48 protein-coding genes (1 of these 48 cut by a window edge) are annotated in these 56497 nt (G+C 75.3%); 29 read left to right on the top strand and 19 right to left on the bottom strand.

Features of this window, described 5'->3' with window-relative positions:
• The 7 genes from ACFC1T_RS23975 to ACFC1T_RS23945 all read left to right on the top strand — a co-directional run.
• Positions 1-2833, top strand: the 3' portion of a protein-coding gene (locus tag ACFC1T_RS23975) for a lantibiotic dehydratase (protein ID WP_375891635.1). Its footprint begins 32 nt before the window's first position; 2833 of the gene's 2865 nt are visible here — the last part of the coding sequence; its start codon lies off the left edge, out of view; it ends in the stop codon at positions 2831-2833.
• Positions 2826-3827 carry a lantibiotic dehydratase C-terminal domain-containing protein gene (locus ACFC1T_RS23970; protein WP_375891634.1) on the top strand — a complete coding sequence of 334 codons (1002 nt, stop codon included), beginning with the start codon at positions 2826-2828 and terminating at the stop codon, positions 3825-3827. Before ACFC1T_RS23975 ends, ACFC1T_RS23970 begins: the two co-directional genes overlap by 8 nt.
• Positions 3820-4941 carry a thiopeptide maturation pyridine synthase gene (locus ACFC1T_RS23965; RefSeq protein ID WP_375891633.1) on the top strand — a complete coding sequence of 374 codons (1122 nt, stop codon included), beginning with the start codon at positions 3820-3822 and terminating at the stop codon, positions 4939-4941. Before ACFC1T_RS23970 ends, ACFC1T_RS23965 begins: the two co-directional genes overlap by 8 nt.
• A 5-nt stretch (positions 4942-4946) precedes the next feature.
• Positions 4947-6929 carry a hypothetical protein gene (locus ACFC1T_RS23960; protein ID WP_375891632.1) on the top strand — a complete coding sequence of 661 codons (1983 nt, stop codon included), beginning with the start codon at positions 4947-4949 and terminating at the stop codon, positions 6927-6929.
• Positions 6926-8926: a TOMM precursor leader peptide-binding protein gene (locus ACFC1T_RS23955; protein ID WP_375891630.1), complete on the top strand. Its 2001-nt coding sequence runs from the start codon at positions 6926-6928 to the stop codon at positions 8924-8926. The genes ACFC1T_RS23960 and ACFC1T_RS23955 overlap by 4 nt, the downstream gene beginning before the upstream one ends.
• A gap of 107 nt (positions 8927-9033) precedes the next feature.
• A complete protein-coding gene (locus ACFC1T_RS23950; RefSeq protein WP_375891629.1) occupies positions 9034-10581 on the top strand; it encodes a SagB/ThcOx family dehydrogenase in 1548 nt (515 codons plus the stop codon).
• A gap of 112 nt (positions 10582-10693) precedes the next feature.
• On the top strand, positions 10694-10972 hold the full coding sequence (locus tag ACFC1T_RS23945) for a hypothetical protein (protein WP_375891628.1): 279 nt from the start codon (positions 10694-10696) through the stop codon (positions 10970-10972).
• Positions 10973-11016: 44 nt separating this feature from the next.
• On the opposite strand, the gene ACFC1T_RS23940 is transcribed toward ACFC1T_RS23945, so the two are convergent.
• The 3 genes from ACFC1T_RS23940 to ACFC1T_RS23930 form a co-directional block, all read right to left on the bottom strand.
• The gene (locus ACFC1T_RS23940; protein ID WP_375891626.1) at positions 11017-14007 is read right to left on the bottom strand and encodes a BTAD domain-containing putative transcriptional regulator; all 2991 of its coding nucleotides are present in this window, start codon (positions 14005-14007) and stop codon (positions 11017-11019) included.
• Between the two features lie 161 nt (positions 14008-14168).
• On the bottom strand, positions 14169-15335 hold the full coding sequence (locus ACFC1T_RS23935) for an alanine--tRNA ligase-related protein (protein ID WP_375891624.1): 1167 nt from the start codon (positions 15333-15335) through the stop codon (positions 14169-14171).
• Positions 15336-15462: 127 nt separating this feature from the next.
• Positions 15463-16500, bottom strand: a complete 1038-nt coding sequence (locus ACFC1T_RS23930; protein WP_375891622.1) for a helix-turn-helix transcriptional regulator — start codon at positions 16498-16500, stop codon at positions 15463-15465.
• Positions 16501-16684: 184 nt separating this feature from the next.
• On the opposite strand from ACFC1T_RS23930, the gene ACFC1T_RS23925 reads away from it, so the two are divergent.
• The 3 genes from ACFC1T_RS23925 to ACFC1T_RS23915 all read left to right on the top strand — a co-directional run bounded on the left by ACFC1T_RS23925 (position 16685) and on the right by ACFC1T_RS23915 (position 20141).
• Positions 16685-17602 carry an MBL fold metallo-hydrolase gene (locus tag ACFC1T_RS23925; RefSeq protein WP_375891620.1) on the top strand — a complete coding sequence of 306 codons (918 nt, stop codon included), beginning with the start codon at positions 16685-16687 and terminating at the stop codon, positions 17600-17602.
• A 132-nt stretch (positions 17603-17734) separates the two neighbouring features.
• Entirely contained in the window at positions 17735-19174 is a 1440-nt protein-coding gene (locus ACFC1T_RS23920) for a carboxylesterase/lipase family protein (RefSeq protein WP_375891618.1), read from the top strand.
• Between the two features lie 100 nt (positions 19175-19274).
• Positions 19275-20141, top strand: a complete 867-nt coding sequence (locus ACFC1T_RS23915) for an NAD-dependent protein deacetylase (RefSeq protein ID WP_375891616.1) — start codon at positions 19275-19277, stop codon at positions 20139-20141.
• 22 nt (positions 20142-20163) lie between these two features.
• Here the strand turns inward: ACFC1T_RS23915 and ACFC1T_RS23910 are convergent, their stop codons facing one another.
• Positions 20164-20997, bottom strand: coding sequence for a hypothetical protein (locus tag ACFC1T_RS23910; protein ID WP_375891614.1), 834 nt, complete (start codon positions 20995-20997; stop codon positions 20164-20166).
• A 172-nt stretch (positions 20998-21169) separates the two neighbouring features.
• Between ACFC1T_RS23910 and ACFC1T_RS23905 the strand changes: the two genes are divergently transcribed.
• Positions 21170-22597 carry an amidase gene (locus ACFC1T_RS23905; protein WP_375891613.1) on the top strand — a complete coding sequence of 476 codons (1428 nt, stop codon included), beginning with the start codon at positions 21170-21172 and terminating at the stop codon, positions 22595-22597.
• A gap of 24 nt (positions 22598-22621) precedes the next feature.
• Here the strand turns inward: ACFC1T_RS23905 and ACFC1T_RS23900 are convergent, their stop codons facing one another.
• The 5 genes from ACFC1T_RS23900 to ACFC1T_RS23880 all read right to left on the bottom strand — a co-directional run bounded on the left by ACFC1T_RS23900 (position 22622) and on the right by ACFC1T_RS23880 (position 25420).
• Entirely contained in the window at positions 22622-23737 is a 1116-nt protein-coding gene (locus tag ACFC1T_RS23900; RefSeq protein ID WP_375891611.1) for a mechanosensitive ion channel family protein, read from the bottom strand.
• Positions 23738-23787: 50 nt separating this feature from the next.
• Positions 23788-23991 (bottom strand): hypothetical protein, encoded by a 204-nt coding sequence (locus ACFC1T_RS23895; RefSeq protein WP_375891609.1) that lies wholly within the window; start codon positions 23989-23991, stop codon positions 23788-23790.
• Positions 23992-24054: 63 nt separating this feature from the next.
• The gene (locus ACFC1T_RS23890; RefSeq protein WP_375891608.1) at positions 24055-24450 is read right to left on the bottom strand and encodes an SsgA family sporulation/cell division regulator; all 396 of its coding nucleotides are present in this window, start codon (positions 24448-24450) and stop codon (positions 24055-24057) included.
• 99 nt (positions 24451-24549) lie between these two features.
• Positions 24550-24918 carry a PRC-barrel domain-containing protein gene (locus ACFC1T_RS23885; RefSeq protein WP_375891607.1) on the bottom strand — a complete coding sequence of 123 codons (369 nt, stop codon included), beginning with the start codon at positions 24916-24918 and terminating at the stop codon, positions 24550-24552.
• Between the two features lie 55 nt (positions 24919-24973).
• Positions 24974-25420 (bottom strand): SRPBCC family protein, encoded by a 447-nt coding sequence (locus ACFC1T_RS23880; RefSeq protein ID WP_375891605.1) that lies wholly within the window; start codon positions 25418-25420, stop codon positions 24974-24976.
• A gap of 208 nt (positions 25421-25628) precedes the next feature.
• On the opposite strand from ACFC1T_RS23880, the gene ACFC1T_RS23875 reads away from it, so the two are divergent.
• The 5 genes from ACFC1T_RS23875 (at position 25629) to ACFC1T_RS23855 (ending at position 29987) form a co-directional block, all read left to right on the top strand.
• The gene (locus ACFC1T_RS23875; RefSeq protein WP_375891604.1) at positions 25629-26552 is read left to right on the top strand and encodes an RNA polymerase sigma factor SigF; all 924 of its coding nucleotides are present in this window, start codon (positions 25629-25631) and stop codon (positions 26550-26552) included.
• A 151-nt stretch (positions 26553-26703) separates the two neighbouring features.
• Positions 26704-27147 (top strand): STAS domain-containing protein, encoded by a 444-nt coding sequence (locus ACFC1T_RS23870; RefSeq protein WP_375891602.1) that lies wholly within the window; start codon positions 26704-26706, stop codon positions 27145-27147.
• A 156-nt stretch (positions 27148-27303) separates the two neighbouring features.
• Positions 27304-27777 carry an ATP-binding protein gene (locus ACFC1T_RS23865; RefSeq protein ID WP_375891600.1) on the top strand — a complete coding sequence of 158 codons (474 nt, stop codon included), beginning with the start codon at positions 27304-27306 and terminating at the stop codon, positions 27775-27777.
• Between the two features lie 174 nt (positions 27778-27951).
• The gene (locus ACFC1T_RS23860; protein WP_375891598.1) at positions 27952-28950 is read left to right on the top strand and encodes a hypothetical protein; all 999 of its coding nucleotides are present in this window, start codon (positions 27952-27954) and stop codon (positions 28948-28950) included.
• Positions 28947-29987, top strand: coding sequence for a hypothetical protein (locus ACFC1T_RS23855; protein WP_375891597.1), 1041 nt, complete (start codon positions 28947-28949; stop codon positions 29985-29987). The genes ACFC1T_RS23860 and ACFC1T_RS23855 overlap by 4 nt, the downstream gene beginning before the upstream one ends.
• 66 nt (positions 29988-30053) lie before the next feature.
• Here the strand turns inward: ACFC1T_RS23855 and ACFC1T_RS23850 are convergent, their stop codons facing one another.
• The 4 genes from ACFC1T_RS23850 to ACFC1T_RS23835 all read right to left on the bottom strand — a co-directional run bounded on the left by ACFC1T_RS23850 (position 30054) and on the right by ACFC1T_RS23835 (position 34400).
• A complete protein-coding gene (locus tag ACFC1T_RS23850; protein WP_375891595.1) occupies positions 30054-30764 on the bottom strand; it encodes a hypothetical protein in 711 nt (236 codons plus the stop codon).
• Positions 30761-32005, bottom strand: coding sequence for a 2-isopropylmalate synthase (locus ACFC1T_RS23845; RefSeq protein WP_375891594.1), 1245 nt, complete (start codon positions 32003-32005; stop codon positions 30761-30763). Before ACFC1T_RS23845 ends, ACFC1T_RS23850 begins: the two co-directional genes overlap by 4 nt.
• 131 nt (positions 32006-32136) lie before the next feature.
• Positions 32137-33489: a hypothetical protein gene (locus ACFC1T_RS23840; protein ID WP_375891593.1), complete on the bottom strand. Its 1353-nt coding sequence runs from the start codon at positions 33487-33489 to the stop codon at positions 32137-32139.
• Entirely contained in the window at positions 33489-34400 is a 912-nt protein-coding gene (locus tag ACFC1T_RS23835) for a hypothetical protein (protein ID WP_375891592.1), read from the bottom strand. The genes ACFC1T_RS23840 and ACFC1T_RS23835 overlap by 1 nt, the downstream gene beginning before the upstream one ends.
• Positions 34401-34685: 285 nt before the next feature.
• Here ACFC1T_RS23835 and ACFC1T_RS23830 point away from each other — a divergent pair, with 285 nt between their 5' ends.
• From ACFC1T_RS23830 to ACFC1T_RS23810, 5 genes are all read left to right on the top strand, one after another.
• Positions 34686-34910 (top strand): hypothetical protein, encoded by a 225-nt coding sequence (locus ACFC1T_RS23830; RefSeq protein ID WP_375891590.1) that lies wholly within the window; start codon positions 34686-34688, stop codon positions 34908-34910.
• A 66-nt stretch (positions 34911-34976) separates the two neighbouring features.
• Complete coding sequence (locus ACFC1T_RS23825; protein ID WP_375891588.1) at positions 34977-36257, top strand: RCC1 domain-containing protein; 1281 nt, start codon at positions 34977-34979, stop codon at positions 36255-36257.
• Between the two features lie 30 nt (positions 36258-36287).
• Entirely contained in the window at positions 36288-37523 is a 1236-nt protein-coding gene (locus ACFC1T_RS23820) for a hypothetical protein (protein WP_375891587.1), read from the top strand.
• A gap of 167 nt (positions 37524-37690) precedes the next feature.
• Complete coding sequence (locus ACFC1T_RS23815) at positions 37691-38362, top strand: hypothetical protein (RefSeq protein ID WP_375891585.1); 672 nt, start codon at positions 37691-37693, stop codon at positions 38360-38362.
• Positions 38363-38457: 95 nt separating this feature from the next.
• A complete protein-coding gene (locus ACFC1T_RS23810) occupies positions 38458-40080 on the top strand; it encodes a multicopper oxidase family protein (RefSeq protein ID WP_375891584.1) in 1623 nt (540 codons plus the stop codon).
• 45 nt (positions 40081-40125) lie between these two features.
• Here the strand turns inward: ACFC1T_RS23810 and ACFC1T_RS23805 are convergent, their stop codons facing one another.
• Complete coding sequence (locus ACFC1T_RS23805; protein ID WP_375891583.1) at positions 40126-41856, bottom strand: methyltransferase; 1731 nt, start codon at positions 41854-41856, stop codon at positions 40126-40128.
• A 52-nt stretch (positions 41857-41908) separates the two neighbouring features.
• On the bottom strand, positions 41909-43165 hold the full coding sequence (locus ACFC1T_RS23800) for a 4-hydroxybenzoate 3-monooxygenase (protein WP_375891581.1): 1257 nt from the start codon (positions 43163-43165) through the stop codon (positions 41909-41911).
• A 221-nt stretch (positions 43166-43386) separates the two neighbouring features.
• Here ACFC1T_RS23800 and ACFC1T_RS23795 point away from each other — a divergent pair, with 221 nt between their 5' ends.
• From ACFC1T_RS23795 to ACFC1T_RS23770, 6 genes are all read left to right on the top strand, one after another.
• Complete coding sequence (locus ACFC1T_RS23795) at positions 43387-44259, top strand: SIS domain-containing protein (RefSeq protein ID WP_375891579.1); 873 nt, start codon at positions 43387-43389, stop codon at positions 44257-44259.
• A 79-nt stretch (positions 44260-44338) separates the two neighbouring features.
• Entirely contained in the window at positions 44339-45205 is an 867-nt protein-coding gene (locus tag ACFC1T_RS23790; protein ID WP_375891577.1) for a ketose-bisphosphate aldolase, read from the top strand.
• Between the two features lie 147 nt (positions 45206-45352).
• Positions 45353-46111: a DeoR/GlpR family DNA-binding transcription regulator gene (locus ACFC1T_RS23785; protein WP_360234102.1), complete on the top strand. Its 759-nt coding sequence runs from the start codon at positions 45353-45355 to the stop codon at positions 46109-46111.
• 275 nt (positions 46112-46386) lie between these two features.
• Complete coding sequence (locus tag ACFC1T_RS23780) at positions 46387-47475, top strand: N-acetylmuramoyl-L-alanine amidase (RefSeq protein WP_375891575.1); 1089 nt, start codon at positions 46387-46389, stop codon at positions 47473-47475.
• Positions 47476-47698: 223 nt separating this feature from the next.
• Positions 47699-48421, top strand: a complete 723-nt coding sequence (locus ACFC1T_RS23775; protein ID WP_375891573.1) for a peptidoglycan-binding protein — start codon at positions 47699-47701, stop codon at positions 48419-48421.
• A 79-nt stretch (positions 48422-48500) separates the two neighbouring features.
• Positions 48501-49265, top strand: a complete 765-nt coding sequence (locus ACFC1T_RS23770; protein ID WP_375891571.1) for a D-Ala-D-Ala carboxypeptidase family metallohydrolase — start codon at positions 48501-48503, stop codon at positions 49263-49265.
• A 171-nt stretch (positions 49266-49436) separates the two neighbouring features.
• On the opposite strand, the gene ACFC1T_RS23765 is transcribed toward ACFC1T_RS23770, so the two are convergent.
• On the bottom strand, positions 49437-49985 hold the full coding sequence (locus ACFC1T_RS23765) for a helix-turn-helix domain-containing protein (protein WP_375891569.1): 549 nt from the start codon (positions 49983-49985) through the stop codon (positions 49437-49439).
• Between the two features lie 375 nt (positions 49986-50360).
• Between ACFC1T_RS23765 and ACFC1T_RS23760 the strand changes: the two genes are divergently transcribed.
• Positions 50361-51407 carry a DUF2690 domain-containing protein gene (locus ACFC1T_RS23760; protein ID WP_375891567.1) on the top strand — a complete coding sequence of 349 codons (1047 nt, stop codon included), beginning with the start codon at positions 50361-50363 and terminating at the stop codon, positions 51405-51407.
• Positions 51408-51461: 54 nt separating this feature from the next.
• Here the strand turns inward: ACFC1T_RS23760 and ACFC1T_RS23755 are convergent, their stop codons facing one another.
• From ACFC1T_RS23755 to ACFC1T_RS23745, 3 genes are all read right to left on the bottom strand, one after another.
• Entirely contained in the window at positions 51462-52418 is a 957-nt protein-coding gene (locus ACFC1T_RS23755) for a phosphatidylinositol-specific phospholipase C (protein WP_375891565.1), read from the bottom strand.
• 97 nt (positions 52419-52515) lie between these two features.
• Positions 52516-53259, bottom strand: coding sequence for a class I SAM-dependent methyltransferase (locus tag ACFC1T_RS23750; protein ID WP_375891563.1), 744 nt, complete (start codon positions 53257-53259; stop codon positions 52516-52518).
• 186 nt (positions 53260-53445) lie between these two features.
• The gene (locus tag ACFC1T_RS23745; RefSeq protein ID WP_375891562.1) at positions 53446-53694 is read right to left on the bottom strand and encodes a hypothetical protein; all 249 of its coding nucleotides are present in this window, start codon (positions 53692-53694) and stop codon (positions 53446-53448) included.
• Between the two features lie 535 nt (positions 53695-54229).
• On the opposite strand from ACFC1T_RS23745, the gene ACFC1T_RS23740 reads away from it, so the two are divergent.
• On the top strand, positions 54230-56479 hold the full coding sequence (locus ACFC1T_RS23740) for a hypothetical protein (RefSeq protein ID WP_375891561.1): 2250 nt from the start codon (positions 54230-54232) through the stop codon (positions 56477-56479).
• The last annotated feature ends 18 nt before the right edge of the window (positions 56480-56497 follow it).

The following is a 56497-nucleotide window of genomic DNA, read 5'->3' as shown; positions in this document are numbered from 1 at the left end:
GTTCGCCGTCCGCGTCGCGGGCCTGCCGGTCGACGCCCTGCACGAACTGCGCCGACCGGCCGTCCGCTCCGCGGTGGACCACCTGCTCGCGGAACGCGACCGGCTGGCCCACGAGGGCACGCGCCTGGCCGACGCCTGCCACCCGGTGATCGGCGCGCTGGCCGGCTCCGAGCTGAAACCGCGGGTGGTGGCGCTGCGCCGCAGCCTCCACGGCGCGAGCGTGCCCGGCCCCGCGGTCTGGTCGGACCAGGTCCGGCAGGCCCTGCCGCCCGCCCTCGCCGAACGGATCGACGCCTGGCTGGCGGCCCTGCGCGCCCACCGGGCGGACTTCGCGGCGCTCCCGGACCGCTACGACCGCGACCTCCCGGACGCCCTGTCCGCCGTACGCCGCCACACCGCGAACCCGGCCTTCCGCCACGGGCTGGTCCAGGGCAACCCGATGCTCTCGGACGCGCTCACCGCGTGGCTCGACTCCCCGGCCGGCGCCGAGCCGGCCCGCCGCACCAGGCTGCGCCTGGTCAAGTACCTGGCCCGGGCGGCCGCCAAGACCAGCCCGTACGCCACCTTCACCGTGACCGGCCTCGGCGAGTGGCGCCGCTGCGGCTCCGCCGTCGCGCCGACCGGCGCGACGGCCTGGCGCAGTGTCGTCGAGCCGAACGTCTGGGTGATGCAGCGGCTGGCGCACGCGCTGGCCGGGCCCCGCACACCGCCGCGCGGCCGGGTGCTGCGGGTCAATCCGACGCTCTGCGAGGAGGACGGCCGCTTCTGGTTCGTCGCACCGGGCTGGTCGGAGCGGGTGCTGTCGGTCGCCGCGGACGGAGCGGCCCGGGCCTGCGTCGACCTCCTGCGGGCCGGCGGCCCGCGCACCGCCGCCGAACTGCGCGACCACCTCGCGGCCCGCGCCGGCGGGTCGGCCGCCCGGTCCGACGCGGTGGCGGCGGTGGCGGAGGTGGCGGAGGTGACGGCGGCAACCTCGGCGACGACTGTGACGGAGACCGCGACGGCCTATCTCGCCAGACTCGTCGAAGTCGGCCTGCTGGAGGTGGCGCTGCCGTTCGCCGACCAGTCCCCGGACCACCTCGGCGAGCTGCTGCGCCACCTCGAACGCTGGGAACTCCCCGACGGACAGCGGCAGTTGCAGGCCGTCCGGCGCGCCCTGGCGGCCTACCCCGGGTCGTCGGCGGCGGTCCGGACGGCGCTGCACCGGCGGGTGGACCGGGAGATCACCGGCCTGCTGGAGACCTACGGCACGCCCGGCGACCGGACCCAGGCGCCGCCCCGCAAGAACCTCTTCCACGAGAACGCCGTCTTCACCGAGGTCGTCCTGCACGGCGACCCCCAGCGCTGGGCGGGCGCGCTCGCGGACCTCGCCGCCGTCGGGCGGCTGCTCGCGCTGTTCCGGCCCGACGCCGCACTGCGGCTGGTCGCGGCCGAGGTCTTCGCCGACCACGCCGGGCCCGTCCCGTTTCCGCTGTTCCACCGCGCCCTCGTCACCCGGCTCCGGGACGCCCGCCCCGGCAGCGCCGCGGCCGAACTGCGCGCCCTGCTCAACCCGGCCACGGCCGGCGGGCACCCGCCGGGCGCCAGCCCGGTGCCCGCCGTCCGGGAGCTCGCCGGGCTGCGGGCCGAGGCGATCGGCTTCCTGCGCGACCACCCCGCCGACGGGGACGGCGTCGTCCGCCTCCCGGCCCGCGCCGTCGACCGGCTGCTCGCCGACCTGGCCCCCCACCGGTCGGCCCCGGGACCGCTGTCCTGCTACGTGCAGGAGGCCGGCCGGGACGACGACGGCGACCTCGACCTCGTCCTCAACGGCGTCGGCGCCGGCCACGGGCACGGCACCGCCAGGCTGCGCCGCGTCCTGTCGGAACTCGCCCAGGAGAAGGGGGGCTTCGCCGACCGGACGGCAGAACCCGCCGACGGTCCGGCGGACCGCCCGGGCGGCGTGCTGTTCGCCGAGAGCGGCGGCGCCTTCGGCAGCAACCTCAACCTGCGGGCCGACGGCGTCCGCTTCGAGATCGACACCCCGGGCGTCGACAGCCACCGTCCCGCGGCCGAGCGCCTGCCCGCCGCCGAGCTCTTCGTCGACCACGACCCGGACCGGCGGCGGCTCGTGCTGCGCCACGGGCCGGACGGGCCGGAGGTCCGGCCGCTGCACCTGGGCACCATGGCCGACCGGCTGCTGCCGCCGCTGATGCTGCTCCTGGTCAGGCTGTTCGGCGAGACCCCCGGGCCCTCGGCCGGGCTGTGGGAGCTGCTGACGACCACGCCCGCCGCGCACTCCCGGGAGGTCCTGCACCGGCCGCGCACCGCCGTCGGCCGGGTCGTCGTGGCCCGGGCCTCGTGGTGCGTGCGGGCCGACGCCGTCCCGCGGCAGAGCCGCGGCGAGCACGAGGCCCACTACCTGCTGCGGCTGACCGACTGGGCCCGCCGGCACGGCGTGCCGGAGCGCACCTTCGTACGGGCCGTCCCCGACCGCCCCGCGCCGCGGCAGCCGGCCGGCGGGCGGGAGCCGCAGCGCCCCGGGGACCTCGGGGAACTGCGCGACCGCAAGCCGATGTTCCTCGACCTCGCCAACCCCGACCTGGTCCTGCTGTTCCACCGGCTGCTCACCCGCCCCGACCGCGTCCTGCTGTTCCAGGAGGCGCTGCCCGACCCGGCGGCCGCGCCCGTCCTCGGCGGCCTCGGACGACGGGTCGTGGAGTACGTCGTCGAGGTCGACCCGAGTGCCGAGCCGAGTGCCGACGCCGGTGCCGACTCCGCTGTCGCCCCGGGTGTCGACCCCGAGGTCGCCCCGGGTGCCGACCCTCGGACGGCGGGGGCCGGTCGTGGCTGAGCCGGGGCGCGGGAGCGGCCGGGAGTGGCTGAGCCTGCACGCGTTCAGCACGGCCGACGCCACCGCGCTGCTGGTGCGGACCGTCCGGCCGCTGGTCGCCGACCTGCGGCGGGACGGGCTGATCGACGAGTACTTCTACCTGCGGTACTGGGAGGGCGGCCCGCACCTGCGGCTGCGGCTGCTGCCGCGCACGGCCGCCCGGGCGGAGGCGGTGCGGGACCGGGCCCGCACCGCGCTGGGCCGGCACCTCGACACCCACCCGTCCGCCGGCCGGATGCCTGCCGCCGACTACGCGGCCTGGGCCGAGCGGCTGGCCGCCGCCGAGGGGCTCGCCGACCACGACCGCTCGGTGCGCGAGCACGACGCCGTCGAGGAGATCCGGTACCGGCCCGAGGAGTCGGTGTTCGGCGGGCCGGAGGCGGTCCGCGCGGTGGAGCGGCACTTCACCCTCTCCAGCGACCTCGCCCTCGGGCTGCTCGCCGACGGGGCGACCGGGCCGCAGCGCGCGGGCTTCGGCGCGGACGCGCTGATCCTGGCGCTCGCGGTCTGGGAGCCCGACCGGGACCGGCTGGCCGCCGCGCTGCGCCCCCGCCCGGGCGGCGCGACCGATCCCGCGATGGCGGACCGGGTGGCCCGTGCCCGGCGGCAGGCGGACGGCCCGGTCACCGGCGACGGACCGAAGGACCGCTGGCTGCGCTCGGTGCGCGAGCTGCGGGCCGACCTGCTCGACCTGGACGCCCGCGGCCGGCTGCGGATCACCGCCCCCCACCCCACCGCGGTCCCGCCGCCCGGCTCCGCCGCGCCCGGGCGGCGCGCGGTGCTGGCCGTGCTGCTGCGCTGCGTCCACCTGCTGCACAACCGGCTCGGCCTCGACCACGGCGTCGAGCAGCGCATCCGGCGCCTCGTCGAGTCCGGGCTGACCGCAGCCCCCTCCGGCGCCGGCCGCGCCGGCCCATCCACCGACCCCGCGAGGACCGGGTACCACCGTGACTGACACCCACTGGCGCAGCCTCCAGATCCGCTACTACCAGGACGACAAGGACGCGCTGCTGCTGGACGCCGTCCGCCCCCTGTTCGCCGAGCTCGCCGACGTGATCGAGCAGCCGTACTTCCAGCGCCACTGGCGGCGTGGCCCGCACGTACGGCTCAACTTCCGTACCACGGACAGTGCTTGGCGCGGGACCGTGCAGCCGGCCGCCGAACAGCGGCTGGCCGCCTTCCTGCGGCGCAGCCCGTCCACCGCCGTCCTCGACGAGGCCCGGGAGACCGCGGGCCACGCCCGCAGGGCGGCACTGCTGGACGAGCGCGGCCCGCTGTCGCCGTGGTACCCCGACAACACCCTCCAGAGCGAGCCGTACGAGGACCGCCGGCACGTCCTGGGGAGCCCGCGGCTGGCCGAACTGCTGGACGAGGGCCACGCCGCGAGCAGCCGGCTCGCCCTCCCCGTCCTGGAGCACGTCCGCCGCACCGGCCACAGCCGGCTGCGGCCCGCGCTGTGGCTGATGTTCGCCTTCGCGCACACCAGCCTGCCGCCGGTGTCCCGGGGCTTCATGTCCTTCGCCTCGCACGCCGAGGGCTTCTTCGCCCAGTGCGCGGAACCGGACGACGTCCGGGCCGCCTTCGAGGCGCGGTTCCAGCAGCTGCGCGGCGAACTCGGCGACGACCTGGCCGCGGTGCTCGACACCCTGGACGGCACCGGACGGCTGCCCTTCGTCACCGAGTTCGCCGGGTACGTGCGGGACCGGAAGGCCGCCGCCCTGCCGCTGCTGGAGGGCGGCCTGATCGACCTGGACCACGCCGCCCGCACCCCCCTGCTTGCCGAGCCGCGACTCGGCGAACTGCTCGGCCTGCTGCTCGGCAACGCGTCGTACCGGAGCGAGGTGATGTCCACGACCTGGTTCCGCGGCCACCGGCTGGCGATCAACCAGCTGTACACCCACCTCGACCGGCTGGGCCTCTCGATGACCCAGCGCTTCCTGCTCTGCTACCTGACGGCCCGCACCGTCGAGGACGCCTTCGGGGTCAGCGCGCTGGACCGGGCCCGCGCCTACGCCGAGCTCCACCCCGCCGGAGCCGTCCCCGCCACCACCGACCCGCAGAGGAGCTGAGCCGGATGCGACCCAGACTCAACGACGACGTCCGCTGCGTGCCGGTCCCCGAGGGCGCCTACCTGCACGCCGGCCACCGCTCCTGGGTCCTGCCCGGGGCACAGGCGTACGAGTGGCTGCGACGGCTGACCCCGCACCTGACCGGCCGGCACACCCTGGACGAACTGACCGCCCCGCTCCCAGCGGACAAGCAGGGCGCCGTACGGGACCTCGTGCTGCGCCTGCACCGGCTCGGCTTCGTCAAGGACGCCCGGGAGGACCGGCCGCACGGCCTTGCCGAGCACGAACTGCGCGAGTACGCACCGGAGATCGCGTTCCTGCGGCACGCGCTGGACTCCGCCGAGCACCGCTTCCAGCGCTACCGGGACACCCGGGTGCGACTGGTCGCCGACGGGCCGCTCCGGGAGGCGGCGCTGCGCGCGCTGCTGCGGACCGGGTGCCGCGACGTCGAAGTGGTCGCCGAACCGGCCGCGTTCACCGCACTGGACCGGTTCGCGTCGGCGCAGCGACGGGACCAGGACCAGCGGGTGCACCTGACGGACGGGTCGGACCTGCCGGAGCGGCCGGAGCTGCCGGAGCGGCCGCGGGTCGGGGCCGTGCTGGAGGTCCGGACGGCGCACGAGGGGTTCGGGGCCGCCCGCCGGGCGCTCCTCGCGACCGCGGAGCACTGCGCCGCCGCCGGCCTGACCCCGGCCCAACTGCTGCTCGGCGGCGCCGAGGCCTGGTTCGGTCCGGCCGACGCCGGGGCCGCCGCATCGGGCTGGCGCCGGCTGCTGCCGCCGCGCGACGGCGAGCGCGAGGCGCCGCTGGGCGGCGCCGTCCCGGGCCTGCTCGCGCACCGGCTGGTGCTCGGCCTGTTCCGCGCCCTGACCAGCCTGGACGACCTGCCGCCCGCCCCCGGGACCTCCGCCGCCCCCACCCTGGCCCGCACCGACCTGCACACCCTGGCCGGCTCCCGGCACCCGGTCCTGCCCCACCCGGCAGCCCCGACCAGCGGTGCGGCGACGCCGTCCGCCGACGCTCATGCCGCTGCCGCTGCCGCTGCCGACGCCGCTGCCGACGCCGACCTGCTGGTCCGCGCGGCGCGCGTCGTCGACGCCCGGACCGGCCTGCTCGGCGCGGTGGACGAGGCCGACTTCACCCAGTCCCCGCTCTGGGTCTGCCGGGCCGTCCCGCACGGCTACCGGGGCGAGCCGCTGGACGTACCGGCCATCGGCTCGGGCCTCGAACGGGACGAGGCGCGGGCCACCGCCGTGCTGGCCGGTCTGGCGGCCTACGCCGCGGACGCGACCGCCGGCCGGGCCGCGGACGAGGGCCGGACCACCCTCCAGGGCGTGGACCTGGCCGACGGCCGGCCCGTCCCCGTCCCGGTGCCGACCGCGCTCCCGGACCGCACCGCCGGGCAGCGGCTGCGCGGCACGGCCGGCGGCCGCTCGCCCGAGGAGGCGCGCTGGCTCGGCCTCGCCGACCAGGTCGAGGCCCTGCTGGCCCGGGCGCCCGACGCCGCCCGGGCCGGGGCCACCGCACTCGATCCGGCGGACTTCGCCGCCGACCCCCGCACCGGCCACCTGCTGCGGCTGCTCGGCACGGTCGGCGAGCCCGCCCTGTACGACCTCACCGCAGTGACCGGCGTGCCGGCCTGCGCCACCCGGCTGGGCACCGGGACCGTCGCCGCCGCCGGACGCGACCTGGCCGAGGCGGTCGCCCGCTCCGCCGAACGCGCGCTGCTGGCCTGGCAGTCCAGCACGGAGGACCAGCCCGGGTACCGGCCCGAGCCGGTTCCGCCGGTTGCCGTGCCCGTGCCCGCGGTCGCCGTGCCCGAGCCCGCGGCCACGCACAGGCCCGCCGCCCCGGCCCCCGACCTGGCGGCGCTGGCCGCGGCGCTGCGGACCACCACCGGTCTGCAGGCCGTCGCCGTCCCGCTGGACCTCGACCCGCAGGCGACCGCCGTCCTGCCCGACCTCACCCGGGTGGTGCTGCTCCCGTGACCGACCTCCGCACACCCGCCCGCGGCGCGGTCACCGTCGCGCTGCTCGGCTCGCCCTGGCTCGCCGCCCCCGACTGGCGGACCGTCACCGCCGACGACCCGGCGCAGCCCGGCCCGGACCTCCCGGATCTCCCGGACCTCCTGGAGGTCGCGGACGTCCTGGTCGTCACCACCGCCGGCCCCGGCGACCTCGAACCGCTGCGCCGGGGCCGCGCCTGGGCGGCCGCGCACCGCCGCCCCTGGCTGCCGGTCCGGCTGCTCGCCGGACAGGTGGTCCTCGGGCCCGCCGGCCTCCCCGGCCGCCCCGGCTGCCCGGGCTGCGCCGAGCTGCGCGAGCGCGACAACAGCGCGGAGCCGGCCCACCGTGAGCTGCTCCCGTCGGACCTGCCGGCGCTGCGGACCAACCCGCTGCTGCTCGACGCCGTCCGAGGCCTCGTCACCGAGGAGACGGCCCGGCTCGCAGCCTTCGCCGGTCCCACCGCCGGCCCGCTCCCGCCCCGCACCGCCGACGCGGTGCTGCGGGTGGCGGCGGAGACCGGCGAGACCTCCCGCAGCACCCTGCTGCCGCACCCGTACTGTCCGGACTGCGGCGCCCTGCCGGCCGACAGCGCGGCCGCGGCCGTCCTCGCGCTGCCGCCCGCGCCGAAGCTCCACCCGGACGTGCCCCGCACCGCGCAGCCGGACCCGGAGGTCCTCGCGGACCGCTACGTCGACCCGGTCACCGGCGTGATCGCCTCGGTGGACACCTGGTCCACCCCCGCCGCCCTGTGCGCCACCGCCCGGACGGCCCCCTCCCGGGCCGTCCACGCCAGCGCCAACGGCTACGGTCACGCCACCGACCTCGGCTCCACCCGGCTCGCCGCCGTCCTGGAGGCCCTGGAGCGGCTGGGCGGCGAGGCCCCGCGAGGCCGGCGCACCACCGTCACGGCCCGGTTCCGCGACATCGCGGACCACGCCGTGGACCCCCAGGGGCTCGGCCTGCACCACCCCGAGCAGCACGGCCTCCCCGGCTTCCCGTTCGCGCCGTACACCCCCGACCGGGAACTGCGCTGGGTGTGGGGGTACTCCTTCGCCCGGGGCCTGCCCGTCCTGGTGCCCGAGAGCTACGCCTACTACAACCGCGGCCACCTCGACGACTCCTTCGTGTTCGAGACCTCCAACGGCTGCGCCCTCGGCAACTGCCCGGCCGAGGCGGTGCTGCACGGGCTGCTGGAGGTCGCCGAGCGGGACGCCTTCCTGCTCACCTGGTACGCCCGGCTGCCCGTCCCTGAGGTCGACCTGGCCTCGGCCGCCGACCGCCGGATCCCGCTGCTCGCCGAGCTCGCCCGGCACCGGCTCGGCTACCGGCTGCGCGCGTTCGCCACCACCACCGAGCACCGGGTGCCCGCGTTCTGGGTCCTGGCCGAGGCCGACCCCGCCGCCGGATCCGCCACGCCGCGCGGGCTGGACCTGCTCTGCGGCGCCGGCACCGCGCTGACGGCCGAACGGGCCCTGCTGCGCAGCCTCTCCGAGCTCACCGGCTTCCTGTCCGGCGCCGACCGCCGGCACGACCCGGACCGGGCGGCCCGGATGCTGGCGGACCCGGCCGAGGTGCGGACGATGGACGACCACGCCACCCTGTACGGCCACCCGGCCGCCCGGGAGCGGCTGGGCTTCCTCGGCGCCGGCGCGCCGCCCGTGCCGCTGGCCGCCGTGGCCGCCGGCACCCCCTGGCCGGAGCACCGGGACCTGATCGGGGACCTCACCGAACTGGTCGGCCGGTTCACCGGCACCGGCCTGGACGTGGTGGTGGTCGACCAGACCTCGGCCGAACACCGGGCCGGCGGGCTGGCCTGCGTCAAGGTGCTGGTCCCCGGCACGCTGCCGATGACCTTCGGGCACCGGTTCCGGCGCACCCACGGGCTGCCGCGGCTGCTGACGGTGCCCCGGTTGCTGGGCCACCGCGACCGGGACCTCACCCCGGCGGAGCTCAACCCGGACCCGCACCCGTTCCCCTGAACCGCCGCGACCGATCCGCCCCGTGCGACCGATCCGCCCCACGCGACCGATCCGCCCCGTGCGACCGGCCGAGACCGGACCGCCACGACAATCCGCAGAGGTCACCCGTGTCACCCAGCGCTCCTCCCACCGACCCGGCACCGGGGGCGGCGGCCCGTGCCTACCTGCCGTACGGCCGCCACCCCGGACCGCTCCCGCAGTCCCCGGGCCCGCTCCCGCCCGCACACCTCGTCCACGCCGACCGCCCCACCGTGCCGCTGCCGTGGGAACCGGCGGACGGCGCCCACGACTGGCCGGCCGTCCTGGGCACGCTGATGCGCGAACTGCTCGGCCGGACCAGGGCGAACTGGATGTACCCGGTGGACCCGGCGACGGGCACCGCGCTCGCCGCCCCGCCCGGCCAGGGCGACTGCCGCCCCGCGCCGAGCGGCGGCGCCCGCTACCCGATCGAGGCGTACCTCGCGCTCGGCGCGGCCCCCGGCCTGCCGGCGGCGGTGTACCACTACGACGGCGTCGGGCACCGGCTGGTCGCCGTCCGCCCGGGGGACCACCGCAGGGCCCTGGCGCCGGGCACCGGCGAGGCGCCCGACCTGGTCCTCGTCCTCACGACGGTGTTCTGGCGCAGCGCCGTGAAGTACCGGGAGTTCGGCTACCGGCTGCAACAGCAGGAGACCGGGGTGCTGCTCGCCCAGGCCCAGGCGGTCGCCGAGGCGCTGGGCGCCACAGTCGGGGTGCGGCTGCGCCAGGACGACCGGCCGGTCGACGCGCTGCTCGGCCTCGACCCCTACGGGCAGAGCGTGACGGCCGTCCTGACGCTCCGCCACCCGGCCGCCCCGGCGGCCGGCCCGGGCCCCGGCGAGCCGCCGTCGCTGCCGTCGGTGCCGGCCGTACCGGTCACACCGCCGACCTCGATCCTGGGGCTGCTGCCCTACACCGCCGCCGTGCACGGGGCCTCGCTGACCGAACGGCCGGACGCGGTCCAGCCCGCCCGACCGCTGCCCGCGCCCCTGCCCGCGCCCGGGACCGGGGCGGCGATCCGGCTGCCCGACGCGGCCCCCCTGGGCTCGGCCGGCCTCCGCGCGGGGGTCGCGCGGCGCGCCTCGGCGAGCAACGGGTTCCTGCCGGTGCCGATGGACCGGCGGACGCTGGCGGCGCTGCTCGGCGCCGCGGCCGCTGGATACCCCGGGGACCTCGCCGGGGTCGCGACGGCACCCGCCGCGGTCGCGCTGTGCTGCGTGGTCCGCGACGTCACCGGCATCGCCGCGGGCTGCTACGCCTACCGCGACGGGGAGTTGGTCCCGCTGCCCGTCCCGCCCGGCGCACCGGGCCGGATCGCCGCCGGGCTGGCCGCGCCGCCGACCCGGCTGGACTACCTGGAGGCGCCCCTGACGGTCCTGCCGGTCGCCGCCCTGGAGGCGGGCATCGACGCCTACGGCGACCGCTGGTACCGCCTGGCCCACATCGAGGCCGGGCTGGCCCTGCAACGCGCCGCCCTCGCGGCGGCCGCCCTCGGCCTGTCCGCCCGGATCCGCTCCGACGCCTCCTGCGCCGCCACCGACGAGGCCCTCGGCCTCCCCACCGCCGGGCTGACCAGCCTCAGCGCCCTCCACATCGGCACCCCCCGCCCCGGCCCGACACTCGGCTTCCCGGTCTAGCTGCCCGTGAGGGGCGTTGATCATTTGTCTATCGGCGGCTGCGAAGCTCACCGGGTCGGCACACACTCCGGTGGGCCGGCGCAACTGCCTCCGCAACGAACTGGAGTCCCCCATGAACCGTGTTCCGAACGCCGCCAAGCGCGCCGCAACCCTGCTGGGCCTCGCCACCGGCGCCGTGCTGCTCGCGGCCACGGCCGCCCAGGCCGCCCCGGCCGCTCCGGCCGCGGCGGAGGGTTCCGTCCGGCTGTCGGCGTCGGTGGCGGCCGCCACGCTCCAGCCCGGGGCGGCGGCCGCGGCTGGGGTGAACGGTGACCCCAGGGCGCACATCGACGACACCAGCGAGTGGAACACCATCGCCTCCAGGCCGCTGCCGTCCGGCGGGCAGCTCTGAGCCGCCCGGCCCCGACCGCGGCGGATCCCCGGGGGATCCGCCGCTCAGACCTCGGAGCGCAGCCGGTCGAGGAGTTCCCGGGCGTCCGCCGCCTCCGGCAGTCCCAGGGCGGCCAGCGAGGCGTACGCCCGGGCCGCGTGCTCCTCGGCCGCCGCGCGGTCGCCGAGGCCGGCCTCGGTCCGGGCCAGGATCTGGAGGGCGTAGGCCAGGTCGCGTTCGCCGTCGCGCGCGCCCTCCAGGTGGGTCACTGCCGCCCGGGCCTCCGTCAGGGCCTCCGCGGGCCGGCCGGTCACCCGCAGCGTGTCGGCGCGCCGGTAGCGGGCCATCGCCTCCTGGCGGGGCAGACCGGCCGTGCGGCACAGCTCCAGGCATTCCTGGTAGGTGGCCAGGGCCTCGTCGTGGCGGCCGAGTTCGTGCAGTGCGCGGCCGCGGATCCCGAGCGCGTGGGCGGCCCCGTGGCTGTCCGGGACGTCCCGCAGGGCCAGCAGCTCCTCGTCGCAGATCGCCACCGCCTCCTCGGCGGCGCCGCTGCGCAGCCGGGCGACGGCGGCGTTCAGGGCGGTGGCGAGCGCCCCGGAGCGGTGGCCGAGGAGGCGGGCCAGTGCGAGGGCCTGGTCGAAGTTGCGCACCGCGTCGGCGTTCCGCTGCTGGAACAGCGCGATGACGCCGAGGTCGTTGCAGGTCTGCCGGAGGATCACGGTGTCCTCCGCGCGCCGGCAGGAGTCCGCGGCACGGGTGGTGTGCTCGCGGGCCTCGTCGAGCCGGGTGGCCTGGACGGCCACGTTGCCGCAGACGAAGCGGGCCCGGCCGGCCGCCCGGTGGTGGCCGAGCGACTCGGCGGCCTCGGCGGCCTCGTGGGCGACCGAACCCAGCAGGGTTGAGGAGATGTCCCGGCCGAAGGCGCTGCACGCGACCAGCAGATCGGCGGCGACGTCGAGCAGCGCGGGGTCGGGGGCGGAGCGCACGGCCGCGCCGACGGCGTGGGCGATGCCGTCGAACTCCCGCACCACCCAGGCCCTGGCCCCGGCCAGGTCGGCGAAGCGGGCGGCGCCCGCGACGGTGAAGGTGGTGCCGACCGGATCCCCCGGGACTGCCCGCTGGAACGCCGCGACGGCGCCCGCCAGCAGGAAGCGCAGCAGCCGGGCGGCCACCGGCGGCCGTTCGTGCGGGAGCAGCCGCTGCTCGGCGTAGTTGCGCAGGAGTTCGTGGTAGCGGTACCGGCCGGGCTGCGGCGACTCCAGCAGGGCCGCGTCCACCAGGGACTCCAATACCTCCTCGGCGTCCTCCGGGCCCAGGCCGAGCGCGGCCGCCGCCGCGTCCAGGGCGATCGTCGGCCGGGTGAAGGGGGCGAGGGTGCGGAAGGCGTACGCCTGGACGCCGTTGAGCTGCCGGTAGCCGAGCTCGAACACCGTGGTCACGGCGAGGCCGCCGACGCGCAGTTGGTCGAGCCGGTGGCGTTCGTCGGTGAGCGCGGTGACCAGCCGGTCCAGCGCCCAGCGGGGCCGGGCGGCCAGCCGGGCGGCGACGATCCGCACGGCGAGCGGCAGCCGGCCGCAGAGGCCGACCACCTCGTCGGCGGCGGCGGGCTCGGCCGCCACCCGCGGTCCGCCGATGACCTGCCGCAGCAGGTCCAGGGCCTCGTCGACGGCGAACACGTCGAGGTCGAGGTGGGCACGGGAGGACAGCCCCGGGACCCGGGTGCGGCCGGTGACGATCACCGCGCAGTCACCGGAGCCGGGCAGCAGGGGGCGCAGCTGGGCGAGGTCGCGGGCGTCGTCGAGCAGGAGCAGGACCCGGCGGCCGTCGAGCAGGCTGCGCAGCAGCCGGGAGCGGTCCTCGACGCCGCGCGGCAGGTCGGCGGCGGCGACGCCGAGCGCGCCGAGGAAGCTGCCCAGGACGGCGGCGGCGTCGGCCGGTTCGCCGCTGGTGCCGCGCAGGTCCGCGTAGAACTGGCCGTCGGGGTAGTGGTCGCGGACCTGGTGGGCGACCCGGACGGCCAGCGTGCTCTTGCCGATGCCGCCCATGCCGCTGATCGAGGCCACGCCGAGGACGGACCGGTCGGCTCCGGTCAGGCCTGCGGCGAGCTGCCGGACGGCCTCGGTGCGGCCGCTGAAGTCGGAGATGTCCGGCGGTAGTTGGGCCGGGCGGACGACGCCCTCCGGCGCCGGGGTGAGGACCGCCGCCGGGGCGGGCGCCAGCAGGCCCGGGTCGCCGGCCAGGATCCGGCCGTGCAGCCCGCACAGCTCCGGGCCGGGGTCGATCCCCAGCTCCTCGCCCAGCGTGCGCCGGGCCCGGGCGAAGACGGCGAGCGCGTCCGCCTGTCGGCCGGCGGCGTACAGGCTCCGCATCAGGAAGCCGTAGCTCTGTTCGCGCAGCGGGTGCTGCTGGACGAACGCGGTGAGGTCGGACACCAGGGCGTGGTGCCGGCCGCGGGCGAGCTCGGCGGCGAAGCGCTGCTCGGTCAGGGTCAGCCGCAGCTCGGCGAGGCGGGAGCGCTCGGCCTCGGCCAGCGGCCCGGGCACGCCGGCCAGCGGCTCCCCCTGCCACAGGGAGAGCGCCTCGGTGAGCAGCGTGGCGCACTCCTTCCGCCGCCCCTTGCGCCAGGCGCGGGCGGCGGTGGCGGCCAGCCGCTCGGCCCGGTGGACGTCCACGGACTCCGGCGGTACGGACAGCCGGTAGCCGTCGCCCACCGAGCTGAGCAGCTGCGCCACGGGCGCACCGCCGTCGGGGCCGGTCACGCCGGTGCTGGTGCCGCCAGCGTCGCGTCCGCCGCCGTCAGGGCCGGCCAGCCGCTGGCGGATCCGCCAGGCGTAGGTGCGCAGGACCATCACGGCGGACGAGGGCGGTTCGGCACCCCACAGCGCGTCGACGAGCTCGTGCAGGGTGACGGGGCGGCCGGCCCGCAGCAGCAGCGCCGCCAGCACGGCCGGCTGCTGGGGCGGGCCCGCGGGCACGGCCCGTCCGTCGGCCTCGATGCCGATCGGCCCCAGCAGGCTGAACCGCAGCCGCGTCGGCGCACACTCGTCCTGAACCACGTTCCGTTTCCCCCGCCCCCCGAAAAGTCGACTTACCTTACACGCACCAGCCCGATCCACCAGGGCCGCCGAGCGAGGTCGGGTCGGCGGCCGGTGGGAGGCGGAGAGCGGTGCCGGGGACGGAACGGTACTGCCGACCGTCCCGTCCCCGCCACCGTCCGTCACTGCGACCGCAGTTCGAGGACCAGCTCGCGCGGCAGGCCGTGGGTGTCGTGGAGGTAGCGGAGGTCGTCCTCGCCGAGCGGGCCGCGGAAGCGGGGGCGGGAGAGCAGCCGGCGGCCGCGTTCCAGCAGGCGATCGAAGCGCTGCTCCTCGTCGAGCAGCACCCGGCGCACCGACTCCGGGTCCACGTCCTGGCCGAAGCGGTCCAGGGTGTGCCGCACCAGCTCCGGCGGCAGGTCCCCGAGCCGGCGCTGCGGGTCGTCGCGGCGCAGGACGGTGAGCACCCGGCGGACCAGGCGGCGCAGCACGTAGCCGCGGCCGGTGGTGCCGGGGCGGACACCGTCGCCGATCACCACGACCGACGAGCGCAGGTGGTCGCAGACCAGGCGCAGGGACGGCTCGTCCAGCTGCCACAGCGGCGGCACCAGGCGGCGCCAGGGGTCGAAGACGTCGCACTCGAAGACCGAGGAGCGGCCCTGGAGCAGCGAGGAGAGCCGTTCCAGGCCGAGTCCGGTGTCCACGTTGCGCTGGGGGAGCGGCACGAGCGAGCCGTCGTCGAGCCGTCGGTGACGCATCATCACGTGGTTCCACACCTCCACCCAGCGGTCGTCCCGGGTCGGGGTCGACCGCGGCGGGGTGTCGCCGGTCCAGAGGAAGATCTCCGAGTCGGGGCCGCAGGGGCCGGTCGGCCCGTTGGACCACCAGTTGTCCTCGACGGTCAGCTCGACCGGGACCCCGCGGTCCTGCCAGAGCTCCAGCGAGCCGGTGTCCGGCCCGACCCGGTCGTCCCCGCCGAAGACGGTGGCGTGCAGGCGGCCCGGGTCGATGCCGAGGCCGTCGGTGAGCAGGCCGTAGCCCCAGTCGAGGCTCTGCGGGCCCTCGTAGTCGCCCAGCGACCAACTGCCCAGCATCTCGAAGACGGTGAGGTGGGTGCGGTCGCCGACCTCGTCCAGGTCGGTGGTGCGCAGGCACCGCTGCCGGTTGACCAGCCTCGTCCCGAGCGGATGCGGACGGCCCTCCAGGTACGGGGTGAGGGGGTGCATGCCGGAGGTGGTGAACAGCACCGGGTCGCCGGGCGGGGGCAGCAGGGTGGAGCCGGTGGTCCGGCGGTGGCCGCGCTCCTCGAAGTACTCGGTGAAGACGCGGACGAGCTGGTCGGTGTTCATGGCGGTGGCTCCTTCTCGGGGGAGGGAGGCGCCGGAGAACGAGCCGCGCGATCATCGGGACCGGGGGAGGGAACGCCCCGGGAACACCACCGGCGGACCGTTTCCGGTCGCCGGGGGAGGGGGTACGTCAGGCGGCGGCAACCGGCGAGCTGGCGGCTCGCGCGGCTGCGCTGGTGCTTCGGTCCATGACGTCCATACCCCCGAGGTTAACTCCGGCGGCACCCGCCGGGCCACCGGTTTTGCGGGCCACCGGTCTGTGGGTGCCCGGCTTGCGGGTGTCCGGCTTGCGGGCGCCCGGTGCGGCCGAGGGGCCGAACTCGCCCGCCCGGCCGAGCAGGGCCAGGGCCTCCTCGGCGGGGGAGCCGGCCGGCGCGGTGTGGACGATGAGTGCCTGCTCCGGCGAGCCCGCGATCGACAGCAGCTGCTGGTGCACCTCCAGCGCGCCCACCACCGGGTGGTGCAGCAGGTGGGCGGCGGTGTCGCAGGGCGCCACCCGGTGGTCGGCCCACAGGGCGACGAACTCCGGGCTGCCCATGGTCAGTTCGCCGATCAGCTCGGCGAGCAGCCGGTCCTCCGGGTGTCGGCCGACGGCTCCGCGCAGGTTCCCGACCACCGCGCGGGCCTTGCGCGGCCAGTCCGCGTACAGCTCCCGGGTGTGGGCGTCCAGGAACAGCATCCGGCCCAGGTTCGGGCGCCGCGCCGGGTCGTCGGGGCTGTCCCGGTCCAGGTGGCCGGCCAGCAGGGCGTGGCCGAGGGGGTTCCAGGCCAGGACGTCCATCCGGCGGCCGAGCACCACCGCCGGGACGCCGCCGACGGCGCGCAGCAGGTCGCGGGTCTCCGCCGTGAGCCGCTCCGGCCCGGGGCGGCGCACCCGGGGTGCCCGGCGGGCGGCGCCGGCCAGCCGGTCGAGGTGTTCGCGCTCGTGGCCGCCGAGCAGCAGGGCGCGGGCGATCGCGTCCAGCACCTCGGGCGAGGCCCCGCGGGACAGCCCCTGTTCGAGCCGGGTGTAGTACGAGACGCTGACGCCGGCCAGCTGCGCCACCTCCTCCCGCCGGAGCCCGGACACCCTTCTGCGGGGCCCGAGTTCGCGCAGTCCGACGTCCGCGGGATGCAGCCGCGTCCGCCGGGCCCGGAGGAAGTCGCCGAGGGGTCCTGGTCCGTTCATCCCCCCAGTATTCGACGGCCGGCCGGGCGCGGCCACACCCTGCGAGGGGTAGGAACGGCCGGGTCTGGTCCGCGCCGCCCGGACCGCCGAGGCTCGGTGCCAGGGCCCGTCCGGCACGATCCGCCGGACGGGCCGCAGCCGGCCGCCCCGCCCCGGGGCGCGCCCCGCACCGGAGGACGGACCCATGCACCACGCCCCGGACCAGCTCACCCTCGGCGACGTCACGGTCACCCGGGTCAAGGAGTACTACGGCCCGGCCGGGCTGACCCCCGGGCAGTTCTTCCCGGACAGTCCCGACGGCGCGTGGCAGGAGCACCGAGACTGGCTGGCGCCCGACTTCTGGGACCCGGGGACCGACCAGTGCCGCACCGCGATCCAGACCTGGCTGCTGCGCAGCGAGGGCCGCACGATCCTGGTCGACACCGGGGTGGGCAACCACAAGGACCGGCCGTACGCGCCGGTCTGGCACCGGCTGGACACGGAGTACCTGGACAACCTCGCCGCCGCCGGGGTGCGGCCCGAGGACGTCGACCTCGTGGTCAACACCCACCTGCACATCGACCACGTGGGCTGGAACACCCGCCTGGAGGGCCGGGAGTGGGTGCCGACCTTCCCCAACGCGACGTACCTCGTCCCGCGCCCGGACTTCGAGTTCTGGGACCCGGCCAACGGCCACCGGAGCGTGCTCGGCGAGGGCAACCGGAACGTCTTCGAGGACAGCGTCGCGCCGGTCCACCGGGCCGGGCAGGTCCGGCTGTGGGACGGCGGGCACCGGATCGACCGCAACCTGCGGCTGGACCCCGCGCCCGGGCACACCCCGGGATCCTCCGTGCTCACCCTGGACTCCGGCGGCGAACGCGCCCTGTTCGTCGGGGACCTCGTGCACACCCCGCTCCAACTCGCCGAGCCGGACACCAACTCCTGCTTCTGCGAGGACCCGGCGCAGTCCCGCGCCACCCGGCACCGGCTGCTCGGCGAGGCCGCGGAGCGGCACGCGCTGCTCTTCCCGGCGCACTTCGGCGGCAGCGGCGCGGTCGAGGTCGCGCGCCGCGGCCCGGGCTTCGCGGTCGAGGAGTGGGCGGGCTTCCCGCGCATCTCCTGACGCGCCGCCGACACCGGTCGGCCCCGGGGCGGCCCCGGGTCAGCCCCCAGTTCAACCAGTCCAGCCAGTCCAGCCAGTCCAGCCAGGTCAGCCGGTTCGCCCGGTTGAAGCAGTGGAGAGGAACCGATTCACGTGCCCCGACAGGCAGAACCCGTCGTCACGACCCCGGCGGGAGCCGTCCGCGGCGCCCGCGCCCGCACCGGCGAGCGCTACCGCACCGTCCCCTACGCGGCGGCACCGACCGGCGCCGGCCGCTTCGCCCCGCCCCGGCCGCACCCCGGCTGGTCCGGCGTCCGCGACGGCACCCGCCCCTCGCCCACCGCCCCGCAGCCGCCCCGCGCCTTCGACGGGCTCGACGTGAGCCCCTACTTCGGGCCGGGCTGGGTGCCCGGCCCGGAGTACCTCACCGTCGACGTCCACACGCCCGCCGCCGACGGCCGGCGCCGCCCGGTGATGGTCTTCGTGCACGGCGGCGGCTTCATCACCGGCTCCAACCGCGCCGCCCTCTACGACGGTTCCGCCTTCGCCCGGGACGGCGTGGTCCTGGTGGCGGTCAACTACCGCCTGGGCATCCCCGGGTTCCTCGACCTGCCGGGCGCCCCGCCCAACCGGGGCCTGCTGGACGTGCTCGCCGCGCTGCGCTGGGTGCGCGACTCCGTGGCGGCCTTCGGCGGCGACCCCGGCAACGTCACGGTGTTCGGCGAGTCCGCGGGCGCCACGCTCGTCTGCGCGCTGCTCGCCACGCCGCAGGCGCGCGGGCTGTTCCGGCGGGCCGTGGTCCAGAGCGGCAGCGGGACGGGCGCGTTCACCCCGGAGCAGGCGCGGCGGGTCACGACCGCCGCGGCCGCCGCCCTGGGCGTCGAGCCGACGGCCGGGGCGTTCGCCACCGTGCCGGACGAGCGGCTGGTGGCGGTCCTGCCCGAGCTGACCGGCCTCGACCTGCGCACCGGCACCGCCGTGGACCCACTGGCCGGGCTCAGCCCGCTCGGCCTGGTGCTGCCGGTCCAGCCCGCGGACGCGCTGGCCGAAGGCCCGGCGAGGGACGTCGACCTGCTGATCGGCACCAACACCGAGGAGGCGAACCTCTACCTGGCGCCGCAGGGGGAGTTGGAATCCACCACGGAGGCGGGGCTGCGCGCGGCCGCCACCGGGTTGCTGGCCGACCCGGAGGGCGTGCTCGCGGCCCTGCGCGCCGGCCGGCCGCGGGCCACCCCGGGCGAACTGCGCTCCGCCGTGCTCGCGCACGCCCTGTTCGAGGCCGGCACCGAGCGCATCGCCCGGGCACACGCCCGGATCTCCGGCGGCCGCACCCACCGCTACTCCTTCGGGTACCGGTCCACGGCCCTGGACGGGCGGCTCGGCGCTGCCCACACCGTCGAGCTGCCCTTCGTGTTCGACGTGGCGGACGAGCCCTGGCTGCACGGGCCCGAGGGGCTGCTCGGCCCCGACCCGGCGCCGGCGGGGCTGGCCGCCCGGGTGCACGGTGCCTGGACGGCGTTCGCCCGGAGCGGCGAGCCGGGCTGGGCGGGGTACGACCCCGAGCACCCGGCGGCCGAACCCCTCGGCGGCTGAGCCCCGGCCGCCGTGCCCCGGCTGCCGGGCCCCGGCCGCCAAGGCCCCGCGCCGCCCCGGCCCTCGCTCCCGCGCCCGGCCCGGTCCTACCCTGGACGGCATGGACGCGCTCGCGGCGACTCCCGGCGGTACGGCGGCCGATGCGGCCGGCCTGGCGGCGCTGGTGCGGCTGCTGGCCGGGCGCGGGGCGGTGGTGCTCAGCGGGGCGGGCCTGTCCACCGAGTCCGGGATCCCGGACTACCGGGGCGAGACGGGCAGCCGGCGGCGCGCGGCGCCGATGACCTTCCAGGAGTTCACCGGGAGCGCGGCGGCCCGGCAGCGGTACTGGGCGCGCAGCCACGTCGGCTGGCGGGCGATCGCGGCGGCCGAGCCGAACGCCGGGCACCGGGCGGTGGAGCGGTTGCGGCGCTCGGGGCACGTGTCGGCGGTGATCACCCAGAACGTGGACGGCCTGCACCGCGCGGCCGGCACCCGGACGGCGGTGGAGCTGCACGGCGGGCTGCACCGGGTGGTCTGCCTGGACTGCCGCAGGACCAGCCCGCGCACCGAGCTGGACCGCCGGCTGGAGGAGCTGAACGGCGGCTTCCGGGACGGCCCGGCCCGGGTCAACCCGGACGGCGACGCCGAGTTGGCGCCGGAGTCGGTGGCCGCCTTCCGGGTCGCCCCGTGCGCGGTGTGCGGGGGAGTACTCAAGCCGGACGTGGTCTTCTTCGGCGAGAGCGTGCCCAGGCCGAGGGTCGAGCGCTGCTTCGAACTCGTGGACGCGGCCCAGGGGTTGCTGGTGCTGGGCTCCTCGCTCACGGTCATGTCGGGGCTGCGCTTCGTGCGCCGGGCCGCCCGCGCGGGCACCCCGGTGGTGATCGTCAACCAGGGCGCGACCCGCGGGGACGAGCTGGCGGCGGCCCGGGTCGGCCTGCCGCTGGGCGCGGTGCTGACCGAGGCCGCCCGGCGGGTCAGGGCGTCGTAGCGAACGCGTGCAGCCCGGCGGGTCAGGGCTTCGTGGCGAGCGCGTGCAGCGCGGCCTTGAGGGCGTCGACGAAGCGGTCCCGGACGGCCGGGTCGACCAGGTCGAGCGAGAGGTAGGGGTTGAGGTCCTCCAGCTCGACCAGGAGCAGCGCGCCCTCGGGGGTGCGGCAGGCGTCGACCCGCTGGATGCCGTGCTCGACGGTGTTCCAGGCGATGAAGCGCCGGGCGAACTCCAGGTCGGCGGCGGTGGGTTCGTACGGTTCGAGGTGCCAGCGCCGCTCCGGGTCGGGGGCGTGCAGGGCGTACAGGAAGGCGTCGTCGACGAAGTAGAACGAGACCTCGTAGCGGAACGGGACCAGCGGCTGGACCAGGACGTCCTGGTCGTACGCGACGGTGTCGAGCTGCTCGCGGGGGACGATCCGCAGGCCGATGGAGTCGGCGCCGAGTTTCGGCTTGACGACGTACTCGGGCACGACGGGCAGCCGGTCGAGGTCCGCGGCCCGGTCGACGGTGGGGATGACGGGGTACCCGGCGGCGGTGAGGTCGAGCAGGTACTGCTTTCCGGCCTGGTCGGCGCGCCCGGTGAGCTGGGTGTAGACGCGGGTGCCGCGTTCGAGCGCCCGGGCGCGGAAGTCCCGGTACGCGGCGAGGTGCTCCAGCACCGGGCCGCTGTTGCGGACCAGCACCAGGTCGAAGGAGTCCATCAGCGCGGCGGCGTCGAGCGGGTGGCAGAGGGCGACGTCGAAGTCCTCGCGCAGGCGGGCGGAGAGCTGGATGTCCTCGTCGCAGTAGCGGCGCCCCCGGGCCTGGTAGGCGAGGTCGGTGACGAGCAGGACGCGGGGCTTGGCGGGGGTCATGGCTCTCCTGATGATCATTCGATCCGTTCACCCTAACGCCGACCGGTGCCGACGGGGCGGGCGGATCCGCCGCGGGATCGTAGTAATGCACTTGCATCGGTTCCCGGGGTGCGATGTGATGGACCCGCGATGCGATGCAAGCGCATCGGAACGAACCGGAGGGGAAACCACGATGAGTGCCGCACCGACCACCACCGCCCCGTGGCAACTGGGCGCGACCGAACTGGGGGCCGCCGTCGCCCGTGGCGAGCTCACGGCGGCCGAGGTGGTGGAGAGCCACCTGGAGCGCATCGCGGCCGTGAACCCGGCCGTCAACGCCGTCACCCAGCTGATGGCGGACGCCGCCCGCGAGGCCGCCCGCGAGACCGACCGGCGCCGCGCGGCCGGTGAGCCGCTCGGCCCGCTGGCCGGGGTGCCGTTCACCGTGAAGGAGAACATCCGCGTCGCCGGCTGGGCGACCACCCACGGCGTGCCCAGGTTCCGCGACCACGTCGCCGAGACCGACGCCCCGCCGGTGCGCCGCCTGCGCGCCGCGGGCGCCATCCCGATCGGCCACGCCAACATGTCCGACCTGTCGATCTCCTCCGACGCCGAGAGCCAGCTCTACGGCCGGACGTACAACCCGTGGGACCGGACCAGGAACCCGGGCGGCACCAGCGGCGGCGACGGGGTGGCCGTCGCGGTCGGCATGGCGGCGCTCGGCCTCGGCAACGACTCCGGCGGCTCGGTCCGACTGCCCGCCGCCTTCAACGGCGTCGCCGGGCTCAAGCCCAGCTACGGCCGCTTCGCCGCCGACCACCGCATCCTCGGCCAGGAGCCGATGCTGGCCTCCCAACTCATCCCGGTCGACGGCCCGTTCGCCCGCTCGGTCGCCGACCTGCGCGCCGCCTTCGAGGCGCTGGCGGGCGCCGACCCGCAGGACCCGAGGGCCGTCCCGGCGCCGCTCCGCGGGCCACGCCCCACCCGCCCGATCACCGTCGGTGTCGTGGTCGACCCGGCCGGCATCGGCGTCCACCCCGAGATCGGCGCCGCCGCCGTCGACGCCGCCGAGGCCCTGGTCGAGGCCGGCTACGAGGTCGAGGAGGTCAGGATCCCCCGGCTGCCCGAGGCCCTGGAGTGCTACGGCAAGCTGATCATGACCGAGTTCGGCCTGAACTGGTCCCGGGTCCGGCAGCTGCTCACCGAGAAGGGCGCCCGGAACGTCGACCTGTTCCTGGAGCGCACCCCGCACGAGGACCTCGGCGAGTTCCTCCGGCAGACCGGCGTCCGGCTCGGCCTCCAGCGCGACTGGGCCGAGCTGATGGAGACCCACCCGCTGCTCCTCACCCCCACCTGCCCCCACCCCGTCCCCGGGGTCGACGTGTTCTCCGAGGACACCGACGCCGAGGGCCACGCCCGGCTGACGCTGCCCAGGGCCGTGTGCGCGGTGACCTCGCTGATCGGGGTGCCCGCGGTGAACGTGCCCAGCGGGTTCGCCGACGGGCTGCCGCAGAGCCTCCAGCTGATCGGCCGGATGTACCGCGAGGACCAGTGCCTGGACGCCGCCGAGGTGCTCGAACGCCGCTTCGGCGCGCTGACGCCGATCGACCCGCGGCCGTAGCGCGCGGGCCGACCGGCCGGGACCCTACAGCGGAGGCGTTCGTGGTGGAGGGGTGGGTGGGCCCGGGGTCGGCCGGGGGGTACGGGGGTCCCCCCGGTCGTCCGGGTCCCGCGCGGGCGCCTCCGCGACCGGCAGGCGCGGCAGCGCGTACGGGTGGCGGTCGCGCAGGTAGCCGATCAGGTGCTCGCGGAGCCGGCAGCGCAGTTCGAAGGCGTCGCCGCCGTCCGCCGCCGTGGCCAGCACCCGCACCACGATGGTGGTCGGCGTGGTGTCGACCACCTGGAGGGCGCTGCCCCGGCCGTCCCAGAGCTCGCACTTGGCCAGGTAGTCCTCGAACTCCTCGCGCAGCAGCCCGATCGGGGCGTGGTGGTCGAGGTGGAGCAGCGCGGTGCCGGTGATCCGGCTGTCGCGGCGGGACCAGTTCTCGAACGGCCGCCCGACGAAGTACGACATCGGCATCATCAGCCGCCGCTGGTCCCAGGTCTCGATCACCACGGCGGTCAGGGTGATCTCCTCGACCGTTCCCCACTCCCCGGCCACCACCACGACGTCGCCGATCCGGGCCAGGTCGCCGAAGGCCAGCTGCACCCCGGCGAAGACGTTGGCGAGGGTGCTCTGGGCGGCCACGCCCGCCACCACGCCGACCAGCCCGGCGGAGGCCAGCAGGCTGGTGCCGACCCCGCGCACCGCCGGGAAGGTCATCAGCACCGCGCCCAGGGTGACCAGGCCGACCACCGCCTGGCCGATCCGGCCGAGCAGGACGGCCTGGGTCCGGGCCCGGCCCGCCCAGGCCGGCTCGCGGCGGTGCACGGCGAGCCGGGCGGCGCCCTCCGCCAGGATCGCCACCAGCCGGCCGCACAGCCAGCCGCCGGAGGTGATCGCCAGGATCACCGCCAGGTGCCGCAGCCCCGCGCGGGCGGCGGGCGGGGCGGCGATCCACGGCAGCGCGGCGGAGAGCAGCAGGCAGGCCGTCAGCGCCAGCACCGGGTGGCGGCACCTGCGCAGCACCTCCGGGACGTCACCGGCACCCCGGGGGGCCGCCAGCCGCCGGGCCGCCGACCGGACGGCCCGGTCCAGGCCGTAGGTGAGGAGGGCGGCCGCGGCTCCGACGACGGCCAGGCGGAGCAGGCTCCACCACATCTGCGGCTCTCCTTTCCGCTGCTGGCACGGTGGTCGGGGTCAGGGCCGGTTCAGTCGGGCGGCTCGACCGGGTGGGGCCGGCCCGGCTGCGGGGCGGCCGGTTCGGGGGCCGGCCGGTGCACCGGGCGCGGGGCCGGCGGGGGGACGGGCGAGCCGGGCGGGGGCGGCGGGTCGGGCAGCAGCGGCCTGGTCCGCGGCGCCGGGGGCTCCGGCGCGGGCGGCGGCTGACCGGGGCGGGCGGGGGAGGTGGTCATGGGCGGGTGCTCCTCTCGGTGCGGTGCGGTGCGGTGCCGCACGGCCCGGCGGGCCGATGGGTTTCAGGCCGCCAGTAAGTCGTGCAGGCCGCGGTCCCAGTCGATCTGCTCGTGCTCCCGCCCCGGCGGGACGAGCCGTACGGTCCGGGCCAGGAACCGGGCGACCGCCGCCGCGGGGGCCGCGAGCAGGGCGACGCCCTCGGTGCCGGCCAGCGCGATCAACACGTGGGCGTCGTCGAACGGTGTGACGTGGACGTCGCCCTCGCCGGCGGGCGCGTGCAGCCCGGCGAGCAGCAGGTCGCGGGAGAGCGACCAGACCGCGTTCGGCTGGTAGGAGGTGAAGTCCAGCTCCGCCGCGTGGGGTTCGTCGTCCCGGTAGGACCAGTCGACGTCCAGGTCCCGGCTGCGGTCGTCGCCGGTCATCAGTCGCATGGTGATCCGGGTGGTGAGACGTTCCATGGGAGGTTTCCCCTTTCCCGGGTGGTCCGGACGGGGGGAGCCGGCGGCCCGCCCCCGTCCGTCGTCGCTGACTGTCGGTCTGTGCTTCCGGTGGCCCGGTCAGAGGATCCGGCCGCCGTAGTACGGGTCCCAGTAGGGCCCGAAGCGCCCGCGGGTGTCGGCCTCCTGGTCGGGCCCGCCGGCGTCGAGGTCGGGGCTGTCGCGGATCTCGGCCCTGGAGCGGTCGACGTAGACCTTCTGCTCGCCGATCTCGATCCGGGTCACGGTGCCGGCCGGGAGCAGGACCCGACGGCCGAGGATCCACGGCCCGGTGTCGACGACCAGGTACTGCTCGTCGACCTCCTCGGACAGCTTGTCGACCTTGCCGATCGCGCCGTCGGTGGCCTCGACGTGGAAGCCGATGAGGTCGGTGCCGGCGGTGTGTCCGGCGGAGGTGCGGAATTCCCAGATGGTGCGTCGTGCGGTCATGACTGCCTCCGTTTCGTCTCGTCCGGTAGGGCTCGGCTGCCCCCGATGCGGGAGTTCATGCCCCCGGGGTGGTGCCGGGGGCGTTGTCGTCCCGCTCGACGTGGTGCTTGAAGTCGTTCAGGTCGTCGATGACCCGGCGGTCCACGAAGCCGAGCGCCTCGGCGAGTTGGGCCCAGAGCCCGTGCGGTTCGACCTCCAGCTGGAGCATGACCCGGGTGGTGCGGTCGTCCACGTGGTGGAAGGTCACCACGCCGCTGTGCCGCACCGGGCCGCTCCCGCCGTCCCAGGCCACCCGCTCGCCCTCCACCACCTCGGTGGTCACGGCCTCGAACTCCCGGCGGCCGCCCGCGGTTTCGACCACCCAGCTGCTGGCGCCGCCACCGGTGACGTCCACGCTGACCACGCCGCGCATGAACCGCGGGAAGTCCTCGCAGTGCACCCAGTGCCGGTAGACCTCGTCGAGCGGCGCGGCGACCTCGACCGATTCCTCGATCCGTCCCATCGTCCGGTCCTCCTTCTCCTCCTCGTGCTCCGGCCCCGTACCCGGTCCGGGTGCCCCGTTCCCCGCCCGGCATGCGCGGGGTGTGGCGGGCGTCACCGTGTCGGCGCCCGGGTCGTTCGCTCACGCAATCCTCACAAGGGGAACCGGCATGGAACGGGCCACGGCGGGTACCCGGGGACGGACCGTACGCCGAGGGGAAAGGACCGACATGGCCACGACCAGTGACGAACTCCTCCACCGCGTGACCGCCCCGGCCCCGGACGAGGCCGCGCCGGCCGCCCACCGGGCCGCCGGGCACGGGCTCCCGGGGCAACCGGGGCACCCGGAACTGCCGGAGCTCGCCGGCATCGAGGACCCGAAGCAGGTGGCGCCGGGCGACGCCCGGGAGCTGACCAGAGTGCTGCTGGCCCGGCTCGCGACGCTGGAGGAGGGCACCCCCGAGTACTCGTACGTCCGGGCCACGCTGATCGAGCTCAACCTGTCGCTGGTGCGCTTCGCGATCCGCCGGGTCGGCAACCGCCGGGAGCCCGAGGAGGACCTGCTCCAGGTCGGCTCGCTCGGGCTGATCAAGGCGATCGACCGCTACGACCCCGACCACGGCGCCGAGTTCGTGACCTTCGCGCTGCCGACCATCCTCGGCGAGATCCGCCGCCACTTCCGGGACTCCACCTGGGCCGTGCACGTGCCGCGCCGCCTCCAGGAGCTGCGCATCACCCTCGCCAAGGCCCGCGACGTGCTGTTCCAGCGGCTGGGCCGGGCGCCCACGGTGGCCGAACTGGCGGAGCACCTCGACCTGTCGCCGGAGGAGGTCATCGAGGGCCTCGCCGCGGCCAACGGCCACACCGCCGGATCCCTGGACGCCCCCGTGACCGAGAGCGAGGAGGACCGCGGCCCGCTCGCCCAGCGGCTCGGCGAGGAGGACCCGAGGTTCGACACGGTCGAGAACCTGATCGTCCTCAAGCCGCTGGTCGCCGCGCTGCCGGAACGCGACCGGCGGATCCTGTCGATGCGCTTCGGCGAGGAGCTCACCCAGTCGCAGATCGGCGCCCGCCTGGGGCTGTCCCAGATGCACGTGTCCCGGCTGCTCAGCCGGACCCTGAAACACCTGCGGGCGGACCTCACCGCCGACTGAACCGCCGCACGGTCACCGGGCGCACCGCCGCACCGCGCACGCCACCCGCCGTCACCCACCGCCACCAGGCCGGTCCGCCCCCGGCCTGGTCCTGGGCCGGGTGGCGTGCGTACGCTCGTGGAGCACACCCGTTGAGGGGAACACGACGACGATGCCAGCCGAGAAGACGATGCCCGCAGAGAACGAGTCCGTGACCGTGCCGCCGACCACCGCACCCTCCGACGCCCCAGGGGCGGGTGCCCCGCTCGGGCCCGACCTGGCCGTGCACACCTGGTGCACCGACGCCGGAGCGGCCGTCTGCGCCCTGGCGGGCGACCTCGACATCGAGACCCTGGCCCCCGCCCGGAGCACCCTCGACGCCCTGGTGGAGCAGCGCCCGCCGCTGCTCGTCGTCGACCTCGCCCAGGTCGGGTTCTGCGACTCCTCCGGCCTCAACCTGCTGCTGCAGACCCGGATATCGGCCGCGGCGGCGGACGTCGACTTCCGGCTGGCGGCGCCGTCCGGCACGGTGCGGCGGCTGCTGGAACTGACCTGCACGGACACCGTGTTCTCGCTCCACCCGACCGTGGAGGCCGCGGCCACCGGACCCCGGTGAGTGCCGCGGCCGCCCGTCGGCACGCATAATTCGTCGGTGGTCGGGAAACCGACCAGACGACAGCGCAACGACGTGGCATACAGCGGCACACCGCGCCGGGAGCACGGCGCCGGAACCGCCACGGGAACCGAACCGGAACCGAAGGGGAACCCGCACATGACGACCAGCCGGGCCACCCTGGACGGCGACCGGCCGGGCACCGGCCCCACCCTGCCGCCCGGCGGCCAGCGCCGGCGCCTGCACCTGGCCGGGCAGCCCAAGCCCGTCGCCCGGGCCCGGGCGTACACCGCGCAGGCCGTCGCCGACTGGTCCTGGCCGACCGGCCCGGCCGGGGCCGAGGACGACATCGTGCTGCTGGTCGCCGAACTCGTCGCCAACGCCATGCTGCACGCGGGCGGCCCCGTCGACCTCGTCCTGGACGCCTCCGCGGCCCGGCTGCGGATCGAGGTCAGCGACCGCTCGACCGACCTGCCCGAGCCGCGCCGGCCGCACCGCCCGGGCCTGCCGGGCGGGCACGGCCTGTTCATCGTGCAGAAGGCCGCCACCCGCTGGGGCGCGGTGCCGCACGACGACGGCAAGACGGTCTGGGCCGAGATCGACACCCGGCCCCCGCGGGAGCCCGGCAACTGACACGCCCTACGGCCCTGACGGATCATCGAATGGCGCACGATCACGGGCCGACCGTTCGCCTGCGATGCGACTCTCGCGGAGGATGAGGGAGCCGAGGACGTCCCGCGGGCCGGGGCGTCGGCCCGGCCCCGATCCGGTCGGCACCCACCCCTCCCAGCAACGAGGAGAGCATCCGTGGTCGTTTCCGCACGCCCGCCGACGTGGCGGCACGCCGCCCGGTTCGCGCTGCTGGTCCCCGGGGTCGCGATAGCCGTCCTGATCCCGCTCGCGGTGCCGGGCGCCGCCGCCGAGGGCGACGGCGCGCCCCCGGCGCTGCCGGTGGCCCGGGCCCTGGACGGGGACAAGCCGCTGGCCTCCGCGGCGGAGGTGACCAGGCTGTGCGACAAGCCCTCGGCGTGCAGCTTCCGGATGTACGACCGGGCGCCGCGCGAGTTCATGGGCGCCGTGCTCTCGGTGGGCAACGCGGCGATCAACTGCACCGACTCGGACATGGAGATCGACCGCACCGTCACCTTCGTGACCAGCAGCACCGACAACGTCAGCGGCGAGATCTCCGGCACCGCCACCCTGGAGGGCGGGGTGGACACCACGGTGACCGCCGCGGCCACGGGAAACGTGAAGCCGGGCATGACGAACAGCGTCAACCAGATCGGACCGAACAAGGACAAGGGCCCGTACACGGAGGACAAGGTGCAGAACACCGTCGAGTTCCCGGTGACGGTCGGCGGCTCCAACGCGCTGCACCTGGGCGCCAAGGCCACCTTCGCGCTGGCCTTCAAGGCCTCCTTCTCGCGTGAGTGGCAGGTCCAGAGCACCGAGTCGACCAGGGTGGTCTTCACCGTCAGCCCCGGTGACGAGATCCAGTTCGGGGTGCTGAACGCGACGGCGCGCACGGTCGGGGAGCTCGCGGTGAACGGCACCGGCAAACTGATCAAGAACGTGACGGTGGACAGCCCCTCCACCGTCAACGTCAGCTCGGTGGTCGCCCAGACCTTCGCCCGACCGGACAAGTGCCTCTCGCTGCGCCCGAGTTCGGGATCCGGCGGCAACCCCGGGCCGGGCGGGCGCCGTTCGGCCGGCGGCGGGCTGATCGAGACCGCGCCGGAGCGGCCGGGGCGGGCGCCGGACGCCGTGTACGTCCGGACCGCGCAGGGCACCTGGGAGCAGCGGTGAAGCGCCGGGCCGGGCACACCGTGCCGCACCGGGCCTTCGTCCTGACGGCCACGCTGGCCACCCTGCTGGCCTCGGTCGCGCCCGCCCTCGCCGAGGGCGGCGCCGACGCCCCGGCGGCCGATCCGGACGCGCCGCCGGTGGCGCAGGCCTTCGACGGGGACACCCCGCTGCCCGACGCGCCCGCCGTGGCGCGCGGTTGCGGGCAGGACCACGGGTGCTCGTTCCGGATCATCCCGGGGCTGTCCCGGGAGCGCACCACGGCGGTGGTCTCGGCCGGGAACGCGGTGATCAACTGCACCAACAAGCCGATGACGGTGGAGCGCACGGTGTCGCTGGAGTCGAGCACCACCGACAACATCGCGGGCGAGATCTCCGGCAGCGCGACCCTGGAGGGCACCGTCGACAACACCACCAAGGTGGAGGGCAGCGCCGGCGTCGACAACAAGACCGAGATCAGCCACACGGACCACGGCCCGCAGGCGGACAAGGGCCCCACCACGGACGTCGTCAACGGCGCCTCGATCGGCGTCGGCGGCACGGTCTCAGGCTCCGCCGAGCTCAAGCTCAGCGCGAAGGCCACCTTCGCGCTCGCCTTCCAGGCCAAGTACTCGCACACCTGGAAGCGGACCAGCACCGAGACCACCCAGGTGAAGTTCACCGTCAAGTCGGGTGACGAACTGCAGTTCGGGGTGCTGAACGCGATGACCCGCACGGTGGGCGAGCTGAGCGTGAACGGCACCGGCAAGCTGGTGAAGAACATCGTGGTGGACAGCCCGTCGAGCGTGAACGTCAGCACCGTGGTCGCGCAGACGTTCAGCGCGCTGAACTACTGCCTCACGGTACGTCCCGGCTTCACCCCGGCACCCGCGCCGTCGCCCACCCCCGCACCGCCGCCCCCGGCGAACCGTGCCTCGGACGGCGGGCCGGACGGCGCCCCGGGCGGCGCCCTGATCGAGGCGCCGCCGCACCAGGGCGATGCCCGGCCCACCGGCCGGTACCGGCTGACGCCCGAGGGGAGTTGGGCGCCGCTGGTCTGACCCGGCGCCGCCGGTGAACGGCCCGGCCGCCCACCCGTACGCGACGGGTGGGCGGCCGAGTCGCGTTCACGGCAGGAAGGCCGTGCGGACGTGCGCCAGGTAGGCCTCGGGCCCGGGGTACGGCCGGTCCTGGGCCCCGGGCCGGTGCAGGTCGAGCCGGCCGTCCGGGTGCAGCCGCAGGGTCGTGGTGGCCGCCCGGCCGCCCGCAGGGCCGTCGTGATCGTCGAGGGAGAGCGGGCCGAGGACGGGCACGGCGGCCGGGAACATCGCGCGGGCCCCGGCCGCCGTCGCCGCGGGCGGGTGGCCGGTGCGGTTGGCGCTGCTCACGTACAGCACCGGGTGGTCCGTGAGCAGCGGCAGCAGGGGTTCCCAGCGGGCGCCGAACAGCAGGGTCCAGCCGTCCCGGGTGGCGGGGGCCAGCCAGTCGGGCCGCGCCGCGCCCGGGAGCAGTGGGAGCAGCGGGAGCAGCAGGGTCACCCGCTCCTCGGTGAGCAGCCGGCGGGCGGCGGCGGCCAGGGCGGGGGAGAGGTCGAGGGCGGCGCCGAGCCGCGCCAGGGTGCCCGGGTCGTGCGCCCAGAGGGCGACGGCCTGCTCGGCGGGGCGGCCCTTGGCGGTGTTGACGGCCCGTGGGTCGGTGCCGGCCACGACGTGGGTCAGCGGGGCCGGGTTGGGCAGCACCACCGCGGTGCCGCGCCGCAGGGCCGCCCGGGCGCCGTCGAGGTCGACCGTCCCGCCGGTCCCGCCGGTCCCGCCGGTCTCGACCGTGCCGGCGGTCATGCCGATGCCCCGGTCGGCGCGGAGCGGAGGCCGACCAGGTAGGCGGCGAAGGCCGCGTCCTCGACGACGGCCCGGCCGGTGCGGTAGGCCCGGGACTTCACCCAGGCCAGCGCGGCCCGGGCCTGCTGCTCGTCGAGCTCGTGGCCGAGCTGGTCGGCGACGGCCCGGACCACCCGGAGGCTGGCCAGCTGGGTGAGCACCACGCTCGGGGCGATCCCCAGTACGGCCTCGGGGTCGAAGGGCTGGAACAGCTGCGGGTGGACGAAGGGCGTGCCGGTGGAGATCGTGCCGACCCCGCTGCCGACGACGGGGGTGGTGACGCCCAGTGGGACGCCGGTCTCCCCGGAGACGGACCGGGCGAGCTGCGGCAGTGCGGTGAGGTCCGGGGCGGTCCACCAGGCGGGGGTGTCGTCGCCCAGCAGCCGCGCCGCCCGGGCCGGGTCGTGGGCGAGCAGGAACAGCAGCTGTTCGGTGGCTGCCATGCCGCTGCGTTCGGCGATCCCCAGCCAGGAGGCGGACACCACCCGGACGCCCGCCCGCAGTGCCTCCAGGGTGTTGGCCAGGCCGAGGCCGAGGTCGTTGTGCAGGTGGCAGCCCAGGACGACGTCGTCATCGGCCGCCGCCCGGACCCGGCCGAACAACTCGGCTGCTTCGTAGGGAAGTTGGATGCCGACGGTGTCGGCCAGCAGCACGGTGCCGGCCCCGGCGGCGGTCAGCGCGCCCGCGTGGTCGGCCAGCAGGCCGTGGTCGGCGCGGGAGGCGTCGGCGAGGCAGAGGTCGACGGCGACCCCGTCGTCCAGGGCGCGGGCCTCCTCGATCAGGGCGGCCGCCGACTCCAGGGCCTCCCGGGCCGGCCGGTGGGTCATCGTCCGGGCCATCGGCTCGGAGGCGGGGACGACCACCATGACCCGGGCGTGCGCGGTGCCCCGCACCGAGGCCACCGCCTGCCGGACGTCCGCCGCCCGGCCCCGGCACACGGCGGCGACGCTGACCGTGCCCTCGGCCTCCACGGCGACCCGCCGCACCGCCTCGTACTCCTCCTCGCACACCGCCGGGAAGCCGGCCGCGAACACCACGTGCCGGGGCCCGTCCGCGCCGAACATCCGGCCCTGCTCGCGGGCCAGCCGGACCCGGAACGCGGCCGACATCAGTGTCTTGGCCTGGGCGCCGTCGCGCGCCGACTCCTCCCACAGCACCACCCGGCCCGCCCGCGCGGACTCCCGTATGACGTCCCGCTCCATCGCAACCCCCGAACCCGCCCGGCCCTCCGCCGACGGAGGGCGATCAGGTCAGGACTCTAGGCCGCGGGCGGCCGATCGGTCCGGAGTTCGTGGATCCGCTTGCCGAGGGGAGAGTTCGGGGGTAGAGGGAATCAGGAGAGGAGTGGGACCGACCTGGCCACCACCCCGGCGGGCGGCGCCTCGACGGCCAGCAGCCGCCGGTCCGGCCCGGCGCCGTTGTCCGGGGTGCCCGCTGTGGGCCGGGCGGAGCCGCAGCGCTGGAGTTCGACGTCGGTGAGCGGGCCGGTGCGCTGGAAGTACCGGTCCGGCAGGGAGGTGGCCGGGACGTCGAAGGTCGCGTCCAGCCGGTACTTGTTGCGGGCGTTGCTGAAACTGCCCGCCACCCGCTCCCGGGCCGGCTGCACCTCGATCCAACTCACCTCGCCCGGCTGGATGGTGGGGTTGAGCGCCTTGGTGCCGGTCCGGCTCCAGGTGAGCGGGTTGCCGGTGGAGACGGCCGCCGTGTTGCCGCCCGCGGCGCTGAACCCGGCGGCGGCCTGAGCGGCCAGGTTGGGCCGGCTCTGCGAGATGTCGGAGCGGCTGGGGGTCAGCGGGGTGCCCTTGAGCGCGTAGTACTGGGTGAGGTTGTCGTACGGCGGCTCGGTGACCTCGATCCTCCGGTCGTCGACGACGGCGTTGCGGCTGCAGTTGACGTAGACCTCGCCGACGATCCTGGTCTGGCCGTAGTACTGGTAGGAGGAGCCCTTGTCCACGGTGAACACGCAGTTGGTCGGCGAGCCCTCGCAGTCGTCCACCGCGATGCCCGGCTCCAGCGGTTCGTTGCCCTTGTAGGCCTTGGGGCCGGGCAGTTGCTCCTTGCGGACCTTCTGGTCGACCGGGGCGGGGGACTGCCGGGCGGTGACGTTGGTGATCAGCGGGCCGCAGGAGCGCGAGTCGCGCTGCTCGGCGGAGTCGAAGGAGACCATCGGGTTGTCCTCGGGCGCGTCGAAGCCGAAGGTCCGCCCGGTGGTCCAGTTGGCGGTGCCGACCGTGTCGGTGCCCTTGGTGGTGACCGTCGGGTCCGGCGGGTTCCCCGGGGCGATCAGCGAGACGTTGTACGTCTGGCCGTCCTTGAGCTGCGCGGAGGTGCAGCGCCGGTCCACGCCCGGGCTGTCGTCCCAGCTCAGCGTGACGTGCGAGCCCGCCTTCACGCCCCACAGCCGGGTGCGCAGGGCGAGCGCCGCGCCGTTCCAGTTGAGCGAGGCCGCCTGGTAGCCGGCGGGGTGCTGGGCGAGGGCCTTGCCGAAGACCACCGCGTTGTTCTCCGGCGACCAGTCGGCGTGCCCGGCGGCGGTGCCGTTGTCGGGCGCGACGGGCTGGGCGAAGGTGCCGTTGGCCACCGGGACGTCCACCGTGTCGGCGGCGTGCGCCGACGGGGCGGCGGCGAGGAGGAGGCCGGCGACGGCCAGTGGGGACCCGGCGCGGAGCAGGAGGCGGCGCCCCATCAGCAGACCCACCAGTCGCTCGGCGGGACCACGGCGTCGCCGGGTTTGACCCCGTCGGTCAGCGCGTTGGGCAGGGTGCACAGCTCGGAGGCGGCCTTGTTCGGGTCCTCGTCGCGGGGGACCTTGTTGAAGTCCTCCACCGCCTGGGTCTCCTTGGCGATGCCGTCGTTCTGCGCCTTGCCGTCCCCGGCGACGCTCGCCAGGCAGTCCTTGTTGCTGGGCGGGCACTTGGAGATCTGCTGCTTGTTGTCGGCGACGTCCTTGCAGGAGGGGCTGTCCTTCGCATCGCCTGCGCAGGGGTCGTTGGCCTTGGAGGGCTGCGGCGGACCGAGTGGCGGGGCGGTCTGGGTGGCCGCGACATTGGCGATCAGCGGGCCGCAACCGACGTTCTCGGTGCTGGTCGACGTGAAGGTGATCTTGGGGTCGTCCTCGGCGGTGGTGAAGGAGTACGTCCGGCCGAGGAACCAGTTGGCCTTTCCGTTGGGGTCGTTGGTGGTGAAGCTGCCCGGTGTGTTGGCATCGCCCGCCACCGTCACGGTGTACGGCCGTCTGGCGACACCCTGAGCCACGCACTTGTCCGGGTTGTCGTCCCAGCTCAGCGTGACCGTGGCGCCGGTGCGGACACCGCGCAGGCGGGTGCTGAGCGGGACGGCGGCGTTGCCCCGGGCGGTGAGGGCCGCCTGGTAGTTCCTGGGGTGCTCCGCCCGGGCGGCCGAGGCGAGACCGGTACCGCTCCAACCGTCCACGGTGGAGCCGAAGCTCTGGCCCGCGGGCACGGTGGGGGAGGAGAACGTCCCGTTCACCACCACGACGGGCTCGGTGTCCACCGCCCCCGCCGGAGTGGGGGTCGCCAGGGCGATGGTGCCACCGAGGGTGACGGCTAGAAGTCTGGCTCGTTGCGCTCGCAGCACGGTCTCTCCCACTGAATTCGGCGGACGTGTTGGGCAGTTGCGATCCATGGCGATCGATGATCACCGGGCCCCGGCGGTCCATGCTTCGGGTCCCGGTCACGGTCCGCAACAGCTGACGGTCCGATAGGGCGACGGCGAACGATCGGGCTGAGCCAACAAGGTGGAAACCCGTTCGATCCCGCACGACCCTTCCGATCATGGGGCAGGTATTCCGGGAATCCGATCTTCATTCCCGCCCTGGCCGCGCGGCCGTGCCGTCGCGCGGCCCGCACCGTGAGGGACGCCATGTCACCCCTGTCCGGAACGGCCCGAGCCCCGAAGGTCTGCGTTCTGCTGCTCGCCCTGCCCCTGCTGGGTGCGGCCCCCGCCGTCGCGGCCGCCCCGGCCGGGGTGCGCCCGGTGTCGCCCTGCGGCGCTGCCGCCCAGCCCCACCACCGGCCGCTGCCGCCGCCTCCGCCGGCCATCGGCGAGCCGGTCCGGCGCGCCGCCCCGGCGCGCCCCTGCCTCTGACGCGCTGACGCACCGCCAGTACGACCCCGAGCGGCGGCAGCCCCCTGCCGTCGCCCGGGCATCCCCATGCCCCCGTACCCGCCCGAACGTGAGGACGAGATGCACCCGCTGCACCGCAAGCTCCGCGCCCTGCCCGCGACCGCCGCCCCCGCCCTGGTGGCGAGCCTGGCCCTGCTGGGATCCGTCGCGCTGCCCACCTCCGCCGCCTCCGCGTACGACCTGCGGCTGCGCGCCTGGGGGCTGAACACCAGCGGACAGCTGGGCGACGGCACCAAGACCCAGCGGCTCACCCCGACCTCCGTGGTCGGGCTGTCCGGGGCCGAGCTCAACGCCGTCGCCGCCGGGGGCACCGGCGGCTCCACCGGCAGCGGCTTCGGCCTCGCCCTGCTCGCCAACGGCACCGTCGAGGGCTGGGGCAAGAACGACAAGGGCCAACTGGGCAACGGCGCCACCAGCACCACCGACGAGTGGGCGGTGCCCGGCCTGGTCGCCGGGCTGGGCGGCGTCGACGCGATCGCCGCGGGCGGCTCGCACGCCCTGGCGCTGCTCAAGGACGGCACGGTGAAGGCCTGGGGCCTCAACGACAAGGGCCAGCTCGGCGACGGCACCATCGTCAACGCCAACATCCCGGTGACCGTGGCCGGGTTGGAGGACGTCAAGGCGATCGCCGCCGGCGACACGTTCAGCATGGCCCTGCTCAGGGACGGCACGGTGAAGACCTGGGGCAACAACGACAAGGGGCAGCTGGGCATCATGCCCAAGCCGGCCAAGTCGACCGACGCCCCGCCCAAGCCCGCCCCCACCACCCGCAACACGGCCGTCCTGGTGCCCGAGTTGACTACCGTCAAGGGCATCACCGCGGGTGCCTCGCACGCCCTCGCGCTCCTCGCCGACGGCACCGTGATGTCCTGGGGCCTGAACGACAAGGGGCAGCTGGGCGACGACACGATCGTCGACAAGCCGTACCCCGTCCCGGTCCTGGAGCTCAAGAACGTCACCGCGCTCTCCGCGGGCGCCTCGCACACCATCGCCCTGCTCCAGGACCGCACCCTGCGCGGCTGGGGCCTGAACGACAAGGGCCAGGTCGGCGACGGCACCACCACCCAGCGCAACACCAGCGTGCCGATCCCCGGCGTGAGCGCCGTGGCCGGCATCGCCTCCGGCGCCGCCCACAACCTGGCGGTGCTCGGCGACGGCACCGTCCAGTCCTGGGGCCTGAACGACAAGGGCCAGCTGGGCGACGGCACCACCACCCAGCGCCTCACCCCGGTGCAGGTGCTGGCCAAGTCCGGCAGCGTCGCCATGGTCGCCGCCCCCTCCAACGGCAGTTTCAGCCTGGCGCGCTGACCTCCCACCCCTTCATCAGGAAGGCAGCACATGACGAACTCCCCTACCGCGCACCGGAACCGGCTGCGCCCGGCGCTCGCCGCAGCGGTGGCCGCGCTGACCGCACTCGGCCTGGCGGCAGTGCCGGCCGGCACCGCGCACGCCCAGGAGAAGCGACTCAAGGCCTGGGGCAACAACCGCTCCGGCCAGCTCGGTGACGGCACTTGGACGGACTTCCGCACCACCGCCACCACCGTGCTGGGGCTGACCAGCGCCGAGGTGGTGAGGATCGCCGCCGGTGGCGCCGGCCCGACCAACGGCCACGGCCTGGCGCTGCTGACCGACCGTACGGTCCAGTCCTGGGGCTCCAACAACTCCGGCCAGCTGGGCGACGGTTCGGTGTTCAGCCACAACGCGCCCGGCCAGGTGGTCAACCTCTCCAACGCCACCGACATCGCCGCGGGCGGCTCGCACAGCCTCGCCCTGCTGGCCGACCAGACCGTGGTGGCCTGGGGGAAGAACAACTACGGCCAGCTGGGCAACGGCACCAACACCGACAGCAGCGTGCCCGTGCGGGTCGAAGGCCTCAACAAGGTGATCGCGATCGCGGGCGGCCTCAACCACAGCCTCGCGCTGCGCGAGGACGGCACCGTCTGGGCCTGGGGCTACAACATCAACGGTCAGCTGGGCGACGGCACTTCGGCCAGCCGCAACGTCCCGTCCCCGGTGGTCAACCTGACCGGCGTCACCCGGATCGCGGCCGGGTGCAACCACAACCTGGCGCTGGTCGGCCCGCCGAGCGGCCCGTCCAAGCCCACCAGCGGCAACGCCGTGAAGGCCTGGGGCTACAACGCGACCGGCCAGCTCGGCGACAACAGCACCATCAGCCGCTACACCCCGGTCGACACCCAGGGCATCTGGCTCGGCGGCGTCTCGCAGATCGCGGCGGGCTGCAACCACAGCCTGGCCGTCACCGACAGCGACAACAAGCTCAAGGCCTGGGGCCAGAACACCTCCGGCCAGATCGGCGACGGCACCACCGACTACCGGATCACCCCCGTCCCCGTCCCCGGGGTCACCGGCGTGCAGCTGGTGGCCGGTGGCCGGGAGCACACCGTCGCCCTGCTGGGCAACAACACCGTCCAGTCCTGGGGCAACAACGGCTCCGGTCAGCTGGCCAACGGCACCACGACGGACAGCAGCACCCCGGTGACCTCGCTCACCGCGCTGACCGGTGTGGACAAGATCGCCGCCCCGGTCGGCGGTGATTTCAGCCTGGCGAACTGACGCTCCGCTCGCGGACGACAGCCCGGCCCCGGCGACGCCTCCTGCCGGGGCCGGGCCGTCGCCGGGGAGGGGCGGACCGGCACCGGCGGAAATGCCCTGCCGTGGTGTCAGCTTCCTTGTAGCATCTGCGCGTTCGAGGTCGGCTGCGCAGGCGGGGGACGGGGTCCGTGGCAGGAACCATCACGTTGTGGGTGTTCGGGTTGCTCTGCTTCGTCGTGGCCTTCGCGAAGGAGACGGCGAGCGGGGCCGGGATCAGCCTGCCGGGGCCGAAGAGCGGGGGTGCCCGGGTCGGGGTGGTCGCGGTCGGGGTGCTGGCGCTGATCCTGGGGACGGCGATCCGGCCGGGAAGTGACACGCCGACGGCGCCGCCGGTCAGCGCGGCGACGGGCGGTGCGGCGACGGGGGCGGCCACCGCCACGGCCACGGCCGCGCCGAACCCGCCCGCGCCGCCCTCCTCGGCCGGGCCCGCCGTGGTCTGGAGCGGCCAGGTCGCCATCCCGATGGACGGCGGGGCCGACTTCGACCTCACCCCGCCGGGCCGTCACCCCGGCGTCCCCCAGGGCATCTACGCGGCGGGCTTCACCGCCACGACGGCCGTGGTGCGCGAGGAGATCACTTCGGAGCACAACAGCTTCGGCATCTGGACCGGCCAGGCGCCGCCCTCCGGCGCCGCCTGCGCGGACTGGGCCGCCAGCCACCCGGGCGACTCGGCCCATGTGAGCGTCGGGACGCTGATCTGCCTCAGGACCCCCGGCGGCCGCACCGCGCTGATCAAGGTCGACTCCATCGCCCCGGCGGACTACCAGCTGGAGGCGACGGTGACCGTCTGGTCCGGCTGAGGGACACGAGCTGACGGTCATGACGGGGTGATGGCCGACGGGTGCCCGGTGTGCTTTCCGGTCCGCCCGGGCTGGTTGACCTAGATTGCCCGACCATGAGCGAAAATGTCGGAATCAGTCGTCGGTCGCTGCTCAAGGCGCTGCCCACCGCGGTCCTGGTGGCCGCGTCCGACGGGATCCTCTCCCGGCGGTACGCGGCGGCCGCCCCCGCGCCGCAGCCGTTCCCCCAGCCCGCCCTGCGCACCGCGCGGCCGGTGCCCGGCCGGGCGGGGGCGGTGCTGGAGCAGACGCTCGACGTGCGCTTCACGGACACCGTCGTCCCCGGCTACGGCACGGTCACCACCCGCACCTACAACGGGACGATCCCCGGCCCCACCCTGCGGCTGCGCGCCGGGGACACCCTGCGGCTGACCCAGGTCAACGGCCTGCCGCCGAACGAGCCCCACGACGGCGACCACAACCGGCCGCACGGCTTCAACAGCTTCAACCTGCACACCCACGGCCTGCACGTCGACCCGACCGGGGAGGCCGACAACGTGCTCCGGGTGTTCGAGCCGCGCACCGCCGAGGAGGTCGAGGCCGGTGCCCCGGAACCGCAGTACGTGACGACGATCGACGTCCCGGCCGGCCACCCGGCCGGCACCTACTGGTACCACCCGCACCTGCACGGGGCCACCTCCGTGCAGATCGTCGGCGGGATGGCCGGGGTCCTCGTCATCGAGGGCGACGTCGACGAGGTCCCCGAGATCGCGCACGCCGCCGACCTGGTGGTCTGCCTCAACGAACTGCGGCTCAAGGACGGCAAGGTCCCCGACTTCACCTCCGGCAACGCGCTGGCCGCCGTCCCGGCCGTCCTGACCGTCAACGGCGCGGTCAACCCCACCGTGACGCTGCGCCCGGGCGAGGTGCAGCGCTGGCGGCTGGTCTGCGCGACGGCCTTCACCGCGCCGGTGCTGCGGCTCACCGGCGGCGGCGGGGACCTCACCCTCCACCAGATCGCCCAGGACGGCGTGACCTTCCCGGCCGTGGTCGCCACCGACGCGGTGCGCCTGACCATGGGCAACCGGGCCGACGTCCTGGTCCGGGCCGACGCCCCCGGCAGCTACGAACTGCGGGCCGACGGGCGGACCGCGCCGCTGATGACGGTCGAGGTGACGGGCGAGGCCCTCGACCCGCCGATGGACCTGCCGACCGTCCTGCCCGCCGGCAAGCCGTTCCTCGACGAGAGTGACATCGCGAACCCGGACGCGGACCGTGAAGTGGTCTTCCACGTCGATCCGGGCGTCTTCCCCGCCCCCTTCCCCAACGCCTACCGGATGCTGGGCAGCCACCCGACCCCCGCCGCCGACCCCGCCGGCGACCCCACCCGGGACCCGGCCTACGGCCTGTTCGACCCCGGCTACGTCAACCACACCCTGGAACTCGACACCGTGGAGCGCTGGACGCTGCGCACCGCCGAGACCAACCCCGCCTTCCACCACCCCTTCCACCTGCACACCAACCACGTCCTGGTCACCCACCGCAACGGCGAGCGGCTGGACCCGCCGGTCTGGCAGGACACCGTCGACCTGGCCGGGGGCAGACCGGGCGACACCGTCACCCTGCTGGTCCGCTACGAGGACTTCACCGGCCGGGCCGTCGCCCACTGCCACCAGCTCCAGCACGAGGACCTCGGCATGATGCAGACCGTCGAGTACGTGGAGCCGCACCAGTTCTGACGTTCCGTCGGGTGCCCCGCCGCCGGGCGGCGGGGCACCCGACGGCTACGCGCCGGTGCGGGCCGGGGCGGGGGCCGGGCCGGTCGGGGCCGGGACGGCGGCCCGGCGGGCGTGCAGGACGGCGGCGCCCAGCGGGAGCGGGCGGTGGTCCAGCAGGTGCAGCCCGGCGTCGGCGAGCAGCCGGCCGTAGTGGTCGGCGCGGCGCTCGCGCCCGCCGGTGTTGGCCATCATGTGCAGGTCCCACGCGGTGGCCAGCGAGGCCGAGCCGTCGGCGGGCAGCAGCCGTTCGACGATCAGCAGGTCGGCGTGGGCGGGCATGGCCCGGGCGCAGTGCCGCAGGATCTCGGCGCAGCGTTCGTCGTCCCAGTCGTGCAGCACCCGGGACAGCACGTAGACGTCGGCGTCGCCGGGGACGTCGGCGAAGTCGCCGGTCACGTAGCCGCAGCGCCCGCCGAGGCCGGCGGCGTCGAGGCGGCGGCGCGCGGCCTCGACGGCGTGCGGGCGTTCCAGCAGGACGCCGCGCAGCCGGGGGTGGGCGGCGAGCAGCCGGCCGAGCAGTTCGCCGTTGCCGCCGGCGATGTCGACGACCGTCCCGGCGGCAGCGCGGGAGCCCGCGGAGGTGACGACCGGGTGGTCCGGGAGCGGGTCGAACATCCGGGCGCTGGCGGCCATCGACAGGTCGAAGAGTTCGGCGAGTTCGGGGTCGCGGGCGAAGTGGTCGAAGTGGTTCTCGCCGAAGAGGTGGTCGAAGGCGGCCTCCCCGGTGCGCACGGTGTGCTCCAGCTCCGCGAAGGACCGGTAGAACGGGCCGCCGTACATCAGGGCCAGCGGCCGCATCGACGCCGGGGCGTCGGCGCGCAGCAGGGCGCCGGTGCCGGTGAGCCGGTAGCCGTCGGGGTGTTCGGCGACGACGCCGAGCATGGCGAGGTAGCGCAGCAGGGTGGCGAGGCTCTGCGGGTCGGCGCCGAGGGCTTCGGCGAGCTGCCGTGGCGCGGTGGCGGTGCGGGTGTCCAGGGCGTCGGGCAGGCCCATCCGGGCGCTGACCGCCAGGGCCTGGGTGGTCCAGGCGCCGGTGAGCTGGTGCAGCAGGGTCTCGGCCGAGCGCTGGGTGGGGTCCTCGCCCAGGTGGTCGGCGAGGACCGTGCGGTGGTCGCCGTGGGCGTGGAGCTCGACCCGCCGGTAGCCGGTACGGGAGCCGGCCGGGGTGGTGAAGTAGAGGACGGTGGAGTCCTCGTGGGGGTTGTAGCCGCCGCCGTCGGGGGCGGCGCCGTGCCGGGTGAGCAGCGCGCACAGCCCGCGCAGTGCCAGCGGGTCGGGGTGGGCGACGTCGAAGGCGAGGTGGGCCTCGTGCTCGTGGGCGCGCTCCTGGTCGGCGAGTTCGGCGAGGTCGGAGCCGGGCGGCACGGTGAGCACGAACACCTCGACGCTGCGTTCCCCGTCGGGGCCGGGCACCGGCGGGCGCAGGATGCTGACGTCGAGCTCGGCCTCGGCGCGTCCGTACCTTCGCGCGAGCCGGCTGCGGACCACCACGCTGGGCTGCGGGGGCGCGTCGGGTTCCAGTCCGCAGGAGGCGAGCCGGGCGCGGAGGGTGGCGTCGTCCGGGGGCAGGACGAGCAGGGCGGCGTGCGAGAAGCGGCAGCGTTCGGCCAGGGCCCGCAGTTCCGGTCCGTCGAGGTCGGGCAGCAGCAGCGGGAGCAGGGTCGCGGTGTCGTGCTCCCTGACGAACTCGGCCGTCGCCCGCAGGCGGGCGGTGTCGTCCGGGGGTGTCGCGGTCATGGGGAGGGAGTTCCTTGGTGCGGGGGCGGGGGCGCCCGGTGGGCAGGGCGGGTCAGATGCCGACGTAGTTCTCGGCGAACCAGTCCTGGTGGGTGCGCGAGGTGCGCAGGGATTCGACGCGGGAGCGCCGCATGGCTTCGTGGAAGAACGATTCCTCTGCCGGGCCGGCTTGGGCACCGACCGCCGGGCCGACTACCGGGCCGCTCCCCGGGCCGACGGGGGAGTGCAGGAGCTGGATCATCCAGTGGGCGAACTCCTGGGCCCGCCATATGTGGGTGAGGCAGCGCGCGGAGTAGCCGTCGAGCGCCCGGGCGTCACCCCGCTGGAGCTCGTCGATCAGCGCCTCGGCGAGCAGTTCCGCCTCCAGGACGGCCAGGTTGGCGCCCTTCGCGGCGGCCGGGGCGGGGAGGCTGGCGGCGTCCCCGGCCAACAGCAGTGAGCCGTACCGGAGTCGGTCGAGCACGTCCGACTCCAGGTGGACGACGGAGCGGTGGAGGATCCGGCCGTGGTGCAGCGGCCCGTGCTCGTCGGCGCGCAGCCGCCGGTCGAGCGCGGTCCGGATCCGGTCCTCCGACCAGGCGTCGGCGGGGGTGCCGGGCGGGCACTGGAGGTAGTAGCGGGTGACGTCGGCGGTGCGGGCCATGTGGCCGGCGAAGCCCTCGGGGTGCATCGCGTAGCCGACGGCGTCCATGCTCGGGGGCGCCTCGGCCAGCAGGGCGAGCCAGGAGACGCCGTGGTCGCGGTGGTACCGGCGGGTGTCGGGGGGCAGCGAGCGGCGGGCCGCGCCGTGGCGGCCGTCGCAGCCGGCCACGTAGCGGGCCCGCCAGCGGCCGGGGCGGCCCTCGGCGTCGCGCACGGTGACGGTGGGGGCGGGGCCGTCGATGCCCTCGACGGCCCGGGCCTCGGTCTCGAAGGCGATCCGGCCGCCCGCCGCCAGGTAGTGCGTCAGGAGGTCGGTGACCAGGTCCTGTTGGGGGTAGACGGTGTGGAGTTCGCGGCGGCCGAGGGCGCCGTAGTCGAGCCGGAAGCTGCCGTCCTCGGTGCGGAACTCGCAGGTGCCGTGCGGTTTCCCGTGGCGGTGCAGGCCGTCGGCGAGGCCGTGGCGGTCCAGGACGCGGACGGTGTTGGCAGCGAGGAACCCGGCCCGGGCCCTGGTCCGGACGTGCTCGGGGTCGGCCCGTTCGAGGACGACGCAGTCGATGCCGGCGGCTCGGAGGAGGTTCCCGAGGGTGAGTCCGGCCGGTCCGGCGCCGAGGATGACGACATCGGCGGTCTGCTGGGCTGTTCGGCCTGTCTGACGTTCAGTCACAGTACGGGGAGCTTAGCCACCGCTGGATACAAGGAAGCGCCGGAATCCCTCGGATCGGTGATAAGGGTGATGATCTTCACCAGTGCTTCGCACCATCGCCGACTCCCGGGCGCCCTGCTCGAAGATGATCGGGACTGCGCACTGTTGCGCAATGATGGAGGTCTCGACTATAAATCGATCATCTTCACGCACGTTCGTGCAGTCTCGCGCAGGAGGACCTGATGGCCCACGTCGACGAAGAGATCGCCAGCCAGCCCGACTGCTGGCAGCGCGCCCTGGAACTGGCCCCGCAACACCTGCCCGAACCCGGTGAGCGGGTCGCCGTCATCGGCTGCGGCACCTCGCTCTACATCGCCCAGGCCTACGCGGCGCTGCGCGAATCCCTCGGACACGGTGAGACCGACGCCTTCGCCGCCTCCGAGTTCCCGCTCGGCCGCCGGTACGACCGGATCGTCGCGCTCACCCGCTCCGGCACCACCACCGAGGTGCTCGACGCCCTCGCCCGGGTGGGCGGCACCGAGACGGTCGCGATCACCGCCGACCCCGGGACCCCGGTCGGCGCCGCCGCCCGCCACCTGGTGGCGCTGGAGTTCGCCGACGAGCGGTCCGTCGTCCAGACCAGGTTCGCCACCACCGCCCTCGTCCTGCTGCGCGCCCACCTCGGCGCCGCACCGGCCGACCTGCCCGCCCAGGCCCGTGCGGCGCTCGCCGAGCCGCTGCCCCGGGGCGCCCTGGAGGCGCGGCAGTTCACCTTCCTCGGCACCGGCTGGAGCTGCGGGGTGGCGAACGAGGCCGCCCTCAAGGTCCGGGAGGCCTCCGCCGCCTGGACCGAGGCCTACCCGGCGATGGAGTACCGGCACGGCCCGATCAGCGTCAGCGGCCCCGAGGGCCTGGTCTGGTTCCTGGACACCCCGCCGGCGGGCCTGGCCGACCAGGCCGGGGCGACCGGCGCCGCGGTCAGCGTGCCCGGGCTCGACCCGCTGGCCGAACTGGTCCGGGTCCAGCGCCTGGCCGTCGGCCTCGCCGTCCGGCGCGGCCTCGACCCCGACCGGCCGCGCCACCTCACCCGCTCGATCGTGCTGGACCAGCCGTGACCGGCCGCCCGGCGGAGCGCCCGCCCGGCCCGGCCACCCGCCCCGCCCGTCCGCTGACGGCACAGCCCCAAGGAGCACCGTGACCCTGGTCGGAACCGGAGAGATCGTCGCGCCCGCGGTGGACGGCGGCCGCGGCGTGGGGGCGTTCAACGTCATCCAGCTGGAACACGCCGAGGCCATCGTCGCCGGGGCCGAGGCCGCCGGGGTGCCGGTGGTGCTGCAACTCAGCCAGAACGCGGTGCGCTACCACGGCGGCCTGGCGCCGATCGGCGCGGCGACGCTCGCGGTGGCCCGGGCCGCCGCCGTGCCGGTGGCCGTCCACCTGGACCACGCGACCGAGCGGCCGCTGGTGACGGAGGCCCTCGCGCTGGGGTTCGGCTCGGTGATGTTCGACGCCTCGGCGCTGCCGTACGAGGAGAACCTGCGCACCACCGCCGAGGTGGCCCGGCAGTGCCAGGAGGCGGGCGTCTGGGTGGAGGCCGAACTCGGCGAGGTCGGCGGCAAGGACGGGGTGCACGCCCCCGGGGCCCGGACGGACCCGGCGCAGGCCGCCGAGTTCGTGGCCCGCACCGGCGTCGACGCGCTGGCCGTGGCCGTCGGCACCTCGCACGCCATGCTCACCCGCACGGCGGCGCTGGACCTCGACCTGATCGCCGCGCTGCGGGCCGCCGTCCCGGTGCCGCTGGTGCTGCACGGCTCCTCCGGGGTCGCGGAGCCCGTCCTCGCGGCGGCGGTCGCCCACGGGATGACGAAGGTCAACATCGCCACCCACCTCAACAAGGCCTTCACCGAAGCGGTCCGCGACCGGCTCGCCGCCGAACCCGCACTGGTGGACACCCGGACGTACCTGGGGGACGGGAGGGCGGCGGTGGCCCGCGAGGTCACCCGGCTGCTCGGCGTGCTGACCGCGCCCCGGGCGGCGGACCGGGCCGCGGTCTCGCCCTGACCGGCCGTCCCGCCGTGAACCGGCGCCCGCCGCCGGGGTGCGCGGTTGGCTGCACTGTCGGCTGCGCGGTTCGCTGCGCGCGGGTGCGCGGAGCTGTCCGCGGGTGCAGTCACCGACCGTCGACCCGGGCTGAACTACACTCCGTCCATGCTCAAAGCTGATCGCGCCGCCAGGATCGTCTCGCACATCGCCGAGGCGGGGAGCGCGGACGTGCGGACGCTCTCCGACCTGCTCGGGGTGTCCGACGCGACCGTGCGCCGGGACCTCCAGGAACTGCAGGACCAGGGGCTGCTCCAGCGCACCCGCGGCGGTGCGGTGACCGGGGCGGTCAACCTGGAGATCCCGCTGCGGCACCGGAGCGACCAGCAGGCGGAGGAGAAGCGCCGGATCGCCCGGGCCGCCGCCGAACTGGTGCCGGACGGCGCCGTGGTCGGCCTGACCGGCGGCACCACCACCACCGAGCTGGCCCGGGTGCTCGCCGAGCGCGGCAACCTCACCGTGGTCACCAACGCGGTGAACATCGCCGCCGAGCTGATCGTCCGCCCCGAGGTCCGCCTGGTCGTGATCGGAGGCCTGGCCCGCTCGGCCAGCTACGAGCTGGTCGGCCCGGCGGCCGAGCGGATGCTCGACCAGTACCACCTGGACCTCGCCTTCATCGGCGTGGACGGGCTGACCGTCCAGCAGGGCTGCACCACCCACGACGAGATGGAGGCCCAGACCGACCGGGCGTTCCTGCGCAGCAGCGCGCACACCGTCGTGCTCGCCGACCGGACCAAGGTCGGCCGGGTCACCTTCGCCTCGATCTGCCCGCTCACCGACGTCCACGACCTGGTGACGGACGCGGGGCTGCCGGACGCCCAGGAGCAGGCGATCGCCGAGAGCGGCGTCCGGGTGCGGCGGGCCTGACGAGCGGGCCTGACGAGCCGGGCCTGACGGGCGGGCCTGCGGCGTCAGGGCACGCCCTGGTCGTCCCGGGACGGTGCTGGGACGCGGGAGGGGACGGCGAAGCGTGGCGGACGGGCGCGCGCCGCTCCTAGCGTGACTGCCGTCCGGTCCGCCGAGGTGCGGACGTGCGGACCCCTGCCGAGTCCGAGGCCACCCCTGCCCCCGTGCCGTCAGCAGGCCCGGGGGCAGGGGTCCTTCCGTCCCCTCCCGCTCCCCGAAGGACCAGGTCGCCCCCTATGAACGCCGTTGACCCGACCTCCGCCCCCGTCGGCCCCGGCCGCCGCACCTTCCTGGCCGGCGCCTTCGCCGTCGGCACCGGCGCCCTGCTGGGCTCCGCCCTGACCACCGGGGCGGCCGCCGCCGCCACCGGCCCGGTGATCGCCGACACCGGCGCCTGGGGCGCCCGCCCGGCGAGCAGCCCGCTCAACGTCGTCCCGGGCGCGCCGGACAAGGTGATCGTCCACCACACCGCCACGCCCAACGTGACGGACTACTCCCAGGCCGCCGCCTTCTCGCTGGCCCGCTCGATGCAGACCTACCAGATGGACAGCGAGCACTGGATCGACACCGGCCAGCACTTCACCGTCAGCCGCGGCGCCTACGTCATGGAGGGCCGCCACAGCAGCCTGGCCACCCTGCGCGGCGGCGGCCAGCACGTCGAGGGCGCCCACTGCACCGCGCAGAACACGGTGGCCATCGGCATCGAGAACGAGGGCACGTACAGCACCGTCGACCCGCGCAGCCAGCAGTACGCCGCGCTGATCGACCTGATCACCTACATCTGCCAGCAGTACGGGCTGCGCGCCTACCAGGTCTACGGGCACCGCGACTTCAACAACACCGAGTGCCCCGGCGACCGGCTCTACGCGCTGATCCCGCAGATCCGCCGGGACGTCGCCGCGCGGATCGGCGGGGACCCGACCGGCCCGGTCTGGCCGGTGCTCGGCAGCGGCGCCTCGGGCGAGAAGGTGCGGACGCTGCAGTACCTGCTGGTGCAGCGCGGCCAGTCGCTGACCGTGGACGGCTCTTACGGGCCCGCGACCCAGGCCGCCGTCACGGCCTTCCAGAACACCACCCACGCCTCGGCCGACGGCGTCGCGGGCAACCAGACCTGGAGCCAGGCCGTGGCGCCGCTGGCCCGCGGCGCCTCGGGCAGCGCGGTGCAGGCCGTGCAGAGCCAGCTGGTCGCGCACGGCATCCAGGTGAGCGTGGACGGCGCGTTCGGCCCGGGCACCCAGACCGGGGTGACGTCCTTCCAGTCCTCCGCCGGGCTGCCGGCCGGCGGCCTGGTGGACGCCCGGACCTGGAGCCGGCTGCTGGCCTGAGCCGGCCACCGGCCTCCCGAGCGCCCGCCGGGGCCGTCCCACGCCCGTCCCACGCCCGTCCCACGCGTCTCCGGGGCCCGTCCCACCGCCTCCGCCCACCGTCCCCGAGCGCACCCGGGACGTCCCTGGTGCCGCCGACTCCTGGAGGGACGGGCGGCCGCCCCCCGAGAGTGGGCCGCACTGCTTGATCGACCGACAGGCACCCGACGGAATGGGATCGACCGTGAAGAAAACCTCGGCCCTGCGCGCACTCGCCGCAGGCGTGCTCGCCGCCGCCGTGCTGGCCCTGCTGCCCGCACAGGCGGCCCAGGCCACCGACAGCACCACCTGGGTCCAGCGCAACCTGGTGGGCATCGGCTACCTCGCGAGCGGCGGCGTCGACGGCAACTACGGCCCGCAGACCACCGCGGCCGTCCGCAGCTTCCAGCACGACAACGGCCTCGACGAGGACGGCGTCTACGGCGGCCGCACCGAACTCGCCCTGCACAACAAGGTCGCCGAGGTCCAGCGGGTGGCCGGCTCGGGCGCCGACGGCGCCTACGGCGACGGCACCACCAGCGCCGTCAGCACCTGGCAGCACTCCCACAACCTGAGCAACGACGGCATCGCCGGCCCGGCCACCATGAACGCGATGGGCGTCGCCCGCACGGTGCAGATCACCGCCCAGTGGAAGTTCCCCGCCCACGGCTGGAGCGTCAGCGGCCAGTTCGGCTGCCTGGACCAGATCTACAACCACGAGAGCGGCTGGAAGGTCTACGCGACCAACCCCTCCTCCGGCGCCTACGGCATCCCGCAGTCGCTGCCCGGCGACAAGATGGCCAGCGCGGGCTCCGACTGGCGGACCAACCCGGCCACCCAGCTCCAGTGGGGCCTGGACTACATCCAGAGCCGCTACGGCTCCCCGTGCAACGCCTGGAGCTTCTGGCAGTCCCACAACTGGTACTGACCGGCCGGCCGGTCCCGACCGGCCACCCGCACCGCCCCGTACGACGTCCTCCCCTGTCGACTCCTCGAAGGAGCACGTGGTGAACAGCTCTTCCCTCAACCGTCGCGCCCTGCTGCGCTACGGCACCGGCGCGGTGGCCGCGGCCGGGCTCGCCGCGGTGGCCAACGTCGGCCTCGCGCGTCCGGCCGCCGCCTACGGCTGGTCCGGCAACCTCGGCCAGGGTTCCTCCGGTTCCGCCGTGACCGAGCTCCAGATCCGGGTCGCGGGCTGGGCGGCGGACTCCGCCTCGCAGACCTGCGTGGCCGTGGACGGCTCCTTCGGGCCCGGCACCGCGGCCGCGGTGCGCCGGTTCCAGGCCGCCTACGGGCTCAGCGCGGACGGCGTGGCCGGCCCGCAGACCTTCGGCGCGCTGAACGCGCTGGAGAAGTCGGACGGTTCCACCGCCCACTTCAACTGGTCCGAGTTCACCAGCCACGACGGCTCGGGCTTCGGCGGCGGCAACGTCGGCGCCGACGAGGTGAAGGAGAACGTCCGCCGCACCATGTACAAGCTGGAGGCGCTGCGGAAGAAGGCGGGCGACCGCGCGGTCACCATCAACTCCGGCTTCCGCAGCACCGCGTACAACGCCTCCGTGGGCGGGGCGGGCAACTCCATGCACACCTACGGGGTGGCGGCCGACACGGCGGTCTCCGGCCTGTCCACGCTGGACGTCTACCGGATCGCCGAGACCTGCGGCTTCTCGGGCCTGGAGACCCACACCGTCTCCTGGCAGCACGTGGACAGCCGGATCGAGCACTCCAACTACGGCTCGGGCTTCTGGTGGTGGCAGGACGGCGTCGCGTAACGGCGGACGCCACGGCCCTGTCCGGGCCACAACGGCGGCGGCACCGCGCCCTCCCCAAGGGCGCGGTGCCGCTCTGTCGTGTGCCGGTGGTGCCGGTGGTTCCGGTGCCTCCGGCGGTGCGTCGAGGTTCCTGTGCTGCCCACAGGGACCAGGGTGGTCGGGCGCGGCCGGTCAGGCCCCGCGCCGCAGGGAGCGCCGTCCGGCGGCCGCCAGGACCCCGCCCGCGCCGACCGCGAGGGAGACCAGGGCCAGCCGCCGCAGCAGGGCGGCCTGCCGCACGTGCGGGCACTCCGGGTGGTCCTCCCCGCCCGGGGCGTCGGCCGACGGTCCGTCGGCCGGCCCGGACGGGGAGGCGGTGCCGCCGGGCCCGGGGGCCCCCGGCGCGGCCGACACGAGGCGTCGGCTCTCCGCGAGGTGCCAGAGCTCCAGCAGGAGCTCCGCATCGCCCCCGCAGACGACCGCGATGCTCTGCACCGCGCCGCGCGGGGGGAACTGCTTCCCGTTCACCCAGCGCTCCCACGAGGACTTCGCGTAGTGGGTGCGTTCGCTGAGCCGGGCGTAGGTGAGGCCCGACCGGTTCTTCAAGGACTGCAGCTCGCCGGCGAGCCGGTCGGCGGGTGAGGCGGCTGCTACCGCTGCTGCGGGTGACGCGAGTGAGGTGAGTGACGCGAGTGACTCAGGTGATGGTGATGTGATCTCGGACGCGTGGTGGCGGCCCATGAGGTTTCCCCGAACTTCCTCTGAGATGACCGTTGTGGTGCATGGATCCGAACTGCACCGGGCGCCCCCCGTCCGTGCTGTCTGCGGCGAAGTCTTTAACCGGACCAGAACCGGTGTTGACTCCTGGGCTACCCGGCGCGGCCAACTCTGCGCGATCGGGCACCGATCTTCGACCGTCTCCGGAGCTTCTGAGACGCTGCGCGTCGTCCCCAGGGTCCTGAGCTGCGGGTTGGGACGCGGATCAGGAAACCCTTGAGACGATCTGCCCGGGTGCGGCGGAAACCGGATGGGAGCGCGAGGCGGGAGAGATTAAGCTGATCATCCGAAAGAGGATCAGTTCGAGTCTGCCGACGACCTGCCAGAGGTGCCCCACACGTGAGTCAGTCCTGGAAACCGCTCCCTGACGATCTTTCGGAACCCGCTCGACGCCTGGTCGAGGAACTGCGCGCCGTCAAGGACGCGCACCGGATCTCGCTCGCCGAGCTCGGTCGGCTGACCTACCTCAGCAAGGCGTCCTGGGAACGCTGGTTGAACGGCAAGCGTCTGATCACCTCTCAGGCCCTCGCCGGCCTGATCGCCGCGCTGGACTGCGACGCCGTGCTGCTCACCTCCCTGCTGCGGCAGGCCGAGGCCGCGCGCGACGCGGAGGCGACGCCCGGCGCCCCGGCCGCCGTGGCCCCGGCCGCCGTTGCCCCGACCGCCGCCGCTGAGCCCGCCGTCGTGCCCGTACCCGTCCCACTGCCTGTCCCACTGCCCGTCCCACTGCCGGTCCCGGTGTCCTTCCCCGTCGCCCGCGTCGCCCTCTGGCGGCGGCCGCAGGCGCTGGTCGCGGTCGCCGCCGTCGCCGTGCTCCTGCTGGTCGCGGGCCTCTACCTGCACGGCCTGAACGGCGATGGCGGCGCCGCGGCCTCCCCCGGGCACGTGCCCGCGCTGATCGAGCCGACCGCCCCGATCGCCCCGCCCGCGGTGAGCACGGGCGCCCTGCCGCCCCAGCTCTGCCAGTCCGTCGGCTGCGCCGGCAAGGACCCGCAGGCCATGGGCTGCGAGGCCGACGACCAGACCGTGCTGACCGGCACCATCGGCAAGGTCGTGCTCTACCTCCACTACAGTGCGCGCTGCCGGGCCGCCTGGGCCGGGATCACCGACGGCTCCCCGGGGGACAGTGCCACCATCTCCACCGGCACCGGGGGGCACGAGACCGCCCTGATCCACTGGGGCTACGACAACTACTCGAAGATGGTGGACGCCGACGCGCCCAACACCGTCCTGCGGGTGTGCGGCCACCAGAAGGACGGCGACGACTGCACCCTGCCCCTGTCCGGCGCCGCCGCCCGCGCGCAGGCCCTGGCCACCACCCCTTCGCCCACCCCCACCCCAACCCCCACTCCCACCCTCGTGCCGACGGTGACGCCCTCCTCCTGACCCTCTTTCCGGTGGACGGGCCGGGGCCCCGGAGACCGGAACGGACACCGGTGCTCAGACGAAGTTCTTGTCGACGAGCATCTGCAGCACGTTCACGTGGAGGTCCGGGAAGTCCATCGGGACGATGCCGAACCGGGCGCGCTGCCGGGTGCGCGCGCTCAGGTACGGGTAAACCGCCCGGTCCATCACGGCCTGCGAGCTGTTCCGGGGCCAGTAGCCGCCCGCGTAACTGAGGAAGTTCACGAACATCCTCGGATTTCCCGGACTGGCGAAGGCCTTGTCGAACTGGGCGACGACGTACCGGCCCTTGTCGCCCAGCGGGTCGGTGCCGCCGGTCTGCCAGACGTCCTGGGTGTCGAACCAGGCGTTCTGGCCGCTGGACCAGTCGATCAGGCCCCAGGGGTTGGCGAAGTCGGCGAGCAGCACCACCTTGCCGCGGGCCGCGCCGAGGGCGGGCCAGCCGTAGAGGTGGAACAGGCCGCGGTAGCCCAGCGCGTCCAGGTAGTGGTCGACCCGCCGCTGGAACTCCTGGTCGTCGAGGGCCTGGCCGCCGGCCCGCTCGTTGCGCAGGCGCATCAGGAGCGTCTCGCCCGGGTGCGCCGCCAGGAAGGCGCGGCACTGGTCGAGCACGTCCTGGAGCCGGATGTGCTGGTAGGCGTCGGAGTGGTAGATCCCGAGTTCGTCGGGCGCCCCCTGGAGGCCGTTGCAGCGGATGTCGAGGAAGCGGATGCCCTCCTGCAACTGCTGGGGGATGCCCCAGTTCTGGGTGTGCGACCACTCGGTGCCGTACCAGGGGTTCTGGCAGCAGGAGTCGTGGGTGCCCGGGACGGTGAGGTCGAGCAGGGAGAGGCTCCCGTCCAGCCGGCCCATCCAGCTGTCCGTGGGCACCCCGCCCGGGGTGGTCGGGCCGCCCGCGGCCAGGGCGGCGGGCGCCCCGAGCAGAGCGCCGACGGCGGCCGCACCGCCCGCCCCCGCGCCCCACCTGAGGAGTTCACGACGTGCGATGCCCATGGCCCGGCTCCCTCCGCCCCGCGCGCGGGTGCGACGACAAGTCCTGACGATCGGTCCGTCCTGACACTCGTCCAACGCCGCCGCGGCGTCAACGGGTTCAGCGCGGCTCGGGCAGCCGGCCGTCCGGGCCGACCGCCAGCCACCAGGCGGGCAGCTCGATCCGTTCGCCCTCGGGGGTGAACTCGGTCAGGGACAGCGGAAGTTCGCCGGTGGCGAGGACGGCGAGGCCGGCCGAGCGGAGCAGCCCGTCGAAGGCCGCGTCGGCCACCTCGGCGGGGGCGAGCCCGTGGGCGAAGACCGGGCGCAGCTTCGGGGGCGGGCCGGCCGGGGACTGGGCGAGCCCCTTGAGCACCTCCTTGGCGGACTCGGCCAGTTCGACCAGGAAGGCCCGGCCGCGCGATCCGAGCAGGGTGGCGACGGCCTCGGCGACCGGCCGGCGGTCGGCCGGCTCGCTCTGGTGGATCACCCCGCGCACGTACACGTTGGCGTCGCCCAGACGCTCGTGCAGGGCCCGGACGGCGGCCGGGTCGGTGGCGTCCAGCTGGGCGAACTCGGCGCGGCCGGACCGGTCCTGGCGCCGGGCGAGCTCGACGGCGGTGCCGGACAGGTCGACGCCGACGGCCCGGGGGAAGTGCTCGGCGAGGAAGCGGGTCTGGCGGCCGTTGCCGCAGCCCAGGTCGACCACCGGCAGGTCGGGGTCGTGCAGGTGGGGCCGGAACAGGGCGAGGTGGCGCTCCGCGGTGAGGGCCGGCTCGGCGTCCCAGATCACCGCGCCGGGCTGCTCGGGCGCCTCGCCCCAGAAGCCCTCCCAGGCGTCCCGGTACCGATTCGTCACGCTCATGGCGGGGGCCTCCGGAGGTCGCGCACGGCGTCGTCACGCACCGTGTCGGTACCGTGTCTACCGGTGCCCGATCCGGAAGGGCAAAATCACCGGCGCGGCCCGCCCGGTACCGGCGTGCGGCGGCCGCCCCGCGCCCCTTCGGTGAGCCCAGGGGAGTGCGGGACGGCCGTCGCGGTGCCGGTGGCCTCAGCGGCCGGGGCGCCAGTCGGCCTCCAGCGCCGCGCTCCCGTCCGCGCGGGTGACGGTGTGCCAGTGGGCGTGCAGTCCGGCGGCGGGGCGGTCGGTCGAGCGCGGCGCGCCCATCGCGCCCAGGACGGGACTGTCCAGGGGGCTGGCGGCCAGCCGCTCCAGCACCTGGGCGAACGCGGCGCGCAGCCCCTGGCCCCGGCGGCGGACGTCGGGCACGACGGATTGGAACGCAGCGACCACGGACATGCGACTCACCTCCGGAAGGACCTGCGGAACGTGCAGGTACGTCCCCCAGCTTGCGCCGGTCCGCCCTCGTGCCCGCGCGGATTGACGCACTGCTGACGCGCCGCTGACGGGCCCCTGACGGCCGCGCCGTTCCGGGGTTCGTACCCGATGGGCGGCGGCCTGCCGGGCCGGGCGCCCGCCGGGCCTCCGCGCGGGCGATGGAATTGACCTGACCGGTATTCCGGCGGCGGCCGGATAAATCCCGGGAGGCGCGCTCGGGCGAGGAATTGTCAGGCGCTCGCCAGAAGTGCGGGATCCGGGGTCGGCGAAGGGCTCCGGAAGGGCGAAGTGGCTGGTCAGAGCCGTGACGCAAGGCCTTCGTCAAATGTCGTCCCAGTGACCGGCATTGATGTGGAGCCGGTTCCTCCGAGGGTTTCGCCAGCAATTCCCCAGACCTTGGCAAACCTTGTTCCCAGGCTGCTGCGCCGGGCCCTTCCGGACCGGCATCATCGGCTGACATGAGTCGATTCACCGCAATACCGCAGGGGGCTCCCGCGTGAGGGCCTTCCGCTTCCTCCCCGTCGTCGCCCTGGCCGTCGCCACCACGGTGATCGGGCTGGCCACCGTCGTCCCGGCCTCCGCCACCAGCTCGCGGGTGGACCTGAACGTCCTGGTGGTCACCGACGGCAACCCCTGGGTCGAGGGCATCCGGCAGCAGTTGGCCGCCGAGGGCGTGCCCACCACCGTCATCGACCTGACCAGCGCCGGCCGGGCCACGATCACCGCGGGCTTCCTCGCCGACACCCTGGCCGACGGCACCCCGCACGGGCACTTCGAGGGCGTGGTGCTGCCCAACGACGCGCCGACCCAGCTCTCCGCGGCCGAACTGAGCACGCTGACCGGGTACGAGCAGACCTACCAGGTCCGCCAGGTGGACGCCTACGTCTGGCCCGGCGCCAACACCGGCCTGGCCGCGCCGACCTGGTCCGGCTCGCTGGACGCCACCACCGCCACCGCGACCGCCGCCGCCCGCGGCGACGCCTTCCACTACCTGAACGGCCCGGTCGCCTTCGAGGGCACCGCCGGCGGCAGCGGATCGTACGGCTACCTGCCGACCCCGCTGCCCGACAACCCGGCCACCGGCTCGCACTTCGAGCCGTACCTGACCGAGACCGTCCCCGGCACCGGCACCCAGGGCACCCTCGCCGGGGTCTACACCTCCGGCGGCCGCCAGCAGTTGGTGCTCACCTTCGCCTACAACTCCTACCAGCAGCAGTTCCGGCTGCTCGCGCACGGCATCGTGGACTGGGTCACCAAGGGCGTGCACCTCGGCTACTGGCGCAACTACTTCTCCGCCCACATCGACGACCTCTTCAACGCCAACTCCCGGTGGAGCCAGAGCGGCGACTGCACCCCGGGCGAGGGCGACTGCGTCGGCAGCGTCCCGGCGACCACGCCGATCCGGATGACACCCGCGGACGTCAGCGCCACCGTCGCCTGGGAGCAGCAGAACGGCTACACCCTGGACTTCCTGTTCAACGGCGGCCCCAGCCTGGACTACGCGGACGCCAACGGCGGCACCGACCCGCTGACCACCGCCCTGCTGGCGAACAAGAACAGCTTCATGTGGCTCGACCACACCTACCAGCACCCGTTCCTGGGCTGCGTGCAGAACTTCACCGTGATCCCGTGGAAGTGCCAGACCGACGCCACCGGCGCGGTCCAGTACGTCGACCAGGCCACCGTCAACAGCCAGATCCAGCAGAACATCCAGTTCGGCCAGGCCAACGGGCTGCCGTTCCGGCCGGGCGAGCTGGTCGCCGGTGAGCACTCCGGCACCGTGATGCTGCCGCAGCAGCCCGCCGACAACCCGAACTTCCTCGCCGCGCTCAGCCAGAACAACATCCAGTGGCTCGGCGTGGACGCCTCCCGGGAGACCGGCCAACGGCAGATCGCCTCGGCGCTCGGCGTGCCCCGGCACCCGGTCAACGTGTTCTACAACGTCTCCACCGAGTCCGACGAGGTGAGCGAGTACAACTGGCTCTACGCCTCGAAGGCCAACGGCGGCAGCGGCAACTGCGAGGCCAACCCGGCCACCACGACCTGCATCACGCCGCTGGACCTGAACCGCGGCTGGGCGGACTACGTGCTGCCGATGCAGACGAGGATCACCCTCGGGTACGTGCTGAGCAACGACCCGCGGCCGTTCTTCATGCACCAGTCGAACCTGACCGACGACCGGCTCGCCCTGCAGACGCTGACGGACATCCTGTCCACGTACCGCGGTTGGTACACGGCCGACACCCCGATGGTCAACCAGACCCTCACCGACGCCGGCACCACCCTCCAGCAGCAGACCGCCTGGCAGCAGACCCGCACCGCGGGCACCGTCAGCGGCTACGTCCAGGGCGGCGTGGTCACCGTCCAGGGCCCGGCGGGCACCGCCGTCCCGGTCACCGTGCCCACCGGCACCACCGTGACCGGCGGCGCCGCCTTCGGCAGCGCCTACGCCGGCGAGCAGTCCGGGTACACCACGCTCGGCACCGCACCGACCGCGCTCACCGTGTCCAGCGCCCTCTTCGGGACCGCCACCGCCGGGGCGAGCCCCAGCGCCGGGCTCGCGCTCGCCTCGTACTCCGTCGGCTCGCCGCACCAGGTGCGCCGCAGCGGCACCGCCGTCACCGTCACCGACCCGTTCGGCACCCATGTGCTGCCCAGGCTCGCGGGCAGGCCCGACGAGGAGCTGCACATCGGCAGCACCCACCACCACCCGTACCAGAGCCCGGTGGCGCCGCCGCGGAAGTGACGCCCCACCCGGTACCGG

The organism is Kitasatospora sp. NPDC056076, from assembly GCF_042266305.1.
Taxonomy (GTDB): domain Bacteria; phylum Actinomycetota; class Actinomycetes; order Streptomycetales; family Streptomycetaceae; genus Kitasatospora.
Note: the sequence above shows the minus strand (reverse complement) of the source record. Positions and strands in the feature narration are given on the sequence as shown.

Bases quoted from the DNA above. Each gene is read 5' to 3' on its own strand.
- ACFC1T_RS23865 (WP_375891600.1), top strand. From the start codon at position 27,304: ATGACGACCAGCCGGGCCACCCTGGACGGCGACCGGCCGGGCACCGGC.
- ACFC1T_RS23745 (WP_375891562.1), bottom strand. From the start codon at position 53,694: ATGTCCGTGGTCGCTGCGTTCCAATCCGTCGTGCCCGACGTCCGCCGC.
- ACFC1T_RS23915 (WP_375891616.1), top strand. From the start codon at position 19,275: ATGGACGCGCTCGCGGCGACTCCCGGCGGTACGGCGGCCGATGCGGCC.
- ACFC1T_RS23925 (WP_375891620.1), top strand. From the start codon at position 16,685: ATGCACCACGCCCCGGACCAGCTCACCCTCGGCGACGTCACGGTCACC.
- ACFC1T_RS23785 (WP_360234102.1), top strand. From the start codon at position 45,353: ATGCTCAAAGCTGATCGCGCCGCCAGGATCGTCTCGCACATCGCCGAG.
- ACFC1T_RS23880 (WP_375891605.1), bottom strand. From the start codon at position 25,420: ATGGGACGGATCGAGGAATCGGTCGAGGTCGCCGCGCCGCTCGACGAG.
- ACFC1T_RS23840 (WP_375891593.1), bottom strand. From the start codon at position 33,489: ATGGGGCGCCGCCTCCTGCTCCGCGCCGGGTCCCCACTGGCCGTCGCC.
- ACFC1T_RS23850 (WP_375891595.1), bottom strand. From the start codon at position 30,764: ATGACCGCCGGCACGGTCGAGACCGGCGGGACCGGCGGGACCGGCGGG.
- ACFC1T_RS23780 (WP_375891575.1), top strand. From the start codon at position 46,387: ATGAACGCCGTTGACCCGACCTCCGCCCCCGTCGGCCCCGGCCGCCGC.
- ACFC1T_RS23845 (WP_375891594.1), bottom strand. From the start codon at position 32,005: ATGGAGCGGGACGTCATACGGGAGTCCGCGCGGGCGGGCCGGGTGGTG.
- ACFC1T_RS23960 (WP_375891632.1), top strand. From the start codon at position 4,947: ATGCGACCCAGACTCAACGACGACGTCCGCTGCGTGCCGGTCCCCGAG.
- ACFC1T_RS23750 (WP_375891563.1), bottom strand. From the start codon at position 53,259: ATGAGCGTGACGAATCGGTACCGGGACGCCTGGGAGGGCTTCTGGGGC.
- ACFC1T_RS23895 (WP_375891609.1), bottom strand. From the start codon at position 23,991: ATGACCACCTCCCCCGCCCGCCCCGGTCAGCCGCCGCCCGCGCCGGAG.
- ACFC1T_RS23935 (WP_375891624.1), bottom strand. From the start codon at position 15,335: ATGAACACCGACCAGCTCGTCCGCGTCTTCACCGAGTACTTCGAGGAG.
- ACFC1T_RS23930 (WP_375891622.1), bottom strand. From the start codon at position 16,500: ATGAACGGACCAGGACCCCTCGGCGACTTCCTCCGGGCCCGGCGGACG.
- ACFC1T_RS23875 (WP_375891604.1), top strand. From the start codon at position 25,629: ATGGCCACGACCAGTGACGAACTCCTCCACCGCGTGACCGCCCCGGCC.
- ACFC1T_RS23825 (WP_375891588.1), top strand. From the start codon at position 34,977: ATGCCCCCGTACCCGCCCGAACGTGAGGACGAGATGCACCCGCTGCAC.
- ACFC1T_RS23820 (WP_375891587.1), top strand. From the start codon at position 36,288: ATGACGAACTCCCCTACCGCGCACCGGAACCGGCTGCGCCCGGCGCTC.
- ACFC1T_RS23830 (WP_375891590.1), top strand. From the start codon at position 34,686: ATGTCACCCCTGTCCGGAACGGCCCGAGCCCCGAAGGTCTGCGTTCTG.
- ACFC1T_RS23805 (WP_375891583.1), bottom strand. From the start codon at position 41,856: ATGACCGCGACACCCCCGGACGACACCGCCCGCCTGCGGGCGACGGCC.
- ACFC1T_RS23945 (WP_375891628.1), top strand. From the start codon at position 10,694: ATGAACCGTGTTCCGAACGCCGCCAAGCGCGCCGCAACCCTGCTGGGC.
- ACFC1T_RS23870 (WP_375891602.1), top strand. From the start codon at position 26,704: ATGCCAGCCGAGAAGACGATGCCCGCAGAGAACGAGTCCGTGACCGTG.
- ACFC1T_RS23795 (WP_375891579.1), top strand. From the start codon at position 43,387: ATGGCCCACGTCGACGAAGAGATCGCCAGCCAGCCCGACTGCTGGCAG.
- ACFC1T_RS23900 (WP_375891611.1), bottom strand. From the start codon at position 23,737: ATGTGGTGGAGCCTGCTCCGCCTGGCCGTCGTCGGAGCCGCGGCCGCC.
- ACFC1T_RS23910 (WP_375891614.1), bottom strand. From the start codon at position 20,997: ATGACCCCCGCCAAGCCCCGCGTCCTGCTCGTCACCGACCTCGCCTAC.
- ACFC1T_RS23885 (WP_375891607.1), bottom strand. From the start codon at position 24,918: ATGACCGCACGACGCACCATCTGGGAATTCCGCACCTCCGCCGGACAC.
- ACFC1T_RS23755 (WP_375891565.1), bottom strand. From the start codon at position 52,418: ATGGGCATCGCACGTCGTGAACTCCTCAGGTGGGGCGCGGGGGCGGGC.
- ACFC1T_RS23765 (WP_375891569.1), bottom strand. From the start codon at position 49,985: ATGGGCCGCCACCACGCGTCCGAGATCACATCACCATCACCTGAGTCA.
- ACFC1T_RS23890 (WP_375891608.1), bottom strand. From the start codon at position 24,450: ATGGAACGTCTCACCACCCGGATCACCATGCGACTGATGACCGGCGAC.
- ACFC1T_RS23905 (WP_375891613.1), top strand. From the start codon at position 21,170: ATGAGTGCCGCACCGACCACCACCGCCCCGTGGCAACTGGGCGCGACC.
- ACFC1T_RS23810 (WP_375891584.1), top strand. From the start codon at position 38,458: ATGAGCGAAAATGTCGGAATCAGTCGTCGGTCGCTGCTCAAGGCGCTG.